This is a genomic window from Streptomyces sp. NPDC059201 (genome assembly GCF_042754585.1).
GTDB lineage: Bacteria > Actinomycetota > Actinomycetes > Streptomycetales > Streptomycetaceae > Streptomyces.
This window is the reverse complement of record NZ_JBHZBB010000001.1, coordinates 114086-171756: the sequence shown is the minus strand read 5'-3', so window position 1 is coordinate 171756 and position 57671 is coordinate 114086. Positions and strand designations below refer to the sequence as shown.

The window sequence follows — 57671 nt, the reverse complement described above, 5'->3', positions numbered from 1 at the left end:
CGCCGGCGTGATCGGCGCGGCCCGCCTTATCAGCGACCACCTGTTCTCCCCGGCCTGACCCCGCCGTCCGGCGACCCGCCGGACCGCTGGATCGGGCCCGTACAAGCACCACCACACAGCACCGCCACACAGCACCGCCACACAGCACCGCCACACGGCACCGCCACACGGCAGCACCGGTACCAAGCGCACCGCAGCCCCCGCACATAGCCCGCTCCCGCGCGGACCCGTGTGACGCTCCGTCACACCCGCGCTCCGCGCAGCGCAACCCGCAACCCGCAACCCGCACGGCGCTCCTGCGCGCTGCGTACTCTCACGCGCCCCGCCCCGCCCCGCCCCGCCCCGCCCCCCCGCTCCCTCCGCCCCGCCCGTTCACGGCCGTACCCGCCGAGGAATCGTCATGGCACCAGAACCACCCCTGCTCACCATGTCCGGCATCACCAAGTCGTTCCCTGGCGTCCGTGCCCTGGACGGCGTGGACCTGGAGGTCCGGTCCGGAGAGGTCCACTGCGTTCTCGGTCAGAACGGTGCCGGGAAGTCCACGCTGATCAAGGTCCTCGCCGGCGCCCACCAGCCCGACGGAGGGCGGATCACCTGGCGCGGCGAGGAGGTGGCTCCCGCCTCCCCGATCGCCGCGATGCGTCTCGGGATCGCCACCATCTACCAGGAACTCGACCTGGTCGAAGGGCTGTCCGTCGCCGAGAACGTCTTCCTCGGCCACGAACCCACCACCGCGGGGTTCGTCGTCCGGGCCGGCGCCGCCCGCGAGGCGACCGCCGGACTCCTCCGCCGGCTCGGCCACGACGAGATCGACCCGGCCCGCACGGTCGGCGAACTCTCCGCCGCCCAGCGGCAGATCGTCTCGATGGCCCGCGCGCTCTCGCACGAGGTCCGCCTCATCGTCATGGACGAACCGTCCGCCGCCCTCGACCCGGAGGAGGTCGACAACCTCTTCCGCACGGTCGAGGACCTGACCGCCGAGGGCGTCGCCGTCGTCTACATCTCCCACCGCCTGGAGGAGATCCGCCGGATCGGAGACCGTGTCACCGTCATCAAGGACGGCCGGACCGTCGCCGGCGGACTCCCCGCGAAGACCACCTCCACGGACGAGGTCGTCCGCCTGATGACCGGCCGCGCCGTGGAGTACGTCTTCCCCGAGCGCCCGGACAGGACGGCCCGGCCGCTCGGCGCGGAGCCCGTCCTGCGCGTCGAGGGCCTGGCGCGCGAGGGCGAGTTCGCCTCCCTCGACCTGGAGCTGCGCCCGGGGGAGATCGTCGGCCTGGCCGGACTCGTCGGCTCGGGACGCAGCGAGATCCTGGAGACGGTGTACGGCGCACGGCGGCCGACCGCGGGCCGGATACTGGTCGACGGGGTGCCGCTGCGGCTCGGCAGCGTCCCCGCGGCCGTCCGCGCCGGCATCGGCCTGGCCCCGGAGGAACGCAAGGCGCAGGCCCTGCTGTCGATGGAGTCCGTCACCCGCAACGTCACTCTCTCCACGCTCTCCCGCTTCGCGCGGGGCGGCTGGCTCGACCGGCGGGAGGAACGGACGGCGGCCCGGCACGCGACCCGCGCGCTCTCCCTGCGGCCCGACAACCCCGACGCCCGTGTCCGCACCCTCTCCGGCGGCAACCAGCAGAAGGCCGTCCTCGCCCGGTGGCTGCTCCGGGGCTGCAAGGTGCTGCTCCTCGACGAACCGACCCGAGGCGTGGACATCGGCGCCCGCGCCGAGCTGTACGCCGTCATCCGGCGGCTCGCCGACGACGGCCTGGCCGTCCTCCTCGTCTCCAGCGAAGTGCCTGAGGTCCTCGGCCTGGCCGACCGCGTCCTGGTGCTCCGCGAGGGCACCGTCGTGCACAGCACCGACGCCCGCGAGCTGGACGAGCACCGCGTACTCGACCTCGTGATGGAAGGAAGCCCGACGGCATGACGCACTCGGCCACCCCGGCGGGACGGGAAGCACCCCCCGCCCCCGCCGCACCGGGCGGGAAGACCTCCGCGCTCCGGCCTCCGGTCTTCCGCCCCGACCTCCGCAGCCTCTCCCTCCTCGGAGTCCTCGCCGTCCTGGTGGCCGTCGGAGGGTTTACCAGACCCGCCGAGTTCCTCGCCACCAGCAACCTCCAGCTCGTCCTCACCCAGGCGTCCGTCATCGGCGTCGTGACCGTCGGCATGACCTTCGTCATCACCAGCGGAGGCATCGACCTGTCCGTCGGCGCGATCGTCGCCCTCGCCTCCGTATGGGCCACGACCGTCGCCACCCAGGAATACGGCTTCGCCGGCATCCTCTTCACCGCCGTCGCCGTCGGCGTCGGCTGCGGACTCGTGAACGGCGTACTCGTCGCGTACGGCGGCATGGTTCCCTTCATCGCCACCCTCGCGATGTTCGCCTCCGCCCGCGGCCTCGCCCTCCAGCTCACGGACGGCAAGACACAGCTCGTCACCGTCGACTCCGTCCTCGACCTCGGCATCAAGGACGCCTACATCCTCGGCGTCCCACCGCTCGTCCTCGTCTTCGCCGCCGTCACGGTCGTCGGCTGGCTCGTCTTCAACCGCACCACCTTCGGGCGACGCACGGTCGCCGTCGGCGGCAACGCGGAGGCCGCCCGCCTCGCCGGCATCGACGTCCGCCGCCAGCGCCTCTCCCTCTACCTCCTGTCGGGCTTGTGCTGCGGCATCGCCGCCTTCATGCTCATCGTCCTCGCCGGCTCCGGGCAGAACACCAACGGCAACCTGTACGAGCTGGACGCCATCGCCGCCGCCATCATCGGCGGCACCCTCCTCAGCGGCGGCCGCGGCACCATCGTCGGCTCGGTCCTCGGCGTCCTCATCTTCACGACGATCACCAACATCTTCGCCCTGAACAACCTGGAGAGCGCCGTCCAGCAGATCGCCAAGGGCGCGATCATCGTGGCCGCCGTCCTCGTCCAGCGCCGCACGCTGCGCGACGACTGACTCCCGGCCGTACCCACCCGCACCCCCCGCCCCGCCCCTCCCGGAGGTCGATCCGCCATGCCCGAGTTCCCCATCCCCAGCCGCAGAGGACTGCTCCTCGGCTCCGCCGCCGTCTCCGCCGGAGCGCTCCTCACGGCCTGTACCAGCAACGAGCCCAAGAACCAGGCCGCCCCCAGCGCCGCCGGCAACGCGCCCGTCGCGGACGACAAGCCCGGCAAGCCCGTCACCATCGGCTTCGCCGGTCCGCAGGCCGACCACGGCTGGCTCAACGCCATCAACCAGAACGCCAGGGACCGCGCGAAGAAGTACGCCGACGTCACCCTGGAGATCACCGAGGGCTCCAACGACACCGCCGCCCAGATCGGCCAGATCCAGACCCTCATCAACAAGAAGGTCGACGTCCTCGTCATCCTCCCGGCCGACGGCAAGGCCCTCACCCAGGTCGGCCTCCAGGCCATGGCCGCCGGCATCCCCGTCGTCAACCTCGACCGCGTCTTCGGCTCCCCGCAGGCGTACCGCTGCTGGATCGGCGGCGACAACTACGGCATGGGTCTCAACGCCGGCCGCTACATCGGGGAACAGCTCAAGGACAAGCCGAACGCCAAGGTCGTGGAACTCGCCGGCCTGGACAACCTCGAACTGACCAAGCAGCGTTCCCAGGGCTTCGACGACGCCCTGAAGAACTACCCCAACATCACCAAGGTCGCCCGCCAGGCCGCCGAGTTCACCGTCGAGTCGGGCCAGGCCAAGATGGCCCAACTGCTCCAGGCCCAGCCCCAGTTCGACGCGCTGTGGAACCACGACGACGACCAGGGCGTCGGCGCCCTCCGCGCCATCGCCCAGGCCGGTCGCAAGGACTTCCTCATGGTGGGCGGCGCCGGAGCCAAGTCCGCCATGGACGCCATCAAGGCCGACGACGGCGTCCTCAAGGCCACCGTCCTCTACCCGCCGACGATGGCGGCCTCCGCCATCGACCTGGCCCGCGCGCTCGGACAGGGCAAGGGCATCGGCGGCATGGCCGAACTGGAGATCCCCTCGTCGGTGACCCTCTACTCGGCCGTCGTCACCAAGGACAACGTCGGCGACTACCTGCCCACCGGCTTCAACTGACGGCCCGCGCGCCGCCGCCGGGCGGGCCGGCGGCCGCACGGCCGCCCCCGCCCGGGAACCCGGCTCCCGAGCACCACGGAGCCGACTGCTCCACCGGCCGCCGAGGCCGGTACCGCGAGAGGAGACCCATGGAACACAGGGACAGCGAGACCGCGCCGCCGACACTCGGCGTCGGCCTGATCGGGTACGCGTTCATGGGCGCCGCCCACTCCCAGGGATGGCGCACCGCCGGCCGCGTCTTCGACCTGCCGCTGCGTCCCGCCCTCGCCGCCGTCGCCGGCCGGGACCGCGCCGCCGTGCACGCGGCGGCGGCACGCCACGGCTGGGCGGCCGCCGAGACCGACTGGCGGCGCCTCATCGCCCGCGACGACGTCCAGCTCGTCGACATCTGCACCCCGGGCGACCGGCACGCGGAGATCGCCATCGCGGCGCTCGACGCCGGCAAGCACGTGCTGTGCGAGAAGCCGCTCGCCAACACCGTGGCCGAGGCCGAGGCGATGGCGGCCGCCGCCGAACGGGCCAGGAGCCGTGGCCAGGTGGCGATGGTCGGGTTCAACTACCGGCGCGTCCCCGCGATCGCCCTCGCCCGCCGGCTCGTCGAGGAAGGACGGATCGGCCCGCTGCGCCACGTACGCCTGACGTACCTTCAGGACTGGCTCGTGGACCCGGACTTCCCGCTGACGTGGCGACTGGAGCGGCAGCACGCGGGCTCCGGCGCCCTCGGCGACCTGGGGGCCCACATCGTCGACCTCGCACAGTTTCTGGCGGGGGAGCCGCTGGTCGGGGTCTCGGCGCAACTGGAGACCTTCGTCAAGGAGCGTCCCCTGCTCGCGGGCGTCTCCGCCGGACTGAGCGCGTCCGGCGGAGCCGGTCGCGGCCCCGTCACGGTGGACGACGCGGCCGTCTTCACCGGCCGGCTCGCCTCCGGCGCGCTGGCGACCTTCGAGGCGAGCCGCATGGCCCCCGGGCGCAAGAACGCCCTGCGCCTGGAGATCAGCGGCGAACTCGGCTCCCTCGCCTTCGACTTGGAGCGCCTGAACGAGCTGCTCTTCCACGACCATCAGGAGCCGGCCGCCCTCGCGGGTTTCCGCCGCATCCTCGTCACCGAACCCGACCACCCCTACCTGGACGCGTGGTGGCCGCCCGGTCACGTCCTCGGCTACGAGCACACCTTCGCCCACCAGGCCCGTGACCTGGTCATGGCCATCGCCGCGGGCGCCGACCCCTCGCCGTCGTTCGCCGACGGCCTCCAGGTGCAGCGGGTCCTGGCGGCGGTGGAGGAGAGCGCCGCCAGGAACGCCGTCTACACGCCCGTACCCGTGACCCGCCCCGCGCTTTCGCCGCCGCCCGGGACGGGCGTGGCGTCCGGCACCGCCCGCACCGAGGCCCAGGTCTGAGGAGGAGAAACCATGCCCCGACCGTTCACCCTGTTCACCGGCCAGTGGGCCGACCTGCCCCTGGAGGAAGTCTGCGCGCTGGCGCGCGACTTCGGCTACGACGGCCTGGAACTCGCCTGCTGGGGCGATCACTTCGAGGTCGACAAGGCGCTCGCGGACCCGGCGTACGTCGACGGGCGGCGCGCACTCCTGGAGAAGTACGGCCTGCGGTGCTGGGCCGTCTCCAACCACCTCGTGGGCCAGGCCGTCTGCGACCACCCCATCGACGAACGCCACCAGGCCATCCTCCCCGCCCGGATCTGGGGCGACGGCGAACCGGAGGGCGTGCGCCGCCGCGCCGCCGCCGAACTGAAGGACACCGCCCGTGCCGCCGCGGCTCTCGGCGTCGACACCGTCGTCGGCTTCACCGGCTCCTCGATCTGGCACCTCGTGGCCATGTTCCCGCCCGTCCCCGAGCACATGATCGAGCGCGGCTACGAGGACTTCGCCGAGCGCTGGAACCCGATCCTCGACGTCTTCGACGCGGAGGGTGTCCGTTTCGCCCACGAGGTCCACCCGAGCGAGATCGCCTACGACTACTGGACCACGAAGCGAGCCCTGGAAGCCGTCGGCAACCGGCCCGCCTTCGGACTCAACTTCGACCCCAGCCACTTCGTCTGGCAGGACCTCGACCCGGTCGGCTTCCTCTACGACTTCCGCGACCGGATCTACCACGTCGACTGCAAGGAGGCCCGTACCCGGTTCGACGGGCGCAACGGCCGGCTCGGCTCACACCTGCCCTGGGGCGATCCGCGCCGGGGCTGGGACTTCGTCTCCGCCGGCCACGGAGACGTCCCCTGGGAGGACGTCTTCCGGATGCTGCGCTCCATCGGCTACTCCGGCCCGATATCCGTCGAGTGGGAGGACGCGGGCATGGACCGGCTCGCGGGCGCGCCGGAGGCGCTCGCCCATCTCAAGCGCTTCGACTTCGACCCGCCGAGCGCCACCTTCGACGCGGCCTTCTCGGGCCGGGGCGAGTAGCTCCACCGTACGGGCTCCGCCGTACGGGCTCCGCGTTACGGGCTCCGCCGTGCGACGCCGCGCACGCGGGGCCCCCATGAGCGACGGCGGGTGGGGAGGCGCCGTACCCCCCGCCCGCCGTCTCCACCCCAGCGACACCCCCACAGGTCAGGGAGGCAGCCCGTGCACCACGGGAACGCTCAGAGAACACCGGCCGACGACCCGCGCGGACGTACCGGAGTCTGGTTCGTCGGGGCTCGTGGCTCGGTGGCGACCACGGCCGTCGCCGGCTGCGCCGCCGTCACCACCGGACTCCACCCGCCGACCGGCATGGTCACCGAGACCCCGCCGTTCGCGGACGCCGGGCTGCCTCCCCTCGGCACCCTCGTCTTCGGCGGCCACGACACCTCCGACTGCCCGCTGCCGAAACGCGCCGAGGACCTCACCACGGCCGGCGTTCTGCCCACCGGCCTCACCCGTGTCGTCCACGCCGAACTGGCCGCCGCGGACGCGGAGATACGGACCGGCGGCCCGCTGCCCGGCGACCGCCGCAGCGACGAGGAACTGATCACCCGCTTCACCGACGACCTCGCCGAGTTCCGCACCCGCCACGCCCTCGCACGCGTCGTCGTCGTCCACGTCGCCTCCACGGAGCCGCTCCCGGACCCGGACGCCCCCCGCCTCCCGCCGAGCGCGCTCTACGCCGCCGCCGCGCTCCGCGCCGGCTGCCCCTACGTCAACTTCACCCCCTCCACCGGCCTGCTCGCCCCCGCCCTCGCCGACGCCGTCGCCGCGAGCGCCGTCCCGCACGCGGGCCGCGACGGCAAGACCGGCCAGACGCTGCTCCGTTCCGTCCTCGCCCCGATGTTCGTGCAGCGGGCGCTGGCCGTGCGCGCCTGGTCCGGCACCAACCTGCTCGGCGGGGGAGACGGCGCCACGCTGGCCGACCCGGCCGCCGCCGCGGCGAAGAACGCGGGCAAGGAACGGGTCCTCGCCGACACCCTCGGCCCCGGTGTCGAGGGCACCGTCCACATCGACGACGTCCCGGCCCTCGGCGACTGGAAGACAGCCTGGGACCACGTCGCCTTCGACGGATTCCTCGGCTCCCGCATGATCCTCCAGACCATCTGGCAGGGCTGCGACTCGGCCCTCGCCGCCCCCCTGGTCCTGGACCTGGCCCGGTTCGTCGCCCGCGCGCACGAGATCGGCCTCACCGGGCCCCGTCCCGAACTCGGCTTCTACTTCAAGGATCCGGACGGCGGCCCCGCCGCCCTGGCCGCGCAGTTCGACGCGCTCCTCGCCTTCGCCGGCCGGCTCCGGGACGGGGCCCGATGACCGGCCTCCCGCTGCCGCGCCCGGGGACGGTACGGGCGTGGGGCGAGCTGCTGCGGGTGTCGGCGCTGCCCAGCGTCCCCGGTGACGCCCTCGCGGGCGCGGCGGCCGCCGGACTGACGCCCGGCCGGGGAACCGCGTGGGCCGTCGGCGCCTCCGTCTGCCTGTACGAGGCGGGCATGGCGCTCAACGACTGGTCGGACCGGCACGTCGACGCCGTCGAACGCCCGCGGCGGCCCCTGCCCTCGGGCCGCGTCGCCCCGGCCGCCGCCCTCGGCGCGGCCGGCCTCCTCACCGCCACCGGCCTCGCCCTCGCCTCCCGTGCGGGACGGCCCGCGCTGGCCGTCGCCTCGGCACTGGCCGCGACGGTCTGGGCCTACGACCTCCGCCTCAAACACACGGCCGCCGGCCCGGCCGCGATGGCCGCCGCCCGCGGCCTGGACGTCCTCCTCGGCGCCCTCGCGACGGCCTCCGCGGGGCGGGCGCGGGAGACCCGCCCCGCGGCGCCGGGCCCGGCACGAACCGGTGCGACGGCGGGCGGCGGGCGGGCCGGGATCGACGTCCTGGCCGCCGCCGCGCCGTCCGCCGCGGCCCTGGCCGCGCACACCTACGCCGTCACCGCCGTCTCCCGGCACGAAGCCGAAGGCGGCTCCACCGCGGCTCCGGCGGGCGCCCTCGCGGCGGCGGTACTCCTCGGCATCCTCACCGCCGGCTCCGCGCCGCACCTGCCCGGCTCCGCGCCGCCCCCGCCCGGCGCGGGACGCCGCACCCGACTGCGTACCACTGCCGGCCGCGACCGGCCCGGCACCGCGCGCCGGCTCCCCAGCGCGACCCTGCGGTCGGACGCCGCGCCGCCCACCCTCGGGTCCGCCCCTTCACCAGCCCGCCACCGCCGCATCGCGTCGGACCGGGTCGCGGTGATCATGGCCGGCACCTACCTCACCACCGCCGCCGGCCCTCTCCTCCACGCCGTCCTGAACCCGTCCCCTCACCTCACACAGCGCGCGGTCGGTGGCGGTGTCCGGGCCATGATCCCCCTCCAGGCCGTGCTGGCCGCCCGCTCCGGATCGCCCGTCGCGGGCCTGGCCCTGCTCGGCCTCGCGCCGGTGGCCCGCCGCCTCGCGCGAAAGGTCAGCCCCACATGACCGAGCCCCGTACCTCCGCCACCACCCTCCCCCTCCGTTACGGGTACGGCACCAACGGGCTGACCGACCTCCGACTGGACGACGCCCTCGGCCTGCTCGCCGACCTCGGCTACGACGGCGTCGGTCTCACCCTCGACCACATGCACCTCGACCCCCTCGCCCCCGACCTGGCCGCCCGCACCGCGCGCGTGGCGCGCCGACTGGGCTCCCTCGGCCTCACCGTCACCGTCGAGACCGGCGCCCGCTACGTCCTCGATCCGCGCCGCAAGCACGGCCCCTCCCTGCTCGACCCCGACCCGGAGGCCCGCGCGGCGCGTGTCCGGCTGCTCCTCACCGCCGTGCGTACCGCCGCCGACCTCGACGCCCACGCCGTGCACTGCTTCAGCGGGCCCACCCCGCCGGGGACCGACCCGGACGCCGCGTGGGCACGTCTCGCGGCCACTCTCACCCCGGTGGTCGAAGCGGCCGACGCCGCGGGCGTACCGCTCGCGATCGAACCCGAACCCGGCCATCTCCTCGCCACCCTCGCCGACTTCCACCACCTCCGTGCCCTCCTCGGGAGCCCCGCCGCCCTCGGCCTCACGCTCGACATCGGCCACTGCCAATGCCTGGAACCCGCCCCGATCGCCGACCGCGTCCGGGAAGCGGCCCCATGGCTGCGCCACGTCCAGATCGAGGACATGCGGCGCGGCGTCCACGAGCACCTTCCGTTCGGCGACGGCGAGATCGACTTCCCCCCGGTCCTCGACGCCCTCGCCGCCACCGGATACCGCGGCCTCACCGTCGTCGAACTCCCGCGCCACTCCCACGCGGGCCCCGAACTCGCCCGCTCCTCCCTGTCCTTCCTCCGCGCCAGGCACCCGAAAGGACCGCTGACCGCGTGAACGCGACCCCGCCCCAGGACCCCCTCCCTCGCCTGCGCGCCGCCCTCCGCACGCGGCTTCCCCCGGCGGCCCGCGCCTGGCTGGACGACGCCCTCGCCGAGGCGGAACGGGCCGGTGGCGACCCGTCCGCGACCGACCCTCCCGGAACCGCCCCCGCCTGGGAACTCCGGTTCGCCGCCGCCGGACGCACCTGCGGGGCCGAGCACGCCGACGCCGCCCGCACCCTCCTCCTCGCGGCGGCCCGGCCCGACCCGGAGGACCTCGCGCGGCTCTACCACCACGGCAGCGCCGCCGAACGCCGCGCCGTGCTCCACGCCCTGCCGCACCTCCTCACCGGCCCCCACGCCCTGCCCCTCGTCGAGGACGCCCTGCGCACCCACGACGCACGGCTCGTCGCCGCCGCAGTCGGCCCCTACGCGGCGGCCCACCTCGACCAGCACGCGTGGCGGCACGCCGTCCTCAAGTGCCTCTTCACCCAGGTCCCCGTCAGCGCCGTCGCCGACCTGCCCCGGCGCGCCCGCGGCGACACCGACCTGGCCCGCATGCTCGCCGACCACGCCGCCGAGCGCACCGCCGCCGGCCGCCCCGTCCCCGACGACCTGCACCACGTCCTCGCCCTGGCCGCGCAAGACCCCCACCAGCCCCCGGAGGAGTGCTGATGCGCATCTTCGACCCGCACATCCACATGACCTCCCGCACCACCGACGACTACGAGGCCATGTACGCCGCCGGGGTCCGCGCCCTGGTCGAGCCCGCCTTCTGGCTCGGCCAGCCGCGCACCTCCCCGGCCAGCTTCCTCGACTACTTCGACGCGCTCCTCGGCTGGGAGCCGTACCGGGCCGCCCAGTACGGCATCGCGCATCACTGCGCCCTCGCGCTCAACCCCAAGGAGGCGAACGACCCCCGCTGTGTCCCCGTCCTCGACGTCCTGCCCCGCTACCTCGTCAAGGACTCCGTGGTCGCCGTCGGCGAGATCGGCTACGACGCGATGACCCCCGCCGAGGACACCGCCCTCGCCGCCCAGCTCCAGCTCGCCGCCGACCACGGGCTGCCCGCCCTCGTCCACACCCCGCACCGCGACAAGCTCGCCGGGCTGCGCCGCACCATCGACGTCGTACGGGAATCGGCGCTGCCGCCCGACCACGTGCTGCTCGACCACCTCAACGAGACGACGGTGGAGGAGGCGAAGGAGAGCGGCTGCTGGCTCGGGTTCTCCGTCTACCCGGACACCAAGATGGACGAGGACCGGATGGTCGCGCTCCTGCGCGCCTACGGGCCGGAGAAGGTGCTCGTCAACTCGGCCGCGGACTGGGGGAGGAGCGACCCGCTCAAGACCCGCCGGGTCGCCGACGCGATGCTCGCCTCGGGATTCGGCGAGGACGACGTGGACCTGGTCCTGTGGCGTAACCCCGTCGCCTTCTACGGGATCAGCGGCCGCCTCGCCCTCGGCGTACCACCGGCGCACGGCACCCACGAGGGCAACTCCGTCCTGCGCGGCGGGGAATGAGGAGGCGGGCCAGTGATGCGTTTCCGCCACGCCGACGGCTCCGTCGTCCACCTCTCCTACTGCACCAACGTCCACCCGGCCGAAACCCTCGACGGCGTCCTCGCCCAGCTCCGCGACCACTGCGAACCCGTCCGCCGGAGACTCGGCCGCGACCGACTCGGCATCGGACTCTGGCTCGCCAGGCCCGCGGCCCGCGCCCTCGTCGACGACCCCGGCGCTCTGCGGGGCCTGCGGGCCGAGCTGGACCGCCGTGGCCTGGAGGTCGTCACGCTCAACGGCTTCCCGTACGAGGGTTTCGGCGGAGAGGAGGTCAAGTATCGCGTGTACGAGCCGGACTGGGCCCATCCCGCCAGGCTCGCCCACACCACCGACCTGGCCCGCCTCCTCGCGGCCCTCCTGCCGGACGACGTCACCGAGGGCACGATCTCCACCCTGCCCCTCGGCTGGCGCACGGACTTCGGCCCCGCCCGGGCCGAAGCCTGCCGAGCGGCCCTCGCCACGCTCGCGGAACGGCTCGACGCGTTGGAGGAACTGACCGGGAAGTCCCTCCGCGTGGCGCTCGAACCCGAGCCCGGGTGCGTCGTGGAGACGACCACCGACGCCATCGCCCCCCTCAGCGCCGTCGGGGCGCCGCACCGCATCGGCGTCTGCGTCGACACCTGCCACCTCGCCACCTCCTTCGAGGACCCATCCGCCGCGCTCGCCGCCCTCCACACGGCGGGCGTCCCCCTCCCCAAAGCCCAGCTCTCCGCGGCCCTCCACGCCGAGCACCCGCACCTCCCCGCCGTGCGGGAGGCGCTCGCGGCCTACGTCGAACCCCGCTTCCTCCACCAGACCCGCGCCCTCACCCCCGAAGGCCGGCGCGGCACCGACGACCTCGACGAAGCCCTCGCCGGAGCCGCCCTCCCCGACACGAGCCCCTGGCGCGCCCACTTCCACGTCCCCCTGCACGCGCGGCCCGCCCCGCCGCTCACCTCCACGCTGCCGGTCCTCGAAGAGACCCTGGCGCTGCTCGTCGGCGGCGCCGTCCCCCGCACCCGCCACCTGGAGGTCGAGACGTACACCTGGCAGGCCCTCCCACCCGCACTGCGGCCGCGCACGCGGGCCCGACTCCACGACGGCATCGCCGCCGAACTCACCCTGGCCCGCGCCCTCCTGACCGACCTCGGCCTCAAGGAGCTCCCATGACCGCCCCCGCCGCCGCCGCGACGACCGACCGCCCCACCCCGCTGCTCGTCCTGGACGTCGTCGGTCTCACCCCCCGCCTCCTCGCCCACATGCCGAACCTGCGGGCCCTCGCCGCCTCCGGCTCGCACGCCCCGCTCACCACCGTCCTGCCGGCCGTCACGTGCACCGCCCAGACCACCTTCCTCACCGGCACGCTCCCCTCGGAACACGGCATCGTCGCCAACGGCTGGTACTTCCGCGAACTCGGCGACGTCCTGCTCTGGCGCCAGCACAACGCCCTCGTCACCGGCGACCGCGTCTGGGACGCGGCCCGCCGCACCTGGCCCGACTACACCGTCGCCAACATCTGCTGGTGGTACGCGATGGGCGCGGACACCGACATCACCGTCACCCCCCGTCCCGTGTACTACGCCGACGGGCGCAAGGAACCCGACTGCTACACCCGCCCGCCGGCGCTCCACGACGAACTCACCGAGCTGCTGGGCACCTTCCCCCTCTTCCGCTTCTGGGGCCCCGGCGCCGACCTCGTCTCCAGCCGCTGGATCGCCGACGCCACCCGGCACATCATGCGCACCCGCCGCCCCGACCTCACCCTGTGCTACCTGCCCCACCTCGACTACGACCTCCAGCGCTACGGCCCCGACGACCCGCGCGCGTACCGGGCCGCCGCCGAACTCGACACCGTCATCGGCCCGCTCCTGGAGGACGCCCGCCGTGAAGGGCGCACGGTCGTGGCGCTGTCCGAGTACGGCATCACCCGCGTGCACCGTCCCGTCGACATCAACCGCGCCCTGCGCCGCGCCGGACTCCTGGAGGTCCACACCCAGGACGGCATGGAGTACCTCGACCCGGCCGCCTCCCGAGCCTTCGCGGTCGCCGACCACCAGCTCGCCCACGTGTACGTCCGCAGGCCCGAGGACGTCTCCGCCGCGCGCGAAGCCCTCGCCGCCCTGCCCGGCGTCGACCAGCTCCTCGACAGCGACGGCAAGAAGGCCCACGGCCTCGACCACCCGCGCTCCGGCGAACTCGTCGCCGTCGCGGAGCCGGACGCGTGGTTCACGTACTACTACTGGCTCGACGACGCCAGTGCCCCCGACTTCGCGCAGCTCGTCGAGATCCACCGCAAGCCCGGCTACGACCCCGCCGAACTCCTCATGGACCCCGAGGACCCCTACGTACGCGTCAAGGCAGCAGCCGCCCTCGCCCGCAAGAAGCTCGGCATGCGCTACCGCCTAGCCGTGGTCCCCACGGATCCCACCCCCATCCGCGGCAGCCACGGCCGCCTCCCCACGAACGACGAGGAAGCCCCCCTCGTCCTGTGCTCGACCCCAGGCGCGGTCCACGACCGCCTGCCGGCCACAGAGGTGAAGGCACTGCTCCTGACCTTGGCCAGAACACCCCCGAACAGCCCGCATCCGGCCGGCAAGGTGTCGGTCTCCTCGTGATCCACATCTCTGTCCGAGGCTTCGCGGTCGGCTCACAGAAGCGACTGCGACGTGTTGGTCACCGGGGCAACCGGCAGAGGCGGTGCGGTCCTTCGAGGCGGAGCACGGCATCGTCCTGCCGGAGCCGTACCGCACCTTCGTGGCGGAGGTCTGCGACGGCCTGCCTACCGGCCCGCCGTACTACGGCCTGCTGCCCCTCACAGACATCCCCGATGACTGGCACACGGACGGCTCGGAGCGCGTTCTCGCCGAGCCGTCCCCGTTCACGACCGCGTGGAACGGGGAGGAAGATGGGGAGGAACTGCCGGAGGAGGAGACCGAGGCTCTGTGGGACGCCATGTCCAGCCACGGCTCGCTGCTGCTCGGCGCCGACGGCTGCGCCATGTACTGGCACCTGATCGTCACCGGCCCGCAGCGCGGTCACGTCTGGCTGACCGACGAGAACGGCGCCCTCCCCTTCGGCACCCCGCCTGCTTCCCTGATGCCCGGCACCTCCGGTTTCACCGGATGGGTGACCCACTGGGCCCAGGGCCGCCCCTGGTTCGCCGATACCGCGCGGGGTGATCGGGAAGAAGCGGCCTGGAGCGCCGGCTCCGCTGGTCAGAAGCACCAGCGACGCTGCTCAGGTGCCAGAGCACCTCGCTGACGAGGAACTCGATGAAGCCCGGCGTCGCGGTAACGCGGCTCCGGGACAGCGCGACTTGCTCTTCGCGCGCTCCTTCTCCCGTCCTGGCGGACTCGCTGGAACCGAACCCGGAACGTCGTGATCCAATCGGGTGCATGGCATCCTTCCTGAAACCCGACGACGGATCGCATGGGCGACGGCCGGCCGTCTTCGCTCGACGTCATGACGCGTGGGGGCGTGCTTTCGTCATCGCCCTGGTAGTGGCAACAGGGCTAGTCGCTCAGACTCCCTTGGCTCACGCGGACGGAGCCAGGAACCGACAGTGGTACCTCGACCGCATGGACGTCGACAAGATCTGGAAGAAGACGACGGGCGAAGGAATCAAGATCGCCGTCATCGATTCGGGAGTGAACCCCTCGACACCCTCCCTCAAGGGCCAGGTCCTGCCCGGGCGGGACGCGTCCATCCCCGAAGGCGGCGGCCCCGACACCAGTGACCGAAGCGGCCAGGGGACCACCACCGCCGAGCTGATCGCGGGAACAGGCAAGGGCGGTGGTCTACAGGGCCTCGCCCCCGGCGCCAAGATCATCCCGATTCGCGTGCCCATGCTGAAGCACGACGAACTGCCCAGCATCTACGACCACCTCGACCAGGCCATCAGAATGGCCCTGGAACGCGACGCGAAGATCATCACCATCTCACTCGGCAACCAGTACGCCATCGGCTCCGGCCTGACCGGACAGAACTACGCCCTGCAAGACGCCCTGGCCAAGGACGTCCTGGTCTTCGCCGGTAGCGGCGACAACGCCAAGAAGGGCAACAAGCCGCTCGCCCCGGCACGGTACCTAGAGGTCGTGAGCGTCGCGTCGACCACGCCGGAGGGCAAGGTCGCCGACTTCTCCCAGCACGGTGACGACGTGAACATCTCGGCGCCCGGAACGAACATCCCCCGCTGGTGCGACGCCTCCTTCCAGCGCTACTGCCCCGACGGGGGCGGCACCCACGCCTCCGCCGCCCTCGCCTCGGCCACCGCCGCCCTCATCTGGTCCCTTCACCCCGACTGGACAGGGTCCCAAGTCCTGCGCGTCATGTACGACTCGGCGGCCCGCGGGGAGGGATGGGAGCCCGGCACAGTCAGCAACTACCTCGGCTACGGCATCGCCCGCCCCGGCGCGCACATCAACCGGGGGCTGGGCAACCCGGGCCCGCCGGACCACGGCGAGATGCCGAAGTTCATCCGGCCGGTCAACTACGTGCCGACCACGCCACCCCCGACTCCGGCCCAGACTCCGAAGTCGACCCCGTCGTCGGCCCCCACCCCGAAGCCGGCTCCCACCACGGCGAGCGCTACACGGTCGAACACGCCGGTCCTCCTCGTAGCCGGCGCGGCCGCCGCCCTGGCCCTCACAGGCGCGGCCGTGTGGGGAGTGAGACGTAGGCGCCGCTCCGGCTGACGTGGTCCGGTGCGGGAAGAACTCCGGGACTGAAACCGGAGTCAGCAGTACCGCTGGCCGCAGGGCTCGGCGCTCTCTGCTCAATGCGGCAGGCCCGCCCCAGAGGGCTCCCTCGGGCGGGCCTGCCGCATGCACGGCAGCCGCCTGCCGACAGATGACTCCGAAACCGGCAGGCGTTCCGCCTGGTAGGGCGGCGACTCAGCCCGCGATGAGGACGGCGACGGGGCGCGGTTCCTTCGCGACTGCCGCTTGAGAAGCGAGGGTGTACGCCACGCGACGCACGGCGTTGCCCGCCGACACAACCTCGCTCTCACGGGCTGACGCCTGCCGCATGCGGGACCTGAGAGGTCCCCGGACCGGAGGCGGGTCCCCACCTCGCAGTCTCGGAGGAGCATCAGGTGAGGCAGAACTCGTTGCCTTCGATGTCCTGCATCGTGATGCACGACTCGTTGACGCCATCGGCGTGCTGCGTCAGTACGTGTGTCGCGCCAAGTGCCATCAGCCGCGCGCATTCGGCCTCGAGTGTGGCCAGGCGCTCCTCACCCACGAGCCCGGCGCCGGCCCTCACATCGAGATGCACCCGGTTCTTGACGACCTTGCCTTCGGGAACTCGCTGGAAGAGCAAGCGCGGGCCCACACCCGAGGGATCAGCGCACGCGAAGTAGATCTCATCCTCGGGCGGCAGCGAGCGGTGGTACTCCTCCCACGTGGCAAAGCCCTCCGGGACGGTCGGTACGACGTACCCCAGCACCTCGCACCAGAAGGCGGCGAGTCGCGCGGGCTCCGCGCAGTCGAAGGTCACTTGGATCTGTTTGATCGTTGACATCGGCGCACGATAACAGGGGCCCGGCTCATCTCCCCAGGTCGGGAGGTCCGCACGATGTCGGGAGGAGGCGTCTGCTACCCGCCGCTGTGTCGTGCGGTCACAGGGGTGAACCGAGGTCAGTGCCTCCCCAAAAGGAACCTGGGACGCTGCGACCCCAGCCGCAACTCCCGTACCGCCAAAGATCAGGCCTTCTGCCACCGGCCCAGTAGCAGCCGGCAGGTCTGCCCCCAGCCGAACCCAAGCTCCAGCGGCAGCAGTTGCCAGGCCCTGCCTTCGCAGAGCGCGTACAGGGGGAATCGTGGTGGGAGGCCCCGCCGCGGTCGGGCCGAGTGGGACGCGGACGATGCGGGCGCCAGCCGCGATGGCGTGTTCCAGCCCCGCCCCGTTGCCCGTGCTCTACTGATGCTCGGCCCGCGCTCTCGCCACCGCCTTCTCCGCACGCCCACCACCTCCCCATGATCACGGCCTTGACCTGCGGATTTCGCAGAAGGCCCCGGTGTGAACAGTGAGCGAATCCCTGGCGTGACGGGTTTTGGAGGCGCCGTGCCACGTCCTAGCCTGCCCGGCATGTCTGACTTCTCACGCCGTAAGGTCCTCGGCACCCTCGCCGCAGGGTCCGCTCTTTCCGTCCTGCCGCCCTCCCTCCTGACGGCCATGGCCGCCCCCTTGCCGCGCGGTGGCCTGCGGGCCGTCGAGCACGTCATCGTGCTGATGCAGGAGAACCGTTCCTTCGACAACTACTTCGGTGCCCTCAGGGGCGTCCGCGGCTTCGGCGACAGCAGAGCGCTGCGCCTGCCCGACGGTACGAGCGTGTTCGAGCAGCCCCGCTCCGGCGGGCCCGCCGTCCTGCCGTTCGCCGCGCGGCAGGCGGCCCTCGACGCCGGACGGCCCGAGAGCGACATCCAGTACCTCGGCTCGCTGCCGCACGGCTTCACCGACGGGGTACAGGCCCGCGCGAACGGATGGTGGAACGACTGGATCGCGGCCAAGGGCCAGAGCACCATGGCTCACTACGACCGGCGCGACATCCCCCTCCAGTACGAACTCGCCGACCGCTTCACCATCTGCGACGCCTACCACTGCTCCGTCTTCGGCTCCACGAACCCCAACCGAAACTATCTGTGGACCGGCACCACCGGGTTCGAGCCAGGCGGCGGGGGCCGGGCCGTCACCAACGCCGCGTACTCCTACGGCCACGCCGGCTACGACTGGACCACCTACCCGGAGCGTCTGGAGGCCGCCGGGGTCTCCTGGCAGATCTACCAGGAATGGGACAACTTCACCGACAACGCGGTGGAGTACTTCAAGCCGTGGAAGCGGATCGGCCGGAAGATCCTCACCGCCGCCGGGTTCGCCTACGCCACCACCGAGGAGTTCTACGACCGGCTGTGGGCGAAGAACGCCACTGAGCGGCAGGCGGACCTCGCCCGGTTCCGTACCGCGGTCGACGCCCTCCCCGAGGACGAGCGCCGGCTGTTCCTCCGCGGCGCCCACCGCTCCGAACCGGGCACCCTGCTCACCCGGATCAAGGCCGACATCAAGGCCGGGACCCTCCCCAAGGTCAGCTGGGTGGTGCCCACGGCCGCCCTGTCCGAGCACCCCGGCTCCTCCACACCCGTCGGCAGCGCCGGGCTCGTCTACGACTTGCTGGACGCCATCGCCGCCGACCCCAAGACCTGGTCGAAGACCGCGCTGTTCATCAACTTCGACGAGAACGACGGCTACTTCGACCACGTCCCCGCCCCCACCGCGCCCAGGCCGGACACCGGCGACGGCGACGACTGGGTGGGCGGCCGCCCCGTCGGTCCCGGACCGCGCGTCCCGATGACCGTCGTGTCCCCCTGGACGGTCGGCGGGTTCGTGAACTCCGAGCTCTTCGACCACACCTCCGTGATCCGCTTCCTGGAGAAGTGGACCGGGGTCCAGGAACCCAACATCAGCGCCTGGCGGCGCAGCGTCTTCGGCGACTTGACCTCCGTCTTCGACTTCGACCGCGCCTACCGGCAGCCCGAGGTGAAGCAGCCCGGCGCGGTCCCGGCACCGATCGGCCGCTGGAATCCGGTGCCGCCCTCGACGCAGGCGCGGCCCGTCCAGGAGCCCGGCGTCCGCCCCACCCGGCCGTCCCCGTACCGGCTCTCGCTGCGCGCCACCGTCACCGACACCGAGGTGCGGCTGGCGCTCGGCAACGAGGGGCGGCGGGCCGCCGCGATCACCGCGTACCCGGGGGACGGGACCGCTCCGCGGGCCTGGACCGTCGCCGGCAGGGACAGCACCACCGGCAGCCTGCCCTACGGCCCCGAGGGCTACGACCTCCAGGTGCACGGCCCCGGCTGGGCGCTGTGGGAACTGCGTGGCGCGGGCACCGGCGCCGAGGCGCATGTCGTGGAGCGCGCCCACGCCCGCAGCGTGGACGTGGAGTGCAGCAACCCATCGGGGCGCATCCGCACGCTCCTGGTGGGGGAGTCCACCCATCCGCGGCGAGGAGAGGGCCGCGTACACACCGTCCGGCTCGCGCCCGGCCGGAAGAGGACCGTATCCGTACCCCTCGCCCGCCACGGCTGGTACGACATCGTCGTCCTCGACGAGGACGACCCGCGCTTCCTGCGGCGGATGTCCGGCCGGCCCGCGGACAGCGGACCGGGCGCCACCGACCCGGCGATCGGGACCGGGCCGGCGCTGAGCGCCGCGCTCACCCTGCCGGAGCCGCTGCCTCCGCTGACCGCCCCGCTCGTGCAGGGCAGCCCCGCCGAGGTGACGGTGCGCGTACACAACGAGGAGACGGGCCGGCTGCGGGACCTCGCGGTATCGCTGCTGGCACCGGCCGGCTGGACGGTCGAGTCCTCCGGGCCGGTCCCGCGGAGCCTGCCCGGCGGCGGCTCGACCGACCTGCGCTTCACCGTCACCCCCGCGGTCGACGCCACCACCGCCCCCCTCACCATCGCCGCCCGCGCCGAAGGCAACGGCCTGCTGCGCGTCGCGGACGCCCGGGTCCGGGCCGAGGTCGCCCGCGCGGTGACCCTGACCCTGACCGCGCCGGCGAGCTCCCCCGACACCGACGGCTGCGCGCTGTACCCGGAGCAGCCCCTGGCCGTGACCGCCACCGTCACCAACGCGGGCAACGCCCCGCTCACCGACCTGTCGGCGGCACTGGCGATACCGGACGGCTGGCGCGCCGAGGCGGCCGCCGACACCCCGGTCTCGGTCCCGGCCCGCACGTCGGTGAAGGTGGTCTGGCAGGTCACGGCGCCCGCATCAGCGGCCCGCACGTCGACAACGCTGAAGGCGACCATCGGCGCACGCACCGCGGGCGGCGCGGCGGTGGAGCAGACGACGGCGCTGGCCGCCCGCGTGGGGCCGGTGATGACCGGCTACCTGCTCGCCGAGAACTTCGAGTCCCTCACCGACCGGCTGGCCCCGGCCACCGACCTGAGCCGTCCCGGGCTGCGGGGCTGGACGCGGACCGCGCCCGAGGGATGGACGGTCACCAACGCGGCCGGCATGCCGCAGGGCACGGAGGAGCTCAACGGCTGGTCGTTCCTGTCCCGGCAGTTCTGGTTCCCGGCCGGCCAGGAACGCGCCGCGTTCGGCCGGTCCCTGGGCGTCGTCGCCGTCGCCGACCCGGACGACTGGGACGACACGGGCAGCCCGTCCAGCCGTGGCACCTTCGATTCGACGCTGATGACGCCCGAGGTCGCGATCCCGGTGGGAACCCCGACGCTGTACCTGGGCTTCGACTCCCACTACCGGCAGGAGAGCCCGCAGGAGGCCGAGGTGACCGTGCACTTCGACACCGGCGCCACCTCTCGGGTGCTGCACTACTCCAGCGCGCCGTCCGGAAACACCAACAGCGGCCGCGACCAGCAGAACCGTCTCGTCACCTGTTCCTTCCCGGTCCCGGCCGACGCGCGCACGGCGAAGGTGGGCTTCCGGGTCCACCAGGCGGGCAACAACTGGTTCTGGGCCGTGGACAACATCAGGCTGGGAGCCTCCCCGGTCACCGACATCTGAGAAGCCGTCGCCCTACCGATCACGGAGGCTGTCGACCGAACGGGAGCCTCGATCGGGTGACCGCGGGCCCTGCCCGGAATGGGGCAGGGCCTGGCGGCGTACGGGGAGAATTCAGGGGAGCGGGACGGCAGCGCACTGCTACGGTCGGTCGCTATGAGCTGGCTTCCCGATGACTTCGTCCACCCCGTCCTGGTACCGCTGCCGGGCGGTGGCCATCACCTGCGGCCCATCCGGGAGGCGGACACCCCGCTCGACTACCCGGCGGTGATGGGTTCGCGCGAGCGCCTGTGGACCATCTTCGGCCCGGCCTGGGGCTGGCCCGCGGCCACCATGACCTACGAGGCCGACCAGGCCGACCTGTTGCGACACGAGAAGGAGATAGCCGCCCACCAGTCCTTCAACTACGCACTGTTCGACGCGGCGGAGACAGCTCTGCTCGGCTGCGTCTACATCGACCCACCGGAAAAGGCCGGCGCGGACGGCGAGATCTCCTGGTGGGTGGTGGACGAACTGGTGGGCAGCAAGGTCGAGCAGGCCCTAGACGAGCTGGTACCGCAGTGGATCGCCGCCGACTGGCCCTTCGAGCAACCGCGCTTCCTCGGCCGAGACATCCCCTGGTCGGCCTGGCTCGCCCTACCGGAGCACCCCGACGCGTAAGCGGTTGTTACGCGTACCGCTCTCTCGAAGGCTGTCGATCGAACGGAAGTCTTGACCGGGTAACCGCAGCGGTTTCCGCGCGTGAAAGCAGGGCCTCCAGGTAGCTCGGCGGTGCGATCCCCTACCGAGCGGTTCCCGGAGGCCCTGCTGCCTTGTTGTACGTGCCCGAGCATGTTGCCCTCAACTCGCCCGCCGTTGCGGCCGGTGCCGGTCTGCTTTCAGAGGTGGGGTGTACGGCCCTGAGGGCTACTGCCACCGACAGCTGTTGGACGCGATCCGCTACCTGGCCGCAGACGGGATCTCGTGGCAGGCGATGCCCTCGGACTTCCGCGCATGGACCCGGGTCTACGCGTTCCACCGCCGCTGGCGCGAGCACAGGCTGATCGCCGAGTCCCACGACCCGCTTCGCGGGACGGTCCGTGAGCGCGAGGGCCGCGAGGCCGAGCCCACAGCAGGGATCACCGACACGCAGTCGTGCCGGCCACCTCACCCGGCTACGACGACGGGAAGAAGGTTCCGGGCCGCAAAGCGGCACACCGTGACCGACACCCTCGGCCGGCTCCTGGCCGTCGCGGTCACGGCTGCGAACATCGCCGACCGGGACACCACGGCGGGCCTGCTGATGCGGCTGCGCCGTCTGCACCGCGACATCACCCCCCTCGTGTGGCGGGACCAATTCGCGTGGACCTTGGAGATCGTCAAGCGCACCGACGACACGGCAGGGTTCATGGTGCTGCCGAGGCGGTGAGTGGCAGAGCGTACGTGCTAGGCGATCGTCCGGTGTTCGATGGTCACGCGGACGAGCTGGCGTCTGGGACGGCCACGGTCCGCTGGACGGGCACTGCACGCCCCCGACGCGTCCAGCAGGAGCCACCCGCACTCCGCCTGGCGCCGGACTTTCGGCCCCAGCCCCTCGACTTCCGTCGGCGTCGCGTCAAGGCCCGGCTCCACCGCGATCTCCTCGGCCCGAAGCGGTCCGTGCCCCGTGGACAGCTGCCGCCCCAGCACGCCCAGAATGCGCCGACAGTCCGGCGCCAGAACCGTCGCTGGCAGCCCTTCCCGCCAGGACGGCACCGTAGAGCCCGTCACCGACGCGAGCGGCAGCACCGCATTATCCTCGGCCAGGTCCCGCTGGTGATCTCGGCAGCCGAGGCTGCCAGGGCCTCGACCAGCTCTTCCCGCGCCAGTACCCGCCGGTCCAGCCCGACCCCGACGACCTCCAACACCTCAGCCGTCCGGGCGACTTCCTCCCGTGGCCCTTCCACTCGAACACGGGCCCCTGTGCCCCGCTCCTCCGGCATTCCCAGCACCGACTCCATCGCGCACCCCTCGCTCAAGGAGCGGAATCAAAACGCCGGATGTCTCTCTCATGCCGAGCTGGACCATGCCTGACCAGCAGAACCAACGGATCGCGTTCGGTTGGGATACGGCTTCTCAGCTTGTTCTTTAAGGTCGGACCGGGCCAGTGGCGACACGCGGCAGGGTCAATGCGGCAGGGTCACCAACCGCCCCGAGGAAATCCGATGGCACCGACAGCCTTCCGATGACAAGACTGCACCGGTGAACACCCTGCCACCGCCGCCCGATCCGCTCCTCCTGCCGGTACGGGACCCGCGCGCCCGCGACCTCGTTCTCGACTATGCGGACATGCACGCCCTGGTTGCCGACCTGGTTCTGCCCGGCGGCGCGTCGATGTACGTCATGAGTGCGTTGGAAACTTCCCGCGAGCTCATCAGGCACTCCTACTACCGGTACGAGTTCGCCACCGTCGCCGTCACGCATTCCCTGTTCGCCCTGGAGCACGTCCTCGCCGAGCGTCTGGCCACGAACGAACCACTCCACGACCTGATCGAGCGGTCCACCGACGCAGGGCTCATCACGGCCGGACTCGCCGCCGAACTCGACCGCAGCCGACTGCTGCGCGACAAGCTCACGCAGGGCGCCGAGTCAAGTGCCGCCCTCCGCCCACTCCAGGCCATCGCAATGGTGCGTGCCGTCTTCGATGCCATCTCCTTGCTCCTTCGCCCACCGTCCGCGGCAGAGGCGACGGCCGCCGACGCGGGCGGAACACAGCCCGAAGGCGGCCTCGCCCGGCTGTGGGAGGACCACCTGCGCGCCCTGTTCCCCGACGGCTTCCGCGGAGTGGACTTCGACGGCGTAGACCTGGTCCTCCTGGACGCCGACATCGCCGGCCTCGTGCAGAGGGAACTGAAGGGCGGACTCGACGACAATGGCATCGCCTACCTCTGGGGCTGCATCGCCGACCTCAACAAGATCGTTCCTCTGATCAACGAGGAGTACTGCGCCTCCTACTTCACGAAACTTCGGACCATGGCCCAGGTCGCAGCAGTGCGCTACATCCCCACCGCGACCTGACCACCGAGGTTGAAACAGATCGGCGTCTCCCGCGACCCCGTCAGGGTCTGGCTCGGTCGCATTCGAGGATGGTCTCGGGTCGTTTGACGGTTTTGCCCACGTCGTAGCGGGTGGCGGGATGTCGGTTCTTCGAGCCGGTCGGGCGTCCGGGGCTGGGCCGGATGGGTTTCGGCGCACGGGCCGGATAGGGCAGGTTCGGGTGGAGGTTCCTGAACGCCCGGCGGACCGGGGCCGGGGTGAGCCGGCCGGGCTCGGCCGGCTTGTCCCACGGACGACGAAGGTCTGCGACCAGGGGCCGGGCGAGGCGCAGTTGGGTGTGGGCGGAGATGATCAGCCACGTCCACAGGTCCGCCGCCGCAGGCGCACGAAGCTTCGGACGGGTCCAGCCCAGCGTCTGCTTGATCATCCGGAAGGTGTGCTCCAGATCGAACCTGCGCAAGAACGCCTGCCAGCGCAGATCGACGTCCTCACCCGACAGGCCGGTCGCCGACGACCACAGCCAGACGGGCAGCGGATCGTGGCCGCCGGGCAGACGGTCGATCTCCAGGCGGATCAACATGCCCTCGATGAAAGGGAGTTCGCCGGTGTCGTCGATCCATGCCGAGCGTGTGGTCAGCCTCGGGTGAATGCGGTCCCAGGCCATCACGCGAGCGGTGCCGTAGCGGTCGCTGACCTGCACGGTCTCCGCGTCGGTATCGCCCCATGAGTCCGGCTTGGCGAAGCGGAACTCCTTGCCGTGCTTCGGCGGTCGTCCTCCCTGCGGCGGAGAGATCCACGGGACCGGGACGGGCTCGCGCATCACACGGTCCGGCCATGCGCGGAGCGTCGTATCCGGCATCAGAGACGACCAGGATGTCGCGGTCACCCGGTTGCCATCGGCCCATCTCGATGAGGTCGGTGACACCCGGCGGACTCGGGCGGCGGTGACCTCGGCGACATCGTCGACCGGCCCCAGCCGGAGCGCGTCCAGGATCTGATACCACGAGGTCCTGCCCGACTCCAGCGCGGCGACGAACGAATAGGGCCAGCCGGGCACGAACTGGTCCGACGAGCGTGCGCTGCGGCCGTAGACGTGACTGAACAAGCGGTCCGCACTGGTCGGCGCGTCCGGCCGCAGCCAGTGGGTGACAACCACGGCCAGCACCTGCCGCAGCCGCGGCACATCGACGTTCCCGCCGTTCAAGGCTTCGTACATCGCGGCATGCCCGCGGCGGTGCTCGGCGGTCAGCGTGAGGTCGACATCGTGATGCACAGGCTCATTCCCCCACGGCCTTCGTACGGGTCAAGTGCCTCTTTCGTCGGAGCACAGGATCAGACGAAGGCCGTGTTCACGTCCCCGGAATCCTCGTACGAGCGAGCACGTTCGGCGCATCGTTCGAGGTCAGGCCATAAAGAACAAGCTCAGGCGTTTCCAGGCCGCTGACGTGCAGGGCTCATGGCTCCGTCACCCGATCAGCGGTCATTGTGAAAGAGCTCAGTTTCCCCAGCCGGCGTAGATGGTGACGTGCTCGCCGGTGTCCCTGGCTCCGACGCACACGTCTCGCCAGTCGAGCAGCCAGCCCCTGGAGTGGCACCTCTCCTGCTGGAGGCCCAGTTCGCGGATGATCTCCGGGCGGGACAGGCCGTCCTCGCTGATGACGGTCGCGGTGCGCCAGCAGCCGCCGGAACCGCAGCTGGTGCCTTCCTCGATCATGGTGATGTCTGGCGGCAACGTGGGGAGAGCCTTGGCTGACGGGGCGTCCGAGCCTTCGCTGATCAGCAGCGCGTACAGGAGGCCGGCCACGAGGGTAAGGGCGAACTGCATCCCCAGAAAGCCGATCGCTCCATTGCGGCGGGAGATCCATTCCGGGGGAGGGGAGCTCTCGTACCGTCCTTCCAGTGCCGCCCCACAGGCGATGAGCAAGGGCGCGAGAACCGTGAACAGCAGATGGGCATCGGGCCTGGGGGCGTCGATCCAGCCCTGCTGGACGCTGATCAGCAGACTGGCTCCGGCGAGCAGCGCGCCGCCCAAAGGGAATCCGACGGCGCGGGTGCGGGCGATCGTCATCCAGACGACGGCGGGCGCGACGGCGAAGAGTATCCCCAGGACAGTCAGCATGTGCGAAGGGACGTGCGACCCCAAGCACCCGGTTCCACGGGACCCGGGCTCACCTCAAGACCGTCAGACGTTCAGTGACAAATCGTTCAACGAGTACCGAGTCTGTCAATCGAGCAGTGCTCCGCCATGGGCGCGGGGATGGCCCCGTCGCCAGGGCCAGGGCCAGGGCCAGGGCCAGGGCTAGGGCTAGGGGACTCCCTGCTCCCTGTGCCTGTGTGGGGATGTTCCGGGCGCCAGCCCGGGCTGGATCCTTAGAGGTCGTTTTCGCCCGGTATTTCGTCCCGTGATGGGATGTTCTATGGCGCTCTTCGGGTCGCGCCAGGAGATGGTGTTCTCGCTAGTGAGGCGGCGGGCCATGAGCCCGGTCATCGCGAGGTGGATCATGGCTTCGGAGCGGGTCGGCAGGCTTTCGTAGTCGCGGACCAGGCGCCGGTGGAGCATGAACCAGCCGTAGGTCCGCTCCACCGCCCAGCGTTTCGGGATCGGAGTGAAACCCCTGGTCCCGGGCTTGCGGGAGGTAATCTCCATGTCGATGCCGAGAACGGCGGCATGCTCGACGAGGTGCTGGCGGTAGCCGCCGTCGACCCACACTTTCCGGATGCCGGGGTGGTCGCCGGCGACCTGGTCGATGAGCCGGGTGCCGGCGATGGAGTCCTGCACGCCGGCCGCGGTGACCAGTGCGGCGAGGAGGAGCCCGAGCGTGTCGGTGACGATGCTCCGCTTCCGACCGACGATCTTCTTGCCGGCATCGATGCCCTGGCTCGAGGCCGGAACGCTGGTGGAGGTCTTGACGCTCTGCGCGTCGATCACACACGCCGAAGGCTCGCCGTTCCGGCCCTCCTTCTCGCGCAGCAGTTGCCGCAGTATGCCGTTGAGCTGCACGAACACACCCTCATCGGCCCATTTCGCGAAGTAGCCAAAAACGGTGTTCCAGTGCGGGAAGTCGTGCGGGAGATAGCGCCACTGAACCCCGGTGCGGTCGACATACAAGATCGTGTCCATGATGTCGCGCAGGTCGTGTTCCGGCGGCCGGCCGAAGTGCAGAGCCGTACGCCGGCGCTCGAGACGCCAGGCGGTCAGAACCGGCTCGATCAATTCCCAGCGGGCATCGGACAGATCACTCGGATACGGACGTCGCTTCGCCATGCTTCCGCCTACCGCTACGAACCGCATGCGCCCAGGCGCACAGCAGCGGCGTCCGAAGCACGCCACCGCGAAGACCGGGCATCCTGGGATGAGACAGGATCACTTCGAATCCAGCCCCATCCGCAACCTCACCTGTCCGGCGAAGAGCGGCAGCATCGACAATCTCACCAGCACCGCCATCCAGCACCGCAAGAAACGCCTTATAGGTGGCAGTTCAGGCGAAAGCGACCTCTAAGGCGTCGTTTCCTTTGGCGGTTCAGTTCGTTGTGCTGGGCATGACGAGTCTTGCCGAGCGGTTGGTGCCCGATGAGTTGTGGGAGTTGTTCCGCAGGGTGGTGCCGGAGACGGTGGTGATACGCCCGCAAGGAGGTGGCCGCCGACGGGCCGGGGACCGTGAGTGTCTGGCCGCGATCGTGTTCGTGGCCACGTCGGGCTGCACGTGGCGGCAGGTGCCGCCGTTGTTCGGCCCGGCCTGGCCGACGGTCTACCGACGTTTCGCCCGCTGGAGCAAGGAGCGGGTCTGGGCCCGCCTTCACCGAGTCATCCTGAATGAACTCGGGGCCCAGGGGGACCTGGACTGGTCGCGTTTCGCCGTCGACTCGCTGAGTGTCCGGGCCCTCGAAGGGGGCTGTTGACCGGACCGAATCCGACCGATCGCGGCAAGAACGGGTCGAAGATCCATCTCGTCACCGACCGGTCCGGCCTGCCGGTCGCGGTCGTCATCTCCGCGCCCAACACCCACGACAGTCTCGCCCTCCAGCCGCTCGTCGCGTCGATACCGCCGATCCGCAGCCGCCGCGGACCTCGCCGCAGACGGCCCGACAAGCTCCACGGGGACAAGGGCTATGACTACCCTCACCTGCGGCGATGGCTCCGCTCTCGCCATCACGCCACGGATCGCCCGCCGGGGCATCGAGACCTCACAGCGGCTCGGACCCCATCGATTGGTCATCGAACGCACCATGTCCTGGCTCGCCGGCTGCCGCCGGCTCCACCGCCGCTACGAACGCAAGCCGGAACACTTCCTCGCCTTCACCGCCATCGCGACCAGCCTCATCAACTGCCGACGACTCACCAAGTGACGTTCTAGTCGGCGTCGCTGACGGCTGTGCGAGAGGAGCTCGTGGTCACGATGTCGATGGCGATACGCAGAGACATCTCTTGCCAACCGAGCAATGCGCGAGTGATCGCGATCGACTGGATGATGCTCATGCCGCGTTCAGCCAGCAGATCCTGAACGGCTTCCATCCCTTCCCCCGCGAGGATGGGCCGGCATTGCTCGACGAGCGCGGTCCATCGCGCCGCTTCCTCGGGCCGCAGCCCGACGACGTGGTCAAACATGGCTAGACCTGCCTTCCTGAACTTGCGCGAGCCATGGTCCAGGGCGGGTGGCCGTGCCGTGCGGCGTGGGTGCGGAAGTCGAAGAAGCCCAGACCATCGATCTTGCACTCGGTGTCGATCTCTTCGAGCGTCCAGCAGTGGTCGGAGTAGTCGTCGATGGCGACGCCGCCAGCTTCGAGGATGTGTGACAGGAGGTTGCGGATCTCGGCAGTCCCGTCGATGCGGCTGGAGACGCTGACCAACAGGTCCCAGGTCGGGCGATGGTCGAGCGCGGAGTCCAGCAGGCCTACGTCCTCGGGATCCCAGCCGGCGAACAGGTGACCGTCCTGCTCGTCCTCGAGGTCGATGTAGAGCTTCCCGTCCGTCCAGTATCCGTTCTTGCCGGGCATCAGCCGGTCAAGCCGTGCGGCTGTCGCGGTCGACTCTCCAGCGGGGAACATGTAGACGCTGCGCATGGGCGGAGCGTAAATGGCGACGCAGGGCTGCGGCCAGGGAGTTTCAACCCGGCCATAGATTGCCTTCGTCGATGGTGGCAGTGCGAGCAGCGACTTCGCTGAATGACAGATGTCGAGGTTCACCGTTGAGGTACGGCACTGCTGGCTGCCATCAGCTCCACTGCCGCTACGAACACAAGTCGGAACACCCCCTCATCTATCGACGACTCACCAAGTGAAACGACGTCTTACTCCCGGGCGGTGAATGGATTGAGGCGGCAACACGCCTGTTTAGGCGGCCAGTCCGTAGCCGCTTTGAACTGCTTCCGCTTTCCGTCGCGACCAGGCGAGCTGTGGCTCTTTGCCCGTCTGATGCAGTTCCCGAGGGTTCGGGTACAGCGCGGCCGTTGCCGCGTACGCGTGGCCGACTTGCTCCTGCACGAACCGCTCTGAAGGCGCCCCGGACCTCGTCCACCCACTCCTCCAGGAGGGGCACGTTCCGTCTCCGACACTGTCAAGACCGGTCGTCAGCGGCGTCGAACAGCGTCTGCTGTTCGACGTACGTCAACGCTCGGCGCCCGGGAAGGCCCTCGAAGGAGGCCACGTGATCGGGGTGTTCCAAGCATGGCACACCTGCACCGGGACCTGCCCGAACGCCTCTTGGCAGGCGGAGGCCCAGGAGTCCCGTCCATCGGTGACGAACGCGCAGAACAGCTGACGCTCGCCTTGCTGGCCTCGCACTCTGGAGTGCGCGATCGGGGAAGTGCCGGACAGCTTGGCGGAGAAACAGGCTTCGACGTCTTCCGGGGGCCAGTCCCACGGGTACGTGCCGTTGAACAGCGCGAAGGGCGAGCCCACCCCGTCGGCATGGCCTCGAACAGAGCCTGAGCCTGGTCTATCGCCCGGAGGTTATCCGTCACCACCAGGCTGATCGCGCCCGGCACATCGGCAGTAGCCACACCAGCTCACACGGTTGCGGTCGTCAGCACCTGGACGAGCGACAACCGCACCTCCCCGACCAGGTCGGAAGCAGTCACCAGGCCAGGCGGAATGATGTAGCCGACACAGCTCTGCCTGTTGGCCGTCGTAGGACGAAGCCACAAGCCGTCCGACAGGTTGCAGCCGGTTGCAACGGACGGCGACTGGACCGCCTCGGTCGTCGTTCACGTGCCAGCCCGCGTTCAGAGGGCCTCAGCCATCGGTGTCAGTGGATGTCGTCAAAGTGCTGTGCATGACTAACGCACTTGACGGCATCGACTGGTCCGCGATGAGCCACGCCCATGGTCCGGCCGACGACGTGCCCGTGTGCCTTCGGGCTATGGGCTCGACGACCCCGACATCCGCAGGAAGGCGTTCGGCGAGTTCTACAGCGCGGCCCACCGCCAGGGCGACGTGTACGAGTGTACGAGGGTGAGCCTGCCGTTCCTGTTCACGATGGCGGACGACCCCACGACTTCTGACCGTGCTGCGGCGTGGGACTGCTGCTGAGCATCCGGCGCGAAGCCATCACGCCCAAGGACGGCGCCTGGATCGGACTGGACGGCGACATCTCGGCGGCCTGGTCGGATACAGCGGCAGGGATGCGCGAGCGTGCGGATACGTTCGTCGCCCACGCGGGCGATGAGGACCCGGACGTGCGGCGCGCCGCGATCGAGGGCCTGGGCCTGTTCCTCGATGACCCCGAGCGCGCGGCCGCGATCCTCGGCGACCGGCTGCCGGCCGAGCCCGGCATCGTGGAGCGGCTCCTGGTAGGGGAGACGATGGCCGACCTGGCGCTGCGGCTTCCGGCCGCGCGGCCCGACGCCACCGAGTGGCTCGCTGCCCTGGCCGAGGACACCACCGCGGCCCCCGGCATCCGGCTCGCCGCCCTCGTCCACCTGACCCGCTGCGCCCCGGAACACCTCACCGACGACACCGTCCCCACAACCATCGCCCTGCTGCGCGACCTCCCACCCGATCCGCAGACCATGACCGATGATCAGGCATGCCGGGCGGAGTCCGGCGCATGCGCGTGCACCCCCACCCCGCCGCACATCGCCGCCGCGTTCGAGGACCTCGAGCGGCACAGCCGTCGCCACGCGCCCACCACTTCCCTGCTGCTATTGGACCACCGGGTCCCCGAGCGCACCCTCCTGCTCACCGCACAGCTCCGCAGCCCGACCCCGCCACCCGGTACGACGCGATCCGCGTGGCCCAGGACGTGATCGGCTGCTGGCGTGGCAATCACACCGCCCTCGTCGTCCTTATCGCGGATGGCCTGCTCCCCACCGACCCGTACACCGCCGTGGCGGCTGCCGAGAGCCTCGGCTCCCTTGCGCCTGTCGCCGCCGGCCCCGCCGGCGAGACGCTCGCCGCTCACGTCGCCGCACACGAGCCCGACGCGTGGGCGCCGCCGCATCCGCCACGGCGGCGTGCCTACCAGAAAGCCGTCATGGCACTGGCCCGCCTCGGCGACACACGCGCCCTGCCCGGTCTGCTGACGGCGCTCGTCACCGGCATCGACGCCCGGCGCGCCGTACAGGTCGCAGGCCATCTGTGCCTGGCCGCAGCCGAACTGGTGCCACGCCTGTGCAGGCGCCTGGACGCCGTCGACTTCTCGGGGGCAGCGGCGCGACATCAGCATCGGCGCCTGCACCTCCGCCCTGGCCGAACAGGCCGAAACGACCGCTGTTCCCGCGCTTGCACGGGTCCTCGCCGAAGCGATCCGTCACGAGCAAACTCCGGCGGACGTCTCCGCACGGGAGGCCCTTACCTTCTTGGGCATCGACGCCGCACCCTCAGCGAACCTCGCCCGTCCTCTCGCCGACGTCAAGGACGTGACCCTGGGGGCCGGGGCCAACGGCGGCCTGGTAGGCACTCGAACGCGACTCGGCGCGAGTCCTGCCCTCTCTGCGCAGCCTGCTCGACACCTACTGCAGCAGGGAGGCAGCCGACGTCCTCGCCCTCGTCGGCCCGCCGGCCGCGAGCACCCTGCCGCGCCTGACGGAACTGATGACCACCGGCGACATATGGACCCGCCTCCACGCTGCGATCGCCGTGTGGGACATGGCAGGCCCGCCGGAGGCCGACAGCGTCGTCCGGACCCTGCTGGACCTCTGGACAGAAGAACGAGGCGACCATGCGCCGTATCGTGCCCGTCCTCGACCGAATCGGCCCGGCGGCGGCACCGGCCCTCCCAGACCTCGAGGCAGAACTCGCGCACCCCCGCCGCAGGACCGGCATCTCCCTCGACGAAGACCTCCATCACACCCGCCGCACCCTCCACAGCCGCCGCCTCTGTCGCACTGGAAGCTGGCCGTCGGCGATGACTCGCCGACCGGACGGACTGGTGTACGAAGACCGTGGAATCGACCAACATCATCACTCCGCCCCAAGGCCGTCTGCCCAGCCGCAGCAACGAAACCCACCCACCCCGGACACGGCTCCATGACGAAGTTCGCCACGGTCAGCGCTTGCTCGGTCAACAGGGGCGCCACGCTCTCATGAGGCGACGTGGTCCGTTGACTAGCTCATCCGACTAAGTCGTTACAGTGGTGGGCATGGCTCATGTCCCCGCGGCCGAGCGCCGCCCACAGCTCATCAAGGCGGCCATCGCCCTCATGACCAGGGAGGGCGTCGCGGCCGGCAGCACGCGTGCCATCGCGGCCGAACTGGGTGTCGCGCAGGCCACGGTCCACTACACCTTCGGTACGAAGGAGGACCTGTACCACGCCGTCATGGGACAGCTCACCGACGACCTGATCGCTCAGGTCGAGCGGGCGGCGCCGGAGGGAGGCGATTTCGAGACGACGATCGCGGCGCTGGCAGCGGCCCTGTGGCGCACCGCCCGGGAGGACACCGCCGGCTATCACCTGCTCACCGAGCTGACGATGCTTGCCCTGCGGACCCCGCGCCTGAGCGAGGCCCGTGAGGCCCATTACCGAGAGGTGCTCGACGTGACGGCGCGGCTGATCGCGGAGACGGCGGCGCGCACGGAGTACGAACTGGCGCAGTCACCGGAGACGATCGCCCGGTTCTTCCTCGCCGGGTTCGACGGACTGACGCTGCAGTGCCTCTCCGTACCGGACGACCCTTCGGAGGACACCGGCATCCGGGCCCTGGTCTCGGCGACCGTGGCGCTCGCGGGCGGGAGCCTGAAGCTCGCCGACCTCCCCGACGTCTGACACCGGGCACGGACACGTCGGCGTACGCCCGACCGAACGTTGCCAGTGAGGTACAGCGATACATCCTCACCCTGAAGGTGGTCGTACGCAGGTCGGGGAGCCAGGCCCCCCGACCACTCAGGGCGCGGCACACGACGGTCCGTCAAGGGCACCCTACGGGCGCCGCTGCTCGATGGGGGCTACGCCCCACCCTGGACCGACCGACCGACCGACCGACCGACCGACCGACCGACCGCCCTGTCCCGAGGCCGGCCGACCATCGGCCGGCCCCGGCCGTGCGGCGGCCAGGCGACCAAGGGCGTTCGCTCGTACCGGGCTGGCGAGACAAGTAGTCAGCCGGCCCAGACGTCCTCGACGTAGCGGCCGGACTCGATCAGACCCTCCAGCCAGGTGGCGGCCTCCTCCTCGCCCTCGCCCGACCTCTCGCGGTGGATCGCCGTGAACGCCTCGCGCACGGCGGGCGCCATCCGGCGGCCGTCGCCGCAGACGTAGACCTTCCCGCCGGCCTCCAGCGCGGCCCACACCTCGTCGCTCTCCCGCGCGATGCGCTCCTGCACGAAGCGGGCGCCGTCCACGGGCGCGTGCATGAAGGTGGGGCGCATGCTGACGGCACCTGCGGTCTCGGCCGCCTCGAACTCCGCGCGGTGGAGGTAGTCGACGTCGGGGTGGTCGCAGCCGAAGTAGCAGAGCAGCGTGCCGGTGGACCCGGCGTGGTGCCGGTCGAGAACGGCGCCGCGGAAGGGCGCGAGGCCCGTGCCCGCGCTCACCAGGATCACCGGCACCGACGGGTCCTCGGGCAGGCGGAACGATTCGCCGCATGGCAGCACCCTGGCCTGGACGGTGTCTCCGGCGTTCACGGTCTGAACGTGGTGCGAGGCGATGCCGCGGAAGGTGCCCTCACCGCCCCGGTGGGGTGCGGCGAGCAGCGACACCATCAGGTCCACCTCGCCGGGCGAGGCCGCCGCGGAGGAGGAGATGGAGTAGTGGCGGGGCCGCAGGACCGGCAGCAGTTCCAGGAAGCGCTCGAAGGACAGTTCGCAGGCGCGGTACGTCTCCAGGAGGTCGAGGAGGCTGTGACCACCCGCGGTCACCTGCTCGCGGAAGGCGTCCGGGTCGGCGGAGGCGAGCGCGGACAGGGGTTCCTTCTCGGGCGGGCAGGCGGTGTGCTCGGCGAGCACGGCGACCTGCTCCTGGGTCGCGGGGTCCTGGAGCTCGACGAAGTCGGCGAGCAGGCGGCGCAGGGTCAGCGGGCGGTCGACGGGCAGGGCGTTACGGCTGCGGCGCCGGGCGCGCAGCCGGATGGTGCGGTCCAGGTCGAGGCCGAAGCGGGCGGCGACCCGCTGGACGAGGGCGTCCGGGTTGCTCGGGAGGACGGCCAGGTGGTCGGCGGTTCGGTACGTGACGCCGTCGGGCAGCCGCAGCCGCAGGAAGCGCTTGGAGCGGCCGAGCTCGTGGTCCGTATCGACGAGTTCGTACGCGTCGAGCACCTCCATCGGCTGGACGCCGTGCCGGGCGGCGAGGCCCCCGATCACGGACTCGGCGGTGTCCTCCAGCTCGTAGAGCCCCTGCTCCGCGGCGTCGGGATCGGCAGCACGGCCGGTGTCGGTCGCCGTCTCCTCTCCATAGTGGTCGAGCAGCGCGGTCCACAGCTCGCCCGTCCACCGGTCCACCGCGCCGGCGAAGTCGCCCGACGCGTCGGCGGCGCCGCGTGGCAGAAGCGGTACGGCTCCGGCGGCGGCCAGCCGCTCGTCGATGAGGGTGGGGATCCGCTGGTAGGTGGCGGCCCAGTTGCGGTCCCCGACGCCGAGGACGGCGTACCGGAGTCCGGCGAGCGCGCCGGGCTCCAGGCCCTCCAGCCAGGCGACGAACTCGGCGGCGTCGTCGGTGGGCCGGCCGTTGTAGGAGGCGGCCGCGATGACGACCGGTCCGCCGGCGGCGCTCAGCTGCCCCGCGCGGCTGTCGAGAGAGACCACGGAAGGTGTGAAGCCGTACGCGACGCCGTCTTCTCCCAGGTCGCGGGCGATGCCCGCGCAGGTGCCCAGATTGGATCCGTGCAGCAGGCTGAGCGCGGTGCCGGGGGCCCGCCGGGACACCGCGGTGTCCCGGCCGGTGGTGGCGGTGCTCGCCGCGGCGGGCATCCGGCGGTCGTCCTTCGTGCGCCGGGCGAGCTTCAGGGTGAACGCGTCGGGCTTGATGGTGAGCGTCTGCTTGATCTTGAGTTCGTAGTTCGTGTGGTCGATCAGCCGGTAGCGGTGGACCAGGAGGCCGAGCAGCAGGGTGGCCTCGTGCAGGGCGAACTGGCGGCCGATGCAGGCGCGTTCGCCGTTGCCGAACGGCTTGAACAGGTGGACGGAGCGCTTCTCCTCCTGTTCCGGGCTGAAGCGCTCGGGGTCGAAGAGTTCGACGTTCTCGCCCCAAGCCGGGTCGCGGTGCAGGGCGGGCGTGTGCACCATCAGCGTCTCGCCCTTGCGTACGGCGTACTTGCCGCCGATGACGGTGTCCTCGATCGGGTCGAGGGCGAAGGCGGGCGCGGTGGGCCACAGGCGCAGGCTCTCGTTGAGGATCTGGCGGATGTAGGTGAGCTTGCCGATGTCGGCGTAGTCCGGGTCGGGGGTGTCGGTGTCCCCCCAGAGGGCATCGACCTCGGCCTGTGCCCGGGCGAGCACCTCGGGGTGCTTGGTCAGGTAGTAGAGGGCGAAGGAGAGGGAGCCGCTGGTGGTCTCGTGCCCGGCGATGAGGAACGTGATCACCTGGTTGCGGATGTTCAGGTCGTCCAGGGGTTCGCCCGTGGCGGTGTCGCGGGTGTGCAGCATCAGTCCGAGCAGGTCGTCGGTGCTCGTGCCGCCGGAGGCCCTGCGCTGCCGGATCACGTCGTCGACGAGGTCCGTCATCAGCTCGGCGTCCTGGCGGAACCGCTCGACCTGCTTGCGTTTGAACAGCTCCGTGCCGGGGATGGACTCCCCCTTGGCCTGGGTGAAGGCGAGCGCGCGCACCATCGCGTCGATGAACGGGTGCATCCGCTGACGGCGGAACGAGTCGAAGTCGAAGTCGAACCCGCACAGTCCGATGGTGTCGAAGGTGAGACGGGTCATGTCCTCGGGCACATCCACCGCCTCCACGCCGGCGAACCGGTCCCACTTCCCGATCAGGGAGTGGGCGACCCTCAGCATGGTGCCGTGGTAGCTGCGCATCGCGCCGAGTGAGAACGCCGGCATCAGGATGTCGTGCGCCTTGCGCCAGTTGGGCTCGTGGTGGAAGGCCGTGAACAGGCCGTCCCCCGCGAACCGGCGGATCTCGACCAGTTCCGAGTGCACCTTCTTACGGAACCGGGTCTCGTCGCACAGTTCGGTCACCAGGTCCACACCGCCGACGACGACCGTCTCGGCCCCGAAGAGGCGCACCCGGTACACCGGCCCCAGTTCCTTGACCTCCTTCATCAGATGAACGAGACCGTCGGCGCCCGCAGGGATGCTGAAGGCGTGACCGACCAGGGGCAGCGCGGGGCGCTCGGGTATCGCCTGGGCCCTGTCGACGGGGGCGTGAGTCATGTCGTGCCTTTCGTCGTTCTCAGCTGTCGCTTGCCGTCCAACATACATTGTCACTCGACAATGTCGACCGATCTGTTTGCTCGACCGGGTCATGCGAGCGGCCCATGGGGTCACGGCCCCGAGAGGGATACGCCATGAGCGCGATGCTCGCCGGACGGCGCCACCTGGACACGCTCACGTTTGCCGTAGAAGAGATCCCCGCGCCGGTCCCGGGTCGGGAAAGGTTCTGATCGAGGTGCGTGCCGCCGGAGTCTGCCTCTCGGACGTCCACCTGATCGACGGCAGCATCAGCCCCTTCCATCCCGCCGGAGCGGTCACGAAGGCTCGCGCGCTCACGCTCGGTCACGAGGGCGCCGGAGTCGTCCACGCCCTCGGCCCGGACGTGAAGGGAGCGTGGACACGTGCGGGGACTGCCTCCGCCGAAGCCCCATGTGCCAGGCGCCGCTGACGTGCGGTGTGGACTACGACGGGGGCTGGGTCGCGTACGCCATCACCCGTGAGGACGCCCTGGTCCCGATCCCGGGCGACCTCCCCTTCAGCCAGTCGGCGATCATCCCGGCGCCGTCTCCACCCCATGTGCCGCGATCACCGAACGGGTGCGGTCAAGCCCGCGCATTCCGTCGGCATCTGGGGCGCGGGTGGCCCTTGGGTCGCTGCCGGCCCTGCCCCGTCCCTTCCCCTGCTCCTAGTCGTGATCGTGGTGTGCGGAAGGAGTCCGTGGGTGGCTGACCACCACGCTCACCACGGCTGTCGTGACTTACCACCGTCAGCGAGGAGGCGTTTTGTCTGCTTCGGTGAAAGCGGTTCAGGTAGGGCTGGCCGTAGGGTGGAACAGCGGGTCAGAAAGTCGGCTCTCCGCAAGCACGGGATGGCCCCGCCGATGCCTCCACCCACCGTTCGGCGTCATCCTGCTCCCTGTCTGCGCGGGGATGGTCCCTGCACTGGCGAGGTGTCCTCGCCCGACCCCAAGCTGCTTCCTGTGCGCCCTGGTGATCTTGAATGTGGCGGTTTCATGGTTGTCTCGCCGAGGCAGGGTTTGGTCGTGGTCGGCGGAATTCGGTCGCTGGTCGAGGTGGTCGCTTCTCATCTGCGTCAGGTGATGACGGCTGACTTCACCCCCTCGTCTTCGCCGACGACGGGTCGGCGGTGCAGGCGTCACTCGATCCGGAGCATCCCTTTGGCTATCCCTCTTCATGCTCGTGACCGGCACTGTCCAGGGGAGGACGGTCCCGTGTCTGTCCGCTGAGCAGCGGGTCTACTTTCATCAGGGGTACGAGCCCACGGACCGCGATCGGCACGACATGATTCGACTCCGGCAAGCCTTCGGGATCGCCACCCGCTTCTGAGGAGCGGGCTCTGCGGCTCGCCCTGCTCTTTCACGCCAGGACGATGTCCACTGGAAGGGACAAGCCACCCGTATCGAGAGGAGAGCCGCCCCGAAGTGGGACACCTGTCCCGTCTCATCGGATCACGTTGTAGAGACTCTATGTGTGCTGGGCAGTGACAGGTCTGCCTGAGATTCGTCTCGCAGGGCGATGCGGCGGGATGGATTCCTCTCCGTGGATGCGTCGGCCATCTCATCGATCACGGTTGAGGTCGGGATACTGAGCCGTGGTTCGTCATCTTGACTGAGACTCAGACGAGGCGATTCTCAGTGGATTTGGCATCTTCCAAGGACAGGGTCAGCTTGAGCGGACCCCGGGGTTGGGTCCGAAGTCCCCGGTTTCGGCTCGGGCCGTTGTTTCGGCGATGCTCGCCATGCGGGCCCTGGCCTCGTCGAGGTGGCTCGGGCAGCTGCTCAGCCGAAACTGAGGGCCTGCATAGCCGGCCCCGACGACGGTGATCACTGAGCCGATCGCTGGCCAGTCTGCAGGGTTGACGTAGTTGTCGTCGATGTAGGCGCGGTCGACCACGCCGATCTCCCCGGACGGAATCTGGACCCTGAGCCCGTAGGGCATGTGGTGGAGGACGGTTCCGTCGGTCACGGACCACTTCGTCAGCTGCTCGGCCATGGCACGAGTCTTCCAGCTGGCGAGGGGAGGGGTGAGCTGATCGTCCGTGAGGACGGGTGGCAGGTCCTGGGCCGCAACGGTCCAACGCCAGGCGGCTTCGGCCCGTATACCGTGATGTCCGTGTCGGTGTGATGAGACGCAGAGACTGTTCAAGGCAGTGGTCTCGGATCTCCGTAGGGTCCTCCGGCAGAGTGTCCAGGCGGCGGTTCCAGCGCTGGTGCAGAGGTGATGGGTCGGCCTCCCGGAACCACTGAACTGTGACCTTGCGGACGTGGGGTGGTCCAGGCGATGAAGGGGCTCTGGCGGCGGCGGACGAGTCGTCGGTCCTGGCGGTTGGTGCACGTTATCTCGGGAGGCGCGGACAGGTCGTGTTGGTTCCCGCCGAGGACCCAGAGCCGGTGCCGGTGGCAGACGCCTTCGTGGGCGCCGGGGCTGCGGACCACGAGTCCGTAGATTCCGCGATGTGCCATGCAAGACTATGCCCGGCGGGGTCTGCGCCTCCTCCCACCGCGAGGCGTCCGAAGGGCACTACGGCGCCCAGCAGATGAGCGGCAAGTGGCTGGAAGGCCACGAGAACGAGCTCACCGTCTACCGCTGGCGGTACGGCCCCGAGCAGTGGGCGGACATGCTCAAGCGCCACGGCTGCACCGGAATCGACGCCTGCCGCCTGGCCCACCCCGGCCCTGCCACACTCGGCACGCTGCTGGTCACCGCCACAGTCTGACCACCGAACGGCAGCACGCCACCAGACCGGCCTCCGGACTATAGGCATCCGGGTCAGCTGTACGCGCCCAAGACCGGCGTGCATGAGGGACGGGAACCGGGGTACGCGGCCGACAGGAGCATGGGACTGCTCTTCGCCGCTGGCCCTGAGGCTTCCCCCCCTGCCACAGGTCGGCGGCCTGACGATCGCCCCGCCCGGAACCCCCCTCCGCGGCGGGGCGATCGTCTCGTTCCGGAGATGTCTCACGGAGCAGCCCCGACCCGTGCCCGGGCATGCCGCGGCAGCTCACTCGGGCGGGTGGTGTGCGCGGCGAGGGCGTCCCCGGGGTCGGAACAAGCCGGTTGTCTGATCACGAAGCCATCCTGCACACCGCCGCCGCCACCGCCTTCGCTCTGCTCCTGGTCACAGCAGGCGCCGCCCCGGCCCTGGCCGCGTCGTACAAGTACGGCCAAGAGAACGCCTGCGTCGGCAAGGGGCTGGGGTGGCTGGGGTGCTCACCGGGCATGGTGGTCAAGCCCTGGCACAAGACGGGGGCGAAGGCACGCGGCGTCGGGTGGGTGTACGCCTCCCTGGAGCTCACGGGCAAGCGGCGAGTGCATCACGCCCGGTGGTTGTACCAGCGGCCTGGCGGCAAGCTCACGGCCGCCTCCGGGTGGAAGAAGGCCAAGCGCCCCGCGGACGCGTCGTTCGTGGAAACGCACTGGGGGTGGGACGGACGGACCGGGCCCCAGTACCCGGTGAACAGCAAGATGTGCATCGAGTTCCGCGAGACCGGAAAGTGGGCCTGCGTCCGACTGCGATGACGCAGCAGCCAGGCCACGCCTCCATCGGCACCGCCGCTCGTCCGCGAGCGACGGTCCATCACTGAGGTGACGCGCAGTCAGCGTGCTCCTCCCGCGACGTCTGAGCTGGAACTCATCCGACGCGGAGGCCCTCCGCGTCGGCCCCACTCGGTCGCCCAGGTCGCCGCGCAGACGGGCATCGCCCGCGCCTGCGCGTCGAATGGGTCAACCGCTCCCGTGGGCAGGGCTGCTCGTTTCCCATCGAGGAAGGCCCCATCGGGACGGCGTGCCCACGCAAGACGCTCGGCACGGCGACGGCCCCCCTCACCTCCTGGTACGGCACTGCCGGCTCAGGCGGCCTCGAGGGAGTCGATCCAGGCGATCAGGCGAGCGCCCTCACGGTCCATGATCCCCGGGTCTCGCAGCGCGTTGGCCAGCAAGGACATGCCCTGATAGGCGCCCACCAGGGTAAGGGCCAGGCCCTCGGGATCCGGCTGGCCAAGCTCGCGGAACTGACCCTCCACCCAGGTCAGCAGGAGCCGGACAACCCTGCCCGCTTCGACGTCCAGGCCACCCTGGTCGCGTTTTCCCAGCTCCGCAGCGAGAGTGCCGGTCGGGCAGCCGTAGCGGACGGCGAGTTCACGCTGACTCACCCAGCCCTCGATCAGGCCCTTGAGACGCTCACGAGGATCGGGGAGCCGGCTCAGGTGGTCGATGAGCAAGTTCAGGTGTCGCTCGTGCTCGGACAGCGCGGCGGCGACGAGTTCGTCCTTGGTCTTGAAGTAGTAGTACACGTTGCCCACAGGCACCTCGGCCGCGCGCGCTATATCGGCGATGGTGGTGCGCTCGGCGCCTTGCCGGTGGACGACGTCGGCCGCGGCTTCCATGAGTCGCTGCCGCTTCGCGCCGGCGCCTCGGGCGCGGGCAGGCTCCTTAGAGTCAGTCACCCGACTAACTATACGACTCGACTCGTGCTACGCTCGGCCCAGTGGATCAGTCAGCCAACTAACTAACTAACGAGCTAACTAACAAGCTCTGATTTGAGGACCCTTCATGATCGTCGTCACTGGCGCCACCGGAAACGTCGGCCGCACCCTCGTCCGCCTACTGGCCGAACAGGACCACGAGGTCACCGCAGTGTCGCGCCGCATCACCCAGGCGGATGTCCCGCCCGGCGTGCGTGCCATCTCCGCCGACCTCGCCCAGCCGGCCGCCGGCCTGCCCGCCACGGCGGATGCGGTCTTCCTGCTCGTCGGGGGAGACCTCATGATGACCGGCGATCCCACCGCCGTTGTCGCCCCGTTCGCGAAGTACGGCAAAATCGTCCTGCTGTCCTCCCAGGGCGTGGTCACCCGCCCCGACTCCCTGTCTCACGGACAGGCATTCGCCGCCTACGAACAGGCCGTCATTGACTCCGGCACCGACTGGACCATCCTGCGTTCGGGCGGTTTCGCCTCCAACGCCTACGCCTGGGCGCCTTCGGTCAAGGCGAGCCGGACCATCTCCGCGCCCTTCGGCGACATCGGCCTCCCGGCCATCGACCCCGACGACATCGCCGCCGTGGCCGCCGCTGTCCTGACCCGGCCCGGCCACACCAAAGCCAGCTACGAACTCACCGGCCCCGCCTCGACCACCCCGCTCCAGCGCGCCGACGCCATCGCCGATGCCATCGGCCAGCAGGTCACCTTCGTCGACCAGACCCGGGAGGAGGCCCGCACGCAGATGCTCACCTTCATGCCCGCCCCGGTCGCTGACACCACCCTCGACATCATCGGCACCCCCACCCCGCGCGAACAGACCGTCAGCCCCGACGTAGAGAAGATCCTCGGCCGCCCCGCCACCACCTTCGCCAACTGGGCCAGGCGCAACGCCGCCGCCTTCGTGTGACTGACGGCGCCGGCACACATCGGGGCGTACGAGCAGCAACGGAGTGCTCGCAGACGCGGCGCGGTGTCGTGCAGCCGAGACAGCACGACGGCTTGACCGGCTCCAGAAGGAGGCGGACGCGACGACGGACGGACAGCTCTTCTCCGGGACGTAACGTGCCCTGCCACGCCACACGCAGGGGGAGGTGATGGCCACCCAGGTCTCCCACCTCGTCGAGCGGATACGCCGTGTGATGCGGCTGGAGTCGAAGACAAGGAGCCCACGGCCCCGGTGTCCGACCCGCCCGGTGCGCAGGCAGTCCCCTCCCGTCGCCCTCTGGCTGTCGGTGGACCTTCCCAAGCTGGCGATGTTGAAGGCGAGTTGGACGGTGCTGCGCAACTACGATGCTCCTGATAGGCGGGTTCTCGACCAAGATCACCCGCGTCCGTCAGGAGCTACGTGTGCTTGTCTATCCGTCCTCGACTGATGGTTACGTCCTCGAGGGCAGGAGTGCGCGCTGGGCAGCGTCCGTGAACCCTTCCCGAGCATCGTTCGTTCGTGACGGAAGCCGATGAACAATGCCTTCGTGGGCGTAGTAGAGCCGGTTGGACAGCCAGTTCGCAGCGTTGCTGCACGTCCGCAGGGCCTTACAGCTCGACGAGTCAAATGGCGACTCTGATGGTGGCGTATGCCGATTCTCGGGTGCAGGTGTCGGGCGGGGTCTCCTGCAACAGCAGCGCGCTGTACTCATTCACGGCGCTCATCAGCTGGGCGTACGCTTGCCGACGCTGTTCAACCACTCAGGCTCTGCGTTGTTCGTCAAGGGTGGCTTGCATGGTCGAGATCAACGCCGCCTGTGCCCGCCCTGCTCCCCGCACCTGCGGGGATGGTCCCATCGGCATGGCGTGCCTGGTCGGCCTGCACCTCTGCTTCCTGCTCGTGTGGGGTTGATTTCGGCCGTGGAGCCGTTCAGGCCGAGGAGGGCCACTCCTTGCTGTGGCAGGGGGACGGCATTCTACGAGGCGGCGGCGGTTCTGTTCGGTTTGCTGCTCTCCGCTCGTGTTCGTTGCTGTCGGGCTCTCCTCGTGCGGCACTGCTCGGCCGTGGACGTGCCGGGAGGGCTTGGCCGTCCGGGAGCTCATGCGCGTCGAGCCGGCGGCCAAGGAGGCCGCCAGCTCGGCTTCGTGGTCCGAGGGCCACTCCGGGGCCACGTCGTCCCTGGGTGACGCCATGCGGTACAGGCTGCTTCTCTTGCCCGGAGGAGGGGCGGAACCTTGACGCTGACCTGGTCGAAAGCCGAAGATGCAGCTCGTCGGGCGCGCCCTGCCGAGAGCGGGTGGGAGCGGCGCCGACCCTTCATCTTCTTTTGTTCCGGGGGGAACGAGTCTTGAGCAAGCGTATGCGCCGCGCGGCCGCGATGTCGGGGGTTGCCAGCCTGCTGGCCGTGGCCGGAGTGACTGCGGGGGCGGGTGCGGCCCTTGCGGCGGACGAGGTGCGGTTCTCCACGCAGGACATCGTCATTCCTCCCGGTACGAACCCCCGTCTCGGCCCGTGGCTGGAGTCCGGGACGGCGGACGGGCGGGTCGTGATCGCCCTGTCGACGAAACCGTTGACCGGGCCTGCCGGCGACGGCGCGGGCGTACCCAAGGGGTTCACGGTGGACCCGCTGTACTGCACGGAGGCGCCGGGCGTCGCCGCCGTCTACCTGTGCCAGTACGGCAGCATGTTCCCGGAGGTCACCGCACCTCTCAATGCCCCGAACATGACCACTGTCCACTGGGGTTTCGCGTACGTCCCCAGGGGCGGGAGCCTGGCGGCGGGCATCGAGGCCGCGCGTACCGCCGGAGCGCGGCCCGCGGACGCGACCCACGGCACGGGCAAGGCAGTCGTCAAGACGGCCGCGCACGCGGCGCTGAACACCGTCGGCTACGAGCTGCCTGACCTCTCCCCGGGCAGGACGGTTCACCATCGGCTCCGGGTCCACTCCAAGGACGCCGGGCAGCTGTGGATCTCGTTCAGGCAGGCAGAGGGGCAGGAGATCGGGCCCGCCGCCATCGGCGGGCCCAAGAACCTCACCACCAGCTCGGGTCTCTCGTGCAAGCTGGACGACCCGGCCAATAGCCTCGTAGGGGCGTACGTGCTCTGCGAGGCGGAGGTGGGCGACCACACCATCGACTACGACGTGACGGGTGATGCGGATCTGCGGGCCAGGAAGGTCGACGTCCGGACCGCTTACGACATCTACGGCTGGGCCGGCCCCGAGCACCACGTGGTCCGCACGGGTACGTTCGCGACCCTCGGCCCGACAGTGCGGCCAAGGTACTTCCTCCTGGCACGCAACTCCTCCGGCACCCTGTTCCGCTACCACGGCACGGGCGTGGCCACCGCCCCCTTCCGCTCGCGGATCGAGACGGGCGACGGCTGGCAGGGCTACAACGCGATCACAGCGCTCTCCCCGCTCAAGGACGACCTCACCTACCGTGACAGGAAGCCGTCCGCCGTCACGCGGGGCCGCGGCGACACCGTCGCCCGCGACACGTCGGGAACCCTCTGGTACTACGACCGCCAATTCGTCTCCAGCCAGTTCGACTACCCCTTCGCGCCCCGCGTCCGCGTCGGCACCGGCTGGAACGTCTACGATCGCATCGACGGCGCAGGTGACGTCGACCGGGACGGGTACGTCGACCTCCTTGCCCGCGACAGGACCGGCGTCCTGTGGCTGTACAAGGGCACGGGTCGGCTCGTCGACGGCAATCGCTTCAAGACGCGGGTGAGGGTCGGCGCGGGCTGGGGCGCGTACGACCGCCTCGCAGGCGGGGCCGACCTGAGCGGCGACGGCCGGGCCGACCTCCTCGCCCGTGACAAGTCCGGCGTTCTGTGGCTGTACAAGGGCACCGGCAGCGGCACGACCCCGTACACCACTCGCATCCGGATCGGCGCGGGCTGGGACGGTTACGACCAGCTCGTCGTCGCTGGCGACCTCACCGACGACGGCCGCGCCGACGCGGTCGCCCGCGACCGTGCGGGCGTCCTGTGGCTGTACAAGGGCACAGGCAAGGCGACCGCCCCGTTCACCGGCCGGACGCGGATCGGTGCCGGCTGGGGCGAGTTCAACCGCCTGTTCTGACCCCGCCGGCTGGTCGTTTACTTCCTTTAGAGTGCCCCCGCCCTGGCGGGGGCACTCTGCGTTTCCCGCTCACGCCTCGTCCGCCCAGAGGGCGGTGGTCCCGTCCGTCTGGACGTGGATGGTCTGGGACATCTCGCGGTACCCCCAGGAGGTGTCGTTGGGCGTGATCACCCACGCCTTGGTCTGGAACGCGGTGGCCGGCAGTTTGTCGATGGAGCACGCCGCTTCGGGTGTGGTCATCTTTCCAGGCGCGACCTGGACCTCAACGCCGGCGCCCCATCGGCCCGGACAGGCGTGTGCCGTCCCGGCCTGGACGTAGAACAGTTTGATCTTGACCGTGACCGGCTTCGTCCCTGGGTTGGAGAGCCATACGGCGAAGTCGAGCGTGCTGCGGTCGGCCCGGGTGCATGGGCTCCACGCCACCCCCGCGACGTGCCGGAGCCGGGCGCACCGACTGTTCTCGCCTGTGGTGGGGTTCTGCGGGGATGCTGCCGGGGGAGCGGCCGCCGGAAGGGCTGCCGGGGGAGCCTGCGTGCCGGATGCCCGAGGTTCTGCGGAAGCCGATCCGGGGGCGGCGATGTACCGCGCGCCGAACCCGATTCCGGCGAGAACGGCGAGCGAGCCCAGGGTCACGAGCACGCCCTGGCGGCTGCGGAGCCGGGGGCCGAGTGCGGCCTGGCTGCGTACAAGGGGTTCGTCGTCCGGGGGGATGGTGTCCGGGCGCGGCTGCGAGATGTCAGGATTCTGGTCGGGACTCTGTTCGGGTTGCTCTGCGGGGTGTGCCGCTGCGGGGCCTTCCTCCAGGGCTTCCCAGCGGCTGGTCCATGCCGCGAGTTCTTGGGTGATCCGCTGTTCGTCTGCCTTGGCGTAGGCCAGGCACGCCTGTACGTAGGCGAGGACCACCGGCAGGGAGGGTCGGGTCTGTCCTCGGGCGGCGATGGAGAAGGTGGTGTCCGAGTAGGCGCTGCCCACCTTCGCCGACCAGGTTGCCAGTTCCCGGTAGGTCGGAGATCCGCACTCCTTGCGCAGTCGGCGGAGCTCGATGGCGAACCTCGCCAGGGGGCCGCCCGCGGGGTCGATCGGGGCTTCCTGCCGGCCCTGTTTGCTGACCAATCGGTTTCTCCTCGATCCGGCTTGATGACCGGGTGCCGAAAGTGTGGCGGGTCATCAAGCCTCCGGCAAAAGTGCAGGCAGTCGAGCCGCTGGGCCGCCCGTCGGGGGCGGTTCAAGGAGGCGGACTCGATCTCACCAGGAGGAAATCAGCATGAAGTTCGGACGGCAGATGGCCCGGGTGGTCACCCCGGTGGTGGGCTCGCTCGCTCTTCTCGCCACGGGCATGGCGACCGCTCCGGTCGAGGCGCAGGCCGCCACTCTGGGGCGGGTGTGCATGTTCGAGGCACCCGACGGAGCCTATGGTGCGGGACATGCGGCCTTCGCCATCAAGGTGCGCGGGAAGGCGAACCACTGGATCTACGGCTCGTTCGGCAGCTACGTCGACGCCCCACGAAACGGGTGGATCAAGGGCGGCACGTGGGAGAAGGCCCGCGCGCACTTCACCTCCGTCAAGGACAAGAAGGAGCAGTACTACACCCGCTACCGCTGCGTGAACACGCGGGACGGCGACGTGGGGCGGGCTCAGTCCTGGTACACCACGGTGAAGAACCGCGGGTACAAGCTCTCCACCAACAACTGCCTTCACATGTCCATGGCGGTCTTCAAGGGCTACAGCGAGATCCTGCGCAAGGACACCCGCCTGCCGAGCGCGACGAACAAGACCCCGGACTACTACTACGAGACCGTCCTCCCGAAGGCCAAGTGGGAGATGTCCCACCGGCTCGATGACGTGAAGAAGAAGTAGCCGGGCCCGTCCGGGGCTCGTCTCCCACGGGGTGAGCACAGGGCTTCCTCTCCACTTCACCCTGGTTTCGTCGCCCACCGATCCGGCACACCCCCGTGTCTCCCCCGACCCCTGCCGGGGGAGTAGGACACGGGGAGTGTGACCGGTCGGGTGGGTCAGAAGGAGCCGGTAAGGCCCCACCAGTTGTCGGCCTTTCGGGAGGCCGCTCCGAACTTGCCCGGCCCCGTACCCGGGTACATGAGCAGGCAGCCGTCTCCCGAGGGGCAAAGGGTGGTGGACGTGCCGGGCCCGGTGATCGCGGCGAGGTCCTCGTAGCCGTCGGCGTTGTAGTCGGCGACAGCGAAGATGGAGGCCATGGAGTTCCAGCCGCCGCCGATCAGCACGCGGGAGCCGTAGGCGCCGGTTTTGCCCGGGTAGAACCAGAGCTTGCCGGTGGAAGCCTCGCGCGCGACCAGATCGGGGCGGCCGTCGCTGTTCATGTCCCCGATGCCGGTGAGGGCGTTCATGCCGTTCCAGCCGCCGGTGCCCAGCAGCTTGCGCGCGCCGAGGGTGCCGGTGGCAGTGGCGGTGCCGGGGTAGAGCCAGAGCTTGCCCGTGGACTTCTCGACGGCGACCAGGTCGGAGCGGTTGTCGCCGTTCAGGTCGCCGGCGCCGACGAGCTGGCCCATCGCGTTCCAGCCACCGGTGCCGATGAGCTTGCGCGCTCCCAGAGCAGCTCCCGAGTCCGTCACCCGGCCCGGGTAGAGCCACAGCTTCCCTGTGGAAGCCTCGCGGGTGATCACGTCCTCGAGGTGGTCCGCGTCGAAGCTGCCGTGGCGCACGAAGGCGTTGAGGGCGTTCCAGCCTCCGGATCCGATGAGCTGGCCATACCCGTTGCCGGGGAGGAACCAGAGCTGTCCCCTGTTGTTGCGAACCAGCCGGTCCGAGAACGAGTTGTAGTCGAGGTTGCTGAAGTCGCGCTGGCCGAAAGCATCCGACGAGCGCCACGTCGGAAACGAAGGCTGGTTGCAGCCGGCCTCGGTCGAGGCGAGCCTCAACGAGCCACCGAAGCCGGCGGTCAACCCGGCCTCTTTGCCGCCGGGCGCCACCCACATGACACCGGGGTTCTCGATGTAGTCCTTGCCGCCGAACAAGCAGGCCCACCTGGGCGTGCGGTTGACGTACGACCGGAACGTGTTGCTCCAGGTGCCCAGTGTCAGCGTGCCCGTTTTCGTCTTGTACATGGTGCCCGTGGCGTTGCCGGTCTTCCAGGCACAGAAGTAGCCCGACGGACAGTCGCCGATCGCGGCCTGCGCGGGCGACACGCCCGCCCCCAGCAGACCGGCAGCGGTGAGCCCCAGTGTCGTGGCCACCGTGGCCAGACGCCGAAGTACTGAAGTACGCAAGTGATCCCTCCCTGAGGTGGCGCGGACAGAAGCCTCGACGCGCCACGCGGGCACCGTACCCGGTCATGCAGCGATCGCCGTATGTAGGGCCTTGAAACAGACCGACACGTCCCCCCCCGGTAGGTAGCCCGGTCGGTGCGGGCCAGGCAGCACCGGTCCTGTTTCGCGGTACGCAGCGCCCGGACCGCATGACCTGCGGGCCGAGTCGTCCGTACCCGGCTGATCATGACCGTCGTCGGTCTCGTCGTCCCCCTTGAGCCCATGGCAGCCGCACGGATGGCGAGGCCGAGAGAGGCCCTTCTTGGCCGGCGGATGCCGGGGCTGAGTTCTGCGGGGATGCAAGAGGGCCCCGCCTGGCTGCGGCAACATCATCGAAACCGGCACAGACTCCTACCGCCTCGCCACCACCCGAGCCCGCGCTGAGGAGGCAGTCAAGGCTGGCTGATCCCTGTCACTACCTACCTCGACGGCCTGCCTGTCTCTGGGCGGTGGGCGGCCGTCCTCGGCGAACCCAGTCGTTCCGCCCGGCAGGCTCGCTCAATCCACCGTCCGCGAAGCGGCCGCTTCGATGCCTGATGCCCGCAGTTTCCGCGCCAGGAGTTCCATCTCGGGCAGGGTCCCTGAGTACTGCCCGGTCAAGACCTGTTCCAGCACGGCCCGGACGCCGTCCAGGCCGATGCCGAGTTCCGCCCGCAGCACCCGCATGATGGCGGCGTTCCTCGTCGGCGGGGCTACCCGCAACCTTGCCCGCCCGTGCTCGGAGAGCAGTCGGCCACGCAGTCCCTCCGGCAGGTCACCGTCACACACAGCCAGGGCAAACCCGCAGGCCGGACACGTCGTCTCGACATCCCACCGCAGTTCCTCGCCCACGAGCGCCTGAACACCGCACCACTCCGCCTCGGCACCGCATTCCTGGCACACAGCGGAGTACCTGATGGACTCGACCAAGATCGACTTTTCCATAATCCCACCCCTCAATAGGAGAGGTTAGACGGCAGGGGGCGAACGTCCTTCCGGGCCGCCAACATGTCTCCTGACACCCGAGCCAGCGGTCCAGGCCGCGCTGGTCCATGCGCTGAGGCTGTCTCTCGTGAACATTCCGAGGCCCAGTGATCATCAACTGACGCCCAAACCGGCAGACAAGCGCTGCTGAACGTGAACAAAGCCACCTCGGCCTGTGACCAACAGTGGCAGCCGAACGACGGAGAAGAGCCCCCATCCCGATCTCCCTCAATTTCAGAAGCTCTTGGACGGGACGGACTAGGCGAGCAAGGGAACTGGCGAATGCCCCGAAGGCCCGCCGTTCTGACACAGAGAGGCCCAATTCTCTACGCGTTGGCCTCACTCAATGTATGCGCTTCACGGAAAGTGGGCCAGAGCCCAAACTCGTGTATATGTGCTGTCGGTTGGAGTCTGAGCAGGGTGTGTACGCCGCTTCGGGAGCTGGCACCACCAAACGGAATCGAACGGACAGTTCGCCTTCCGTCCGGGTCTACGGAGCCCGTGCGGGGGTACGTGTGTTTGATCGCCAAGGGCGCGGCTGCCAGGATCATCTGTCGTAGCGACAGGCCGTCGCATCAGCGGCCTGGTATGCAACGAACAACGGGGAGTGCGGCTTTGAGGATTCGGATGGGTTCGAGTGCAGCGGTGCTGGTGACGCTGGCGGCCCTCGCCACCGGCTGTGGAGGCGCCGACTCCGAGACGGCGCCGGCGAAACCGCCGATCGGCAACAGCGCCGGAACAGGATCAGGTTCGGGCAGCTCCGCTGCCGGCAAGGTGGATTTCGACACCGTTTTCAAGACTGAAGAGAGGTTCCAGCTGGCGTTGCCCGACCCTGCGTCGATGGCTGGGTGGACTCCGCAGAACGCGAGCGCGCTCATCGATGAGGAGCCCAAGTCTGCGGGGGAGTGCGCTTCGGACACCGACTGGAAGTGCGCCAGAATCGCGCGTGGCGATGCGAAGTTCGAGGCGGTCGGCGAGGAAGCCCTTTTCGAGATCACGGCCTTCGTGGACAGGACGGTCGCCCGGGATGCCTGCCACAAGGAGACGACCTGGTCGGCCAAGTACACCAAGGCGCAGGTGCCGCCGGTTCCCGGCGTCGAGAGCCACGCGTACTATCGCAACGTCGGCGGCGAGAACGGTCTCTACCTCGTCATGTGCCTGGGCACGGTCGTCGCCGAGGTGACGCTGGCAGGGCCCGACGGCACCCTGGACCCCGCCACCGCTCATTCCCTGGCTGAGGTGTTCGTCCCCCGAATCCAGAAGGCCGCCGCGGCATCCTGAACCACGCAGAGGCGCACCGCGTATCGCGGCTTGTTGCCGGCTGTCTGTCATGGGTTTCCCTTGTGAGGGGTGGGCGTGGCCGGGTGGTATGGGTAGCGTGACGGTTCAGGGGGATTCGGCAAGTGTGACCGAGGGCGGGACGGGGGCCGCTGGGGCTGTGTCGGCCGGGGGTGTGCGTCGGCGCGGGGTGTGGTGGTCCGGCAGCATCCTGCGGTGAATGGGAAGGGTTCGCTGTCGCGGTCGACGTGCGCAGATCGCGGCGGAGCGGATCGTGCGGCGATGGCTGGCAGAGGGACGCGGGGCCCATGTTGAGCGGGCCATCCACGTGAGCCTCCTCGCACGCTGACCGACCGGTCCGACCTCTGGGGCACTGGTACCCCGCCTGCAAGCGTGGCCACCCCGTACGTGCGGGGGATGGTTCCTGGTGCTGCGGCAGGCGCTGACCGATCAGCCGCTGCTTCCCGTGCTTGTGGGGGATGGCCCCTCCGGCCAAGGACGTGGTGAGGGGCTGTGGGACGTGTCAGCGTCCGCGGGGCTGCCCCGACCGCGACCTCGGCCGTGGCGAGCACACCCCCGGCGGACTGCTGCTCCCGCCCGCGGCGATCGCCCCAACGAGATGGACGCGGCGGAGAAGTACGCGCTCTGCTCGCGCGGGGGTGGACCTGAGGGCGCCATGTTCGCCAGCCCGTACAAGGTCTGCTCCCTGCGCTCGCGGGGATGGCTCCTACGGCGGCGACATGCCGGAGACGCTGGTGCGGCGCTCCCCACACGCGCTGGGATGGTTCTTACAACGGCTCCTTCCCCACCTCGGTCATCAGCTGCTCCCCGTACCCGCGGGGGATGCACCCGGGGGTGTCGTCGACTTCGGTGACCCGGACATCTGCTTCCCACGCGAGATGATGTACCCGTTGCCCCCTTCAAGTCGTGAGCCGAGGCCGACTGTTCCCCGGGTCCGGGGGATTGCGCTGTGTCGGGGCGGTGGTCGTGGGCGGCGCCATGCTGTTTCCTGCGTTGTCGGGATGGCTCCGCCGGGCTGACTGTGAACGGCTGCCTGACCGTCTGTTCCCCCCTCGGGTGGGGATGGACCCAGCTCGTGATCGCCGGCCAGCGCTGCAGATACTGCTCCCCGCACGCGCGGCGATGGCTCCGGCCCGGCTCCCATCGTTCGTCTGGGCCTGCAGGTGCTCTCCGCGTTCGGGGCCCCCGCCGAGTTTGGCCACTGTGTTCCTGTTGAAGGTGCGCTTCGTGCTTGCGGTGTCCTGTCGGCTGGGTTGTGTGGGTTGGTGAGTCGCTTGGGTCGCTGCGAGCCGTGCTCCTGTCTCTGGTCGTGGCAGTGGTGAGCGGAGTGGGGCGTCGTGGGGTGCTACCGCCGCGCTCACCACGGTTGTGGTGGCCTACCGCCGTGCTTGCCAAGATGCCTGCGTAGGTGACTTGCAGGAACGGCTGTTGCTGGGTTCGGTTCGGGGAACAGCCGCGGCCGTTTGGCGGGGAACAGGAGCACGGTTGCGTGCGTGTCGGGCGACGGTAGCTCGCAGCGTCGCGCGTCGGCCGACTCCGTCGCTCCTAGGCGAGCACCCATTGGGGCGGGTGTCCCGGGTCGGCTGGGCAGGTAAAGACGTGGAGGTCTCGGTCACGGCCGAAGCGGAGCCTGGTGGGCTGGGCGACGGACTGGCCGCCCCTGATCGAGGCCATCCCCTCGAGGGACGGATCGCGGTCTTCCAGGGGCATCCAGCTGTGCGAGTCGGGGTCCATCTCGTCGCCCCCAGCCGTCAGCAGGAGTCGCATCGGGGCCCTGCAGGAGGCGCACGTGATGTCCAGCGGGCCTGTCGACGCCCAGCTGGGAAAGCCGCCGACCCGCCATCCGGGCGGGATCGAAAGGGCGCCCTGGTAGTTCGGGGCGTTCCGGCCGCCTTCCGCGGTCTGGGCATCGTCCCAGGCGTCGATGCGGGCGATCAGAGCCGCAGGCAGCGTGTCGTCCTCCGCCCACGGATAGGTGTCCACCTCCTCAGGGTGCACGACGCAGGGGTCGGGGAGTTCGTGCTCCCACCGGAGCAACGGCACTTCAGGTGTGGCAGCAAGGAAGCGGCCCGCGCTCTCCATCTGCGCGGCCATCCTCCACCGCAGGAGATATCGGCGCTCCAGGTACCGGCCGTGGGTGCGCGGGCAGCGAAAGAGCTGCACCAGGTCAGCGCCGCCGGGACCAGCGGCCAGCCCGGGGACGTCCCGGCCGAAGAACTGGGCAAGCCCCACGAAGGGCGTCGGCCCGTCCTCCCCCGGGCTGCCGGCGCCGTGCCACGGGCGGCGCCGAGGCCACACGCCCGCGGACCGGGCGGCGCGGATCTCCTCTGGTGCATACCCCTCGGTCTCGGGCTCGTGCAGCTCGTGGCAGACCGGCCACGGCTCGTCACTCGGTCACAGCAGCGGCCCGCCGACATGGCTGTCGTGCCGCCCGGGCTGCCCCGGCCGCCGCGGGTGCAGGCGGGTCGTCCGCCCTCGATATGCCGCTAGCTCCGGGAACACTGCCTCCACGGCAACCGGCCTCGCCGGCGTTGTCCTGGCCATACGCGGAACGTACGCGGCCGGGACCACGTCACGCGAACGGGCTACCGCGCACCCTCCCGCGAGGACACCATGTCCGGTCAAATCAGCGTGCTTCGGGCCGATCACAACCACGGTCCTGGCACAAGCACGTAGGTGTTCCCAAATCTCGGCAGTATCGCTTACCGGAGGTGGAGAGCGTTCCTGCCACTGAGCAACAGACGTTCTCGAAACCAACCAACAAAGCCACCAACGGCTGCTTCTCGACCCGGCGCCGGCAGCGCAGGTGTTTTGTCTCATTCGGCGAAAGTGGTTCGAGCGAGGTTGGTCGTCGGATAGAACTACAGGTCAGGAAGTTTGCTCCCCGCACATGCGGGGATGTTCCCTGGAGCACTGCCGGCTGGGTCAGGTACGTCTACTGCTTCCCGCGTGCGCAGGGATGGTCCCCTGATCGACGAGTTGGAGCGGAAGATCGCGCGCCGCTGGCCTCCGCTCTCTGCTCCCCGCGCACTGGTAGATGTCCATGCTCCCTGCCCCGCGAGGATGGTCCCTGCGCTCGCAGGATGAGCTCGCGACGATGCTCCTGCTCCCCGTTTCCGCGGGGTTGGTTCCGTCACTGGCCTCGGCGGCCTGTACGCCATCCGCCGCTCCCTGCGCATGCGGGAATGGGCCCCACCTGGGGCGCTGAATGGGGTACGCCACCCTGCTCCCCGCAGCGGCAGGGATGGCCCGACCGCCTGCGCGAGGTTGGTCTCGTCCGACCCCCGCTCCCCGCGACCGCGGGGATGGCAAGAATTTCGTAGGCGGAGATCATCTCGGTGACACGGTCGGCCGGTCCGCATGGCGGGCAGTCTGTTGTTGTGCGCGGTTGAGCCGGCGAGTGGCTTCGTTCATGAGTTGCGGGTTCTGGCACACGGAGCTTGTGCCAGAACCGAGTTACGACAGCGGTTGTTCACGACGTTGAGCGGCGTCCTGATGATGCCGTGTTCGATGTTGATGGCAAGTGACAGCACCGGCTCGGGGCACTCTTGCTTGCAGGCGTCTGCGGCTGTTGAGCGGCGGTCGTTCGGATCGTGTGGATTCCGGGGAGGAGCCTGGTCGCGATGTTGCTCGTCGGTATCAGGACGTCTGCGGTCGCTGGAGTCCCTGGAGGAGGAGGGCGATCAGGCGTCGGGGGTCGTAGCGGGGGTCGTTGTCGCGTCCGATGCAGAGGTTGCCGATGCCGCGCATCAGCTCGTATGGCTGTGTGCCGGGCCTGATTTCATCGGCCTCGACCGCGGCGTCGAGCAGTTGCGCGCAGACGGGCAGGAGGCGGTCGAGGAAGTAGGCGTGGAGCGCGGCGAAGCGGTCGCTGTCTGACTGCAAGGCGTCGGCGAGGCCGTGTTTGGTGACGAGGAAGTCGACGAAGAGGTCGATCCATTGGCGCAGTGCGTCGAGCGGGGAGGCGGCGATGGCCAGCAGGTTCGGGCCGGCTTCGGCGCATGCCTCGATCTGGTGCTGGTACACAGCGGTGACGAGGTCCGCCCGCGTGGGGAAGTGGCGGTAGATCGTGGCCATCCCGACGCCTGCCCGGGCCGCGATCTGGCGGATCGGCGCGTCGACGCCGGAGGTGACGAATACCTCGGCTGCGGCCGTGAGCACCGTCTCCCGGTTGCGCTGCGCGTCGGCCCGCTTGCTTCGGGACGGTGAATCCCCTGCAGGACCCTGGGCGGCCATCACGTTCTCCTTCGACACCGATTGACAAAGCGGAGCGATGCTCCGAATACTAAATGGAGCAGCGTTCCGTTTTAGCTTAGTCGAAACGGGACGCCCCGACCGCCTTGTCCGCCCCCTGGCCGCAAGAGACCGGCGGGCGGCAGGCGCCACCGAAAGGGAGTCCACGCCGTGAGCACAGCCACCACCGCCGACGCCTTGGGTACGGCCGTCCCCGTCCTGTCCTTCAGCCCCGTAGTCCTGTCCGTGCCCGGACGTCCCGTGGACCTCCAAATGCGGGTCTCCGCACCCGCGACCGGAACCGGCCTCCCCGTCATCCTCCTCTCCCACGGCCACGGCCCCTCGAACAACCTCTCCTCACTCAACGGCTACGCGCCGATCACCGACTTCTGGGCGGCACACGGATTCGTCGTCGTCCAACCCACCCACCTCATCTCCAGCACACTGACCCACCTGGTCGCGGACGCCCCAGGCGCCCCCGACTTCTGGCGCTCCCGCGCCGAGGACATGACCCACATCCTCGACCGGCTCGACGTCATCGAGAACGCTGTGCCGCAGCTCGCCGGACGGATAGACCACACCAAGGTCGCCCTCGCGGGACACTCGCTCGGAGGCTTCACCGCCGCCCTCCTGCTGGGTGCCGGGCTCACCGACCCCGACACCGGGAACGTGGTGCACCTCGTCGAGCCCCGGATCAGGGCCGGCGTACTGCTCGCCGCGCCGGGCAGGGGCGGCGAGGTCTTCAACGGGCCCATGGCCGAGCAGTGGCCGATCGTCGGGGCCGTCGACTTCTCCACCATGACCGCACCCGCGCTGATCGTCGCCGGCGACAAGGACGACCCCCGGCACTTCACGGACATGGGGCCGGACTGGCACGCGGACCCCTACACCCTCGCCCCCGGCCCCGGCCCCAAGTCCCTGCTCACCCTGTTCGACGCGGAGCACGGGCTCGGCGGGATCGCCGGATACGACGCCGCCGAGACCACCGACGAGAACCCCCAGCGAGTCGCCACCCTCGCCCAGCTCACCGCGGCCTACCTCCACACCCAGCTCCACCCCGGCGCCTCCACCTGGCAGATCGCCTGCGAGGCACTGGCGGCCGGACTCGACCCGATAGGACAGGTCGAATCCAAGTAGCCTCCACAGCCACATCCAGCATCGGAAGGCCCGGCCGTCGTCGTTCGGCTCGCCGCAGAGGGGCCGCAGCCCCTCGCGCGCCACGAACGCGTTGAAACCCAGGGCCCGGCGGACGCAGGAAACCGGGCGGCGCTCGTGAACAGAGCCATGGCGAGGGTAGGTACAGCCGTTCGGGGTCTGTCGCTGATGTTGTGACGCACCGGAGTGAGCGGGGAGCACTGCTCTACTCGTAGAGGGTGGCTGCGTGGAGGGCTCGGGCCATGAAGGGCCAGTCTCCATCGGGCGGGATCTGCTCTCCCGCGTTGCCGTACGCACCCGGGGAGTCATGCACCCATGCGGCGAGCGCTTCAAGGAAGTCGTCCAGGGCGTTGTTCTCCCACGCGTGGCTGTGAGCACGGAACTCTACGTGCAGGTCGCGCAGGAAGGTGACCAGCTCTTCACGGCTGCGAGGTTCGAAGGGCATGCCGACAACGCAGCCAGTGTCATCGCGCAGAGGCCAGGCCACCACAAGATCAGCGGCAGAGCCGCCGTGCGTACCCAGCTCTCCCGGGTGCTCGGCGCCTGAGCACCCGGGGTGGGAGAACTACTCGGTCCGCGGCTGGCTTACGAGGCGCCGTCAAGGACCTGGCGCAGTCGATGCGCGAACTCGTCCGGCTTACCCGGATATCCGAACTCTCCGTCGCAGAACCCGGCGTGATGGCTCGGGAAAACGGTCACCCGCTGTCCGAGCAGTTCGGCGGTCGCGACGGAGGTGCGTCCGGTCTGCACGTTTTCGGACTCTTCGCCCACAGCGATCACGATGCGGGTCGGCGCAGCGGCGATCGCGTCGGCATCCGGCCGGTAGCTGCTGATCGCCCAGGACCGGTCGGACAGCAGCGGATCGTCGCGTGAGCCGTCATCCTCCGTGGGTAGCCCGAACGCGGCGGGGTGGGCCGCCGGCTGTGCGAAGTACGTGTCGGTGAACTCTCCCTCCCACGAGGTCATGGCCACGAACGCAGCCATCCCGGCCCCCCATCCCCGCTTCTCGTAGGCATCCCGGACTCCGGCCCGCGCCCGCACGGCCGCCGGGCCGTCCGGCGTGAGGGTGATGAGCGGCGGCTCGTGCGCGACCAGGGTGGTCACGTCTGCGGGGTACTTCGCCACGACCGCGAGCGCGGTGATCGCTCCGCCACTGCTGGCGAACATCTCAACCGGCCCGGCCCCGAGCGCCTCGATGACGGCGTGCACGTCGTCGGCCTGGGTCTGCGGAGTGTGGTCGACCCGCCCGTCCTTACGGGTGCTGCGACCGAGCCCCCGCGGGTCATAGGTGGCCACGGTCCGCTCGGGGAAGCGCGCGGCGAGCGCGGCGAAGCCAGTAGCGTCCATGGGCTGCCCGATCATGAACAACGGCGGGCGTCCATCTGTGGTCGGCAGCGGCCCGCGAACGTCATAGACGAGGTCCGCGCCGGCTGTCTCGAGCGTGTGAGTCTCCATACCTGTGTAGACCGACCCCGACCCGGAAACTCATCGGCGCGATGGGGCGCCGCTCCGCGATGGGGCCGCGCCCCAGCGATCTCCCGGGTTGGTGTCGGTGGTGGTGAGAGTCGGTGGTGGCGTTCTGGGGTGCGGTGTTTC

43 protein-coding genes and 6 pseudogenes (1 of these 49 cut by a window edge) are annotated in these 57671 nt (G+C 70.2%); 33 read left to right on the top strand and 16 right to left on the bottom strand.

The genetic code is table 11. From position 1 onward, the window contains the following. The 16 genes and pseudogenes from ACFXMG_RS00820 to ACFXMG_RS00745 all read left to right on the top strand — a co-directional run. Positions 1-58: the 3' portion of an ROK family protein gene (locus ACFXMG_RS00820; RefSeq protein ID WP_383813942.1), read on the top strand. 1124 nt of this gene lie to the left of the window's left edge; the window shows 58 of its 1182 coding nt (coding positions 1125-1182); its start codon lies beyond the left edge, outside the window; the stop codon is at positions 56-58. A gap of 342 nt (positions 59-400) precedes the next feature. Next, entirely contained in the window at positions 401-1927 is a 1527-nt protein-coding gene (locus ACFXMG_RS00815; protein ID WP_383813456.1) for a sugar ABC transporter ATP-binding protein, read from the top strand. Continuing rightward, a complete protein-coding gene (locus ACFXMG_RS00810) occupies positions 1924-2949 on the top strand; it encodes an ABC transporter permease (RefSeq protein ID WP_383813454.1) in 1026 nt (341 codons plus the stop codon). The genes ACFXMG_RS00815 and ACFXMG_RS00810 overlap by 4 nt, the downstream gene beginning before the upstream one ends. Before the next feature lie 57 nt (positions 2950-3006). Further along, positions 3007-4059, top strand: coding sequence for a substrate-binding domain-containing protein (locus ACFXMG_RS00805; RefSeq protein ID WP_383813453.1), 1053 nt, complete (start codon positions 3007-3009; stop codon positions 4057-4059). Between the two features lie 128 nt (positions 4060-4187). Further along, positions 4188-5456, top strand: coding sequence for a Gfo/Idh/MocA family protein (locus ACFXMG_RS00800; RefSeq protein ID WP_383813452.1), 1269 nt, complete (start codon positions 4188-4190; stop codon positions 5454-5456). Positions 5457-5468: 12 nt separating this feature from the next. Continuing rightward, positions 5469-6476 carry a sugar phosphate isomerase/epimerase family protein gene (locus ACFXMG_RS00795; protein WP_383813450.1) on the top strand — a complete coding sequence of 336 codons (1008 nt, stop codon included), beginning with the start codon at positions 5469-5471 and terminating at the stop codon, positions 6474-6476. Between the two features lie 162 nt (positions 6477-6638). After that, a complete protein-coding gene (locus ACFXMG_RS00790) occupies positions 6639-7790 on the top strand; it encodes an inositol-3-phosphate synthase (protein ID WP_383813448.1) in 1152 nt (383 codons plus the stop codon). Next, entirely contained in the window at positions 7787-8932 is a 1146-nt protein-coding gene (locus ACFXMG_RS00785) for an SCO3242 family prenyltransferase (RefSeq protein ID WP_383813447.1), read from the top strand. Before ACFXMG_RS00790 ends, ACFXMG_RS00785 begins: the two co-directional genes overlap by 4 nt. Continuing rightward, positions 8929-9816 (top strand): sugar phosphate isomerase/epimerase family protein, encoded by an 888-nt coding sequence (locus tag ACFXMG_RS00780; RefSeq protein WP_383813446.1) that lies wholly within the window; start codon positions 8929-8931, stop codon positions 9814-9816. Before ACFXMG_RS00785 ends, ACFXMG_RS00780 begins: the two co-directional genes overlap by 4 nt. After that, positions 9813-10475 carry an EboA domain-containing protein gene (locus ACFXMG_RS00775; protein ID WP_383813444.1) on the top strand — a complete coding sequence of 221 codons (663 nt, stop codon included), beginning with the start codon at positions 9813-9815 and terminating at the stop codon, positions 10473-10475. The genes ACFXMG_RS00780 and ACFXMG_RS00775 overlap by 4 nt, the downstream gene beginning before the upstream one ends. Further along, on the top strand, positions 10475-11323 hold the full coding sequence (locus ACFXMG_RS00770) for a TatD family hydrolase (protein ID WP_383813442.1): 849 nt from the start codon (positions 10475-10477) through the stop codon (positions 11321-11323). The genes ACFXMG_RS00775 and ACFXMG_RS00770 overlap by 1 nt, the downstream gene beginning before the upstream one ends. A gap of 15 nt (positions 11324-11338) precedes the next feature. After that, positions 11339-12511, top strand: coding sequence for a metabolite traffic protein EboE (eboE, locus tag ACFXMG_RS00765; RefSeq protein WP_383813440.1), 1173 nt, complete (start codon positions 11339-11341; stop codon positions 12509-12511). Next, a complete protein-coding gene (locus ACFXMG_RS00760) occupies positions 12508-13956 on the top strand; it encodes an alkaline phosphatase family protein (RefSeq protein WP_383813438.1) in 1449 nt (482 codons plus the stop codon). Before eboE ends, ACFXMG_RS00760 begins: the two co-directional genes overlap by 4 nt. Then, positions 13925-14506, top strand: a pseudogene (locus tag ACFXMG_RS00755) (SMI1/KNR4 family protein); the annotation flags it as partial. The gene ACFXMG_RS00760 and the pseudogene ACFXMG_RS00755, both read left to right, overlap by 32 nt. A gap of 413 nt (positions 14507-14919) precedes the next feature. Further along, on the top strand, positions 14920-16035 hold the full coding sequence (locus ACFXMG_RS00750) for a S8 family serine peptidase (protein WP_383813436.1): 1116 nt from the start codon (positions 14920-14922) through the stop codon (positions 16033-16035). Positions 16036-16263: 228 nt separating this feature from the next. Continuing rightward, positions 16264-16356, top strand: a pseudogene (locus tag ACFXMG_RS00745) (IS5/IS1182 family transposase); the annotation flags it as partial. 73 nt (positions 16357-16429) lie between these two features. Here ACFXMG_RS00745 and ACFXMG_RS00740 read toward each other — a convergent pair. Beyond that, complete coding sequence (locus ACFXMG_RS00740) at positions 16430-16861, bottom strand: VOC family protein (protein ID WP_383813434.1); 432 nt, start codon at positions 16859-16861, stop codon at positions 16430-16432. A gap of 567 nt (positions 16862-17428) precedes the next feature. Between ACFXMG_RS00740 and ACFXMG_RS00735 the strand changes: the two genes are divergently transcribed. From ACFXMG_RS00735 to ACFXMG_RS00720, 4 genes are all read left to right on the top strand, one after another. After that, positions 17429-20869, top strand: a complete 3441-nt coding sequence (locus tag ACFXMG_RS00735) for a phosphocholine-specific phospholipase C (protein WP_383813432.1) — start codon at positions 17429-17431, stop codon at positions 20867-20869. Positions 20870-21022: 153 nt separating this feature from the next. Further along, positions 21023-21526, top strand: coding sequence for an N-acetyltransferase (locus ACFXMG_RS00730; protein WP_383813430.1), 504 nt, complete (start codon positions 21023-21025; stop codon positions 21524-21526). 229 nt (positions 21527-21755) lie between these two features. After that, on the top strand, positions 21756-22274 hold the full coding sequence (locus ACFXMG_RS00725) for a transposase (protein WP_383813429.1): 519 nt from the start codon (positions 21756-21758) through the stop codon (positions 22272-22274). Positions 22275-23086: 812 nt separating this feature from the next. Further along, positions 23087-23902, top strand: a complete 816-nt coding sequence (locus tag ACFXMG_RS00720; RefSeq protein WP_383813427.1) for a hypothetical protein — start codon at positions 23087-23089, stop codon at positions 23900-23902. Between the two features lie 40 nt (positions 23903-23942). On the opposite strand, the gene ACFXMG_RS00715 is transcribed toward ACFXMG_RS00720, so the two are convergent. The 3 genes and pseudogenes from ACFXMG_RS00715 to ACFXMG_RS00705 all read right to left on the bottom strand — a co-directional run. Beyond that, positions 23943-25154, bottom strand: coding sequence for a transposase (locus tag ACFXMG_RS00715; RefSeq protein WP_383813425.1), 1212 nt, complete (start codon positions 25152-25154; stop codon positions 23943-23945). A 222-nt stretch (positions 25155-25376) separates the two neighbouring features. Next, on the bottom strand, positions 25377-26000 hold the full coding sequence (locus tag ACFXMG_RS00710; RefSeq protein WP_383813423.1) for a hypothetical protein: 624 nt from the start codon (positions 25998-26000) through the stop codon (positions 25377-25379). Positions 26001-26315: 315 nt separating this feature from the next. Further along, positions 26316-27146, bottom strand: a pseudogene (locus ACFXMG_RS00705) (IS5 family transposase); the annotation flags it as partial. 275 nt (positions 27147-27421) lie between these two features. Here ACFXMG_RS00705 and ACFXMG_RS00700 point away from each other — a divergent pair. Next, positions 27422-28228, top strand: a pseudogene (locus ACFXMG_RS00700) (IS5 family transposase). A 4-nt stretch (positions 28229-28232) separates the two neighbouring features. Here the strand turns inward: ACFXMG_RS00700 and ACFXMG_RS00695 are convergent. Both ACFXMG_RS00695 and ACFXMG_RS00690 read right to left on the bottom strand, forming a co-directional pair. Beyond that, positions 28233-28487: a hypothetical protein gene (locus ACFXMG_RS00695; protein ID WP_383813421.1), complete on the bottom strand. Its 255-nt coding sequence runs from the start codon at positions 28485-28487 to the stop codon at positions 28233-28235. A 2-nt stretch (positions 28488-28489) separates the two neighbouring features. Beyond that, positions 28490-28942 (bottom strand): hypothetical protein, encoded by a 453-nt coding sequence (locus ACFXMG_RS00690; RefSeq protein ID WP_383813419.1) that lies wholly within the window; start codon positions 28940-28942, stop codon positions 28490-28492. Between the two features lie 1451 nt (positions 28943-30393). Here ACFXMG_RS00690 and ACFXMG_RS00685 point away from each other — a divergent pair. Continuing rightward, positions 30394-31125 (top strand): hypothetical protein, encoded by a 732-nt coding sequence (locus tag ACFXMG_RS00685; protein WP_383813417.1) that lies wholly within the window; start codon positions 30394-30396, stop codon positions 31123-31125. A gap of 1335 nt (positions 31126-32460) precedes the next feature. Beyond that, a complete protein-coding gene (locus ACFXMG_RS00680) occupies positions 32461-33084 on the top strand; it encodes a TetR/AcrR family transcriptional regulator (protein ID WP_383813415.1) in 624 nt (207 codons plus the stop codon). 332 nt (positions 33085-33416) lie between these two features. On the opposite strand, the gene ACFXMG_RS00675 is transcribed toward ACFXMG_RS00680, so the two are convergent. Next, the gene (locus ACFXMG_RS00675) at positions 33417-36632 is read right to left on the bottom strand and encodes a bifunctional cytochrome P450/NADPH--P450 reductase (RefSeq protein WP_383813413.1); all 3216 of its coding nucleotides are present in this window, start codon (positions 36630-36632) and stop codon (positions 33417-33419) included. Here ACFXMG_RS00675 and ACFXMG_RS00670 point away from each other — a divergent pair. Both ACFXMG_RS00670 and ACFXMG_RS00665 read left to right on the top strand, forming a co-directional pair. Next, complete coding sequence (locus ACFXMG_RS00670; RefSeq protein WP_383813411.1) at positions 36631-37080, top strand: alcohol dehydrogenase catalytic domain-containing protein; 450 nt, start codon at positions 36631-36633, stop codon at positions 37078-37080. The genes ACFXMG_RS00675 and ACFXMG_RS00670 overlap by 2 nt on opposite strands. A 662-nt stretch (positions 37081-37742) precedes the next feature. Continuing rightward, positions 37743-37978 (top strand): annotated as a pseudogene (locus ACFXMG_RS00665) (nucleotidyltransferase domain-containing protein); the annotation flags it as partial. Between the two features lie 336 nt (positions 37979-38314). Here the strand turns inward: ACFXMG_RS00665 and ACFXMG_RS00660 are convergent. Further along, positions 38315-38644, bottom strand: coding sequence for a hypothetical protein (locus tag ACFXMG_RS00660; RefSeq protein ID WP_383813409.1), 330 nt, complete (start codon positions 38642-38644; stop codon positions 38315-38317). A gap of 463 nt (positions 38645-39107) precedes the next feature. Here ACFXMG_RS00660 and ACFXMG_RS00655 point away from each other — a divergent pair, with 463 nt between their 5' ends. After that, entirely contained in the window at positions 39108-39368 is a 261-nt protein-coding gene (locus tag ACFXMG_RS00655) for a hypothetical protein (protein WP_383813407.1), read from the top strand. Positions 39369-39709: 341 nt separating this feature from the next. Then, entirely contained in the window at positions 39710-40171 is a 462-nt protein-coding gene (locus ACFXMG_RS00650; protein ID WP_383813405.1) for a hypothetical protein, read from the top strand. A gap of 329 nt (positions 40172-40500) precedes the next feature. Here ACFXMG_RS00650 and ACFXMG_RS00645 read toward each other — a convergent pair whose 3' ends face one another. After that, complete coding sequence (locus ACFXMG_RS00645) at positions 40501-41037, bottom strand: TetR/AcrR family transcriptional regulator (RefSeq protein WP_383813403.1); 537 nt, start codon at positions 41035-41037, stop codon at positions 40501-40503. A gap of 166 nt (positions 41038-41203) precedes the next feature. On the opposite strand from ACFXMG_RS00645, the gene ACFXMG_RS00640 reads away from it, so the two are divergent. Further along, complete coding sequence (locus ACFXMG_RS00640; RefSeq protein ID WP_383813401.1) at positions 41204-42037, top strand: NAD(P)H-binding protein; 834 nt, start codon at positions 41204-41206, stop codon at positions 42035-42037. Positions 42038-43403: 1366 nt separating this feature from the next. Continuing rightward, positions 43404-45143, top strand: a complete 1740-nt coding sequence (locus tag ACFXMG_RS00635; RefSeq protein ID WP_383813399.1) for an FG-GAP repeat domain-containing protein — start codon at positions 43404-43406, stop codon at positions 45141-45143. 69 nt (positions 45144-45212) lie between these two features. On the opposite strand, the gene ACFXMG_RS00630 is transcribed toward ACFXMG_RS00635, so the two are convergent. Next, complete coding sequence (locus ACFXMG_RS00630; RefSeq protein WP_383813398.1) at positions 45213-46256, bottom strand: hypothetical protein; 1044 nt, start codon at positions 46254-46256, stop codon at positions 45213-45215. Positions 46257-46407: 151 nt separating this feature from the next. Between ACFXMG_RS00630 and ACFXMG_RS00625 the strand changes: the two genes are divergently transcribed. Further along, on the top strand, positions 46408-47001 hold the full coding sequence (locus ACFXMG_RS00625; protein ID WP_383813397.1) for a hypothetical protein: 594 nt from the start codon (positions 46408-46410) through the stop codon (positions 46999-47001). A gap of 155 nt (positions 47002-47156) precedes the next feature. Here the strand turns inward: ACFXMG_RS00625 and ACFXMG_RS00620 are convergent, their stop codons facing one another. Then, a complete protein-coding gene (locus ACFXMG_RS00620) occupies positions 47157-48353 on the bottom strand; it encodes an FG-GAP-like repeat-containing protein (protein WP_383813395.1) in 1197 nt (398 codons plus the stop codon). Between the two features lie 394 nt (positions 48354-48747). On the opposite strand from ACFXMG_RS00620, the pseudogene ACFXMG_RS00615 reads away from it, so the two are divergent. Further along, a pseudogene (locus ACFXMG_RS00615) lies at positions 48748-48831 on the top strand (ATPase); the annotation flags it as partial. Positions 48832-48923: 92 nt separating this feature from the next. Here the strand turns inward: ACFXMG_RS00615 and ACFXMG_RS00610 are convergent. Beyond that, positions 48924-49349 carry a hypothetical protein gene (locus tag ACFXMG_RS00610; RefSeq protein WP_383813393.1) on the bottom strand — a complete coding sequence of 142 codons (426 nt, stop codon included), beginning with the start codon at positions 49347-49349 and terminating at the stop codon, positions 48924-48926. A gap of 684 nt (positions 49350-50033) precedes the next feature. On the opposite strand from ACFXMG_RS00610, the gene ACFXMG_RS00605 reads away from it, so the two are divergent. Then, positions 50034-50669, top strand: coding sequence for a hypothetical protein (locus tag ACFXMG_RS00605; RefSeq protein ID WP_383813392.1), 636 nt, complete (start codon positions 50034-50036; stop codon positions 50667-50669). 1563 nt (positions 50670-52232) lie between these two features. Here ACFXMG_RS00605 and ACFXMG_RS00600 read toward each other — a convergent pair. Both ACFXMG_RS00600 and ACFXMG_RS00595 read right to left on the bottom strand, forming a co-directional pair. Beyond that, positions 52233-52781 carry a hypothetical protein gene (locus ACFXMG_RS00600; protein ID WP_383813390.1) on the bottom strand — a complete coding sequence of 183 codons (549 nt, stop codon included), beginning with the start codon at positions 52779-52781 and terminating at the stop codon, positions 52233-52235. A gap of 1545 nt (positions 52782-54326) precedes the next feature. Beyond that, positions 54327-54923, bottom strand: coding sequence for a TetR/AcrR family transcriptional regulator (locus ACFXMG_RS00595; protein WP_383813388.1), 597 nt, complete (start codon positions 54921-54923; stop codon positions 54327-54329). A 168-nt stretch (positions 54924-55091) separates the two neighbouring features. Here ACFXMG_RS00595 and ACFXMG_RS00590 point away from each other — a divergent pair, with 168 nt between their 5' ends. Further along, positions 55092-56057 (top strand): alpha/beta hydrolase family protein, encoded by a 966-nt coding sequence (locus tag ACFXMG_RS00590; protein WP_383813386.1) that lies wholly within the window; start codon positions 55092-55094, stop codon positions 56055-56057. A 223-nt stretch (positions 56058-56280) separates the two neighbouring features. Here ACFXMG_RS00590 and ACFXMG_RS00585 read toward each other — a convergent pair whose 3' ends face one another. Both ACFXMG_RS00585 and ACFXMG_RS00580 read right to left on the bottom strand, forming a co-directional pair. Further along, positions 56281-56520, bottom strand: a complete 240-nt coding sequence (locus ACFXMG_RS00585; RefSeq protein ID WP_383813384.1) for a hypothetical protein — start codon at positions 56518-56520, stop codon at positions 56281-56283. 140 nt (positions 56521-56660) lie between these two features. Further along, complete coding sequence (locus ACFXMG_RS00580) at positions 56661-57530, bottom strand: alpha/beta fold hydrolase (protein WP_383813382.1); 870 nt, start codon at positions 57528-57530, stop codon at positions 56661-56663. Positions 57531-57671 lie beyond the last annotated feature (141 nt).

Coding starts and splice junctions, on each gene's coding strand:
- ACFXMG_RS00750 (WP_383813436.1), top strand. CDS start 14,920: ATGGACGTCGACAAGATCTGGAAGAAGACGACGGGCGAAGGAATCAAG.
- ACFXMG_RS00805 (WP_383813453.1), top strand. CDS start 3,007: ATGCCCGAGTTCCCCATCCCCAGCCGCAGAGGACTGCTCCTCGGCTCC.
- ACFXMG_RS00730 (WP_383813430.1), top strand. CDS start 21,023: ATGAGCTGGCTTCCCGATGACTTCGTCCACCCCGTCCTGGTACCGCTG.
- ACFXMG_RS00670 (WP_383813411.1), top strand. CDS start 36,631: ATGTCGTGCCTTTCGTCGTTCTCAGCTGTCGCTTGCCGTCCAACATAC.
- ACFXMG_RS00800 (WP_383813452.1), top strand. CDS start 4,188: ATGGAACACAGGGACAGCGAGACCGCGCCGCCGACACTCGGCGTCGGC.
- ACFXMG_RS00795 (WP_383813450.1), top strand. CDS start 5,469: ATGCCCCGACCGTTCACCCTGTTCACCGGCCAGTGGGCCGACCTGCCC.
- ACFXMG_RS00735 (WP_383813432.1), top strand. CDS start 17,429: ATGTCTGACTTCTCACGCCGTAAGGTCCTCGGCACCCTCGCCGCAGGG.
- ACFXMG_RS00600 (WP_383813390.1), bottom strand. CDS start 52,781: ATGGCCGCGCAGATGGAGAGCGCGGGCCGCTTCCTTGCTGCCACACCT.
- ACFXMG_RS00580 (WP_383813382.1), bottom strand. CDS start 57,530: ATGGAGACTCACACGCTCGAGACAGCCGGCGCGGACCTCGTCTATGAC.
- ACFXMG_RS00710 (WP_383813423.1), bottom strand. CDS start 26,000: ATGCTGACTGTCCTGGGGATACTCTTCGCCGTCGCGCCCGCCGTCGTC.
- ACFXMG_RS00585 (WP_383813384.1), bottom strand. CDS start 56,520: ATGCCCTTCGAACCTCGCAGCCGTGAAGAGCTGGTCACCTTCCTGCGC.
- ACFXMG_RS00660 (WP_383813409.1), bottom strand. CDS start 38,644: ATGGCCGAGCAGCTGACGAAGTGGTCCGTGACCGACGGAACCGTCCTC.
- ACFXMG_RS00610 (WP_383813393.1), bottom strand. CDS start 49,349: ATGGAAAAGTCGATCTTGGTCGAGTCCATCAGGTACTCCGCTGTGTGC.
- ACFXMG_RS00690 (WP_383813419.1), bottom strand. CDS start 28,942: ATGCGCAGCGTCTACATGTTCCCCGCTGGAGAGTCGACCGCGACAGCC.
- ACFXMG_RS00625 (WP_383813397.1), top strand. CDS start 46,408: ATGAAGTTCGGACGGCAGATGGCCCGGGTGGTCACCCCGGTGGTGGGC.
- ACFXMG_RS00780 (WP_383813446.1), top strand. CDS start 8,929: ATGACCGAGCCCCGTACCTCCGCCACCACCCTCCCCCTCCGTTACGGG.
- ACFXMG_RS00785 (WP_383813447.1), top strand. CDS start 7,787: ATGACCGGCCTCCCGCTGCCGCGCCCGGGGACGGTACGGGCGTGGGGC.
- ACFXMG_RS00595 (WP_383813388.1), bottom strand. CDS start 54,923: ATGGCCGCCCAGGGTCCTGCAGGGGATTCACCGTCCCGAAGCAAGCGG.
- ACFXMG_RS00640 (WP_383813401.1), top strand. CDS start 41,204: ATGATCGTCGTCACTGGCGCCACCGGAAACGTCGGCCGCACCCTCGTC.
- ACFXMG_RS00770 (WP_383813442.1), top strand. CDS start 10,475: ATGCGCATCTTCGACCCGCACATCCACATGACCTCCCGCACCACCGAC.
- ACFXMG_RS00740 (WP_383813434.1), bottom strand. CDS start 16,861: ATGTCAACGATCAAACAGATCCAAGTGACCTTCGACTGCGCGGAGCCC.
- ACFXMG_RS00645 (WP_383813403.1), bottom strand. CDS start 41,037: ATGGAAGCCGCGGCCGACGTCGTCCACCGGCAAGGCGCCGAGCGCACC.
- ACFXMG_RS00680 (WP_383813415.1), top strand. CDS start 32,461: ATGGCTCATGTCCCCGCGGCCGAGCGCCGCCCACAGCTCATCAAGGCG.
- ACFXMG_RS00810 (WP_383813454.1), top strand. CDS start 1,924: ATGACGCACTCGGCCACCCCGGCGGGACGGGAAGCACCCCCCGCCCCC.
- ACFXMG_RS00675 (WP_383813413.1), bottom strand. CDS start 36,632: ATGACTCACGCCCCCGTCGACAGGGCCCAGGCGATACCCGAGCGCCCC.
- eboE (WP_383813440.1), top strand. CDS start 11,339: ATGCGTTTCCGCCACGCCGACGGCTCCGTCGTCCACCTCTCCTACTGC.
- ACFXMG_RS00760 (WP_383813438.1), top strand. CDS start 12,508: ATGACCGCCCCCGCCGCCGCCGCGACGACCGACCGCCCCACCCCGCTG.
- ACFXMG_RS00695 (WP_383813421.1), bottom strand. CDS start 28,487: ATGTTTGACCACGTCGTCGGGCTGCGGCCCGAGGAAGCGGCGCGATGG.
- ACFXMG_RS00815 (WP_383813456.1), top strand. CDS start 401: ATGGCACCAGAACCACCCCTGCTCACCATGTCCGGCATCACCAAGTCG.